This window comes from Nocardiopsis coralli (assembly GCF_014892575.1).
Lineage (GTDB): Bacteria > Actinomycetota > Actinomycetes > Streptosporangiales > Streptosporangiaceae > Nocardiopsis > Nocardiopsis coralli.
Map to the genome: position 1 here is coordinate 57018 of NZ_JADBGI010000018.1, position 56445 is coordinate 113462.

Genomic DNA, 56445 nt, shown 5'->3' on the forward strand with positions numbered 1-56445 from the left:
GCCGGAGTGACGGCGCGCGGGTCACGTCACTGGGCGGGGTCCTCGTTCCAGGCCTCGACGTGGTCGTTGTGCACGTTCTCGGCGCCGTCGGCCGAGGCGACCAGCCCGAGTTCGGCCAGCTCCTCGGCGTAGTCGGTGAACTCGCCGGTGTCGATGTGCCCGTACTGCCCGTCGGCCGACTCGGGCAGCTCGAACAGTTCGCTGACCCGGCCGTGGATGGCCTCGGCGAACTCGGGGTCCTGGACCTCCTCGGGCGCGTGGGTCCCGCAGAGGTCGACGACGCCGTCCCGGTTCTCCAGGCCCCAGGCGGTGCCGCGGGCCAGGGCGCGGCCGACGCCCTCGACCTGTTCCGGGTTCTGCTGCGCCCACTCGGTGGTGGAGGCGAGGAGGTTGTCGACCACGTCGGGTGCCTCCTCGCTGGTGAAGACGTTGATGTCGAGCTCGCCGGAGCTGATGACCTCCTCGTCGACGTAGGTGGCGGCGAAGGCGTCGACCGAACCGTCGGACAGGGCGGTGGCGGCCGAGGAGCCCTCCCCGACCGCGAGCTGCTGGTAGTCCTCCTCGGCGGTGAGCCCGGCCTCGGTCGCCAGGAGCCACTCGGAGTAGACGACGTCGCCGCCACCCGGGGTGCTGATGCCGACGGTGCTGCCCTCGAGGTCGGACAGGTCGGTGGCCGGGCTCCCCTCGGGGACGACCACGGAGAACGTGCTGCGCTGGTAGAGGCCGTAGAAGGCCTCCAGGTCGGCGCCGGCCCCGCTCGCCTCGAGGTAGGCGTCGGGGGCCGTGGCGGCGAGCTGGGCCTGCCCGGACAGGGTGGCCTGGACGGCGCCGCCGGATCCGTCGGTGGCCTGGAACTCGGCGTCGATGCCCTCGTCCTCGAAGTAGCCGTTCTCCTCGGCGACGTAGAGCGGATACCAGGCCAGGCAGCCGGCGAACGGGAGGGCGAAGGTCACCTGCCCGCCCTCACCCTGCTCACCGCTGGGGGAACCGCTGCAGCCGGTCGCGAGGAGGGCCGCGCAGGCGGCGACGGCGGTGAGTCTCTTCAACATCGGAGGTCCTTCCCTCAGGGGGTGGTTGATTCTCAGTAGTAGGAATATGAGAGCCAAGGCAAAAGGGCGGACGTCCCCCCGGAACGCCCTCCAGGGGCCGCGGGCGCGCCCACGGCAGGGTCAGGAGCCGTCGGTGTTCCAGGCCCCGACGTGGTCGTTGTGCACGTCCTGGGCGCCCTCGGCCGACTCGACCAGCCCGAGTTCGGCGAGCTCCTCGGCGTAGACGGTGAAGGCGTCGGTGTCGATGTGGCCGTACTGGCCGTCGGCCGACTCGGGCAGTTCCAGCAGTCCGCTGACCCGGCCGTGGATGGTCTCGGCGAACGCTCGGTCCTGGACCTCCTCGGGGGCGTGCCGGCCGCAGAGGTCGACCACGCCCTCGGCGTTCTCCATGCCCCACTCGGTGGCGCGGGCCAGGGCACGGCCGACCGAGTCGACGGTGTCCCCGTTCTCGGCGACCCAGGTGTCGTCGGCGACCAGGAGGTTTCCGACCACGTCGGGGGTGTCCTCGCCGGCGACCACGTCCATGTCGAGCTCCCCCTCGCGGATGACCTCCTCGTGGAAGAAGGCGGCCGAGTGGGCGTCGATGGAGCCGTCGCTCAGGGCGGTGGCGGCCGAGGAGCCGTTGCCGACGGCGAGCTGTTCGTAGTCCTCGCCCGCTTCGAGGCCGGCCTGCGAGGCCAGGAGCCATTCGGAGTACACGACGTCGCCGCCGCCGGGGTTGCTGATGCCGACGGTGTGCCCGGCCACGTCGGAGAGCTCCTCGATGCCCGAGCCCTGCGGGGCGATGAGCTGGAAACTGCTGCGCTGGTAGAGGGCGTAGAAGGCCTGGATGTCTGCGCCGGAGGCCGCGGACGACAGGTAGGCGTCGGGGGCGGTCGAGGCCAGTTGAGCCTGGCCGGACAGAACGGCCTGCACAGCGCCGCCGGAGCTGTCGGTGCCCTGGAGCTGGGCGTCGATGCCCTCGTCCTCGAAATAGCCGTTCTCGTCGGCGACGTAGAGCGGATACCAGGACAGGCAGCTGTCGAAGGGCGTCGTGATGGTGACCTCCCCGGCGTCGGGGGCACTGCCCGGGGTGGCGCACCCGGCGGCCGCCAGCGCGGTGGCCGCGGCGACGGCGGCCATGCCCCGGACGCGGGTGGGGTGGCGGGTGGGGGTGGGCTGGGACTGCATGGGGGTTCCTTTCGCTCCGCGGCGCACGGGGGCGGGTGCGCGTGATCCACGGACCGGGGCTCACGCGGGGCGGGGATCAGGTTCGTGCCCGGATATTCACGCCGCTGCGGGGGAATGTGCCAGCTCTGTAAATTTTGGGGATAAGTATCTTAGTACTGGGAGAGATACAGTAATGGGCAGGACGCGGCTCGACAAGGGTCGTCACGTGCCGAAGGGAAACGCATGGACGGTGCACCGGAGCAGGACGGCCGCGACGAGGTCGACGAGATCATCGGCCAGTGGCGGGATCAGCGCCCCGATCTGCCCGCCGGGGTGCTCGGCGTCTTCGGACGGATCGCGCGCCTGAACGCGGCTCAGCGAGAGATCCTGAAGGGGGTGCACGACCGGCACGAACTCGCCCTGGGCTCCTTCGACGCACTGGCGAACCTGCGCCGCTCCGGGCTCCCGCACCGCAAGACCGCGGGTGAGCTGGCGGCCTCGTCACTGCTGACCAGCGGGGGCATCACGTTCCGCCTCGACCGCATGGAGGCGGACGGGCTCGTGCGGCGTGTGCGCTCGGAGGAGGACCGCCGGGTCGTGCACGCCGAGCTCACCCCACTCGGCCTGGAACGCATCGACCGGGCCTTCACCGATCACCTGCTGACGGAGGAGGAGATGCTCGCCGGGCTCACCCCCGAGGAGGTCGACCTGCTCGCGGCGCTGCTGCGCAAGCTCGGCCGGTCGCTGGCCGAACACCGCGCGGCGCCGCCGGCCGCGGGCGTCCCGGCGGCGCGCACGTCCCCCGCGTAGGGTCCCGGGCTCCGGGCTCCCCGCCGCCCCGGCAGGTCGCACCGACACCCCTGGTTGCGCTCAGTAGCATCACAGGTGCCCAGAGCAAGGAACCAGGGGAGTGACCACATGAAGCCGCCCGTCGAACCGCACCACATGCCCGCCCGGATCGCCACCGGGGCCTTCATCCTCAGCTCGGGACTGGACAAGCGCGGGGCCGACGAGGAGACCGCGCAGGGGCTGCACGGGATGGCCGCCGGCGCGTACCCGTTCCTGAACAAGATCGAGCCTCTGCCCTTCGCCAAGCTCGTGTCGGCGTCGGAGATCGCCCTGGGGACCGCGCTCCTGCTGCCGATCGTGCCCACGAAGGTCGCCGCCGCCGGGCTGACCGCGTTCGGCGCCGCGTTCCTGGGCCTCTACCTGCGCACCCCGGGGATGCGGCGCCCCAACAGCCTCCGCCCCACCGACGAGGGGCTGGCGATCGCCAAGGACGTGTGGATGTTCGGCGCGGGCCTGTCCCTGCTGCTCGACCCGGGGCGCGAGCGCGGTGAGGCGCGTCCGTGCTCCTGGCGCGGTTCGAAGCGCTGACCCCGTGGGGGCCGAACGGTCCCCGCACACACGCGCCGGGCACGGTCCCACGACGAGGGCGTCCGGCGTCCCCCTGTCTCCTCCGGCGGGCCGTCCCTGCGACGATGGGGCGGCCCGCCGCGCTGCGCGGGACGCGCACACTCGGGGAAGGGGACGGTCGTGGCGGAGACGGTGCACACCGACACGGTGGTGGTCGGGCTCGGGGCCATGGGGTCCCAGGCGTTGTGGCAGCTCGCGCGGCGGGGTGTCCCGGCCGTCGGGGTGGAACAGTTCGCGCCCGGCCACGACCGGGGGTCCAGCCACGGGGAGTCGCGCATCATCCGCACCGCCTACGTGGAGGGCGCGGAGTACGTGCCGTTCGTACGTGCGGCCTGGGAACACTGGGCCGACCTGGAACGGGCCTCGGGGCAGGACCTGTTGCTGCGCACCGGAACGCTCATGGCGGGCGCCCCCGGGTCGGGCGCCGTCACCGGTGCGCTCACCGCGGCCGCACACCACGGGTTGGCACACGAGCACCTCTCCCCCGAGCAGGCGCGCGCACGCTTTCCCCATCACCGCTTCGCGGCGGGTGAGGAGGCGGTCGTCGAGGAGGAGGGCGGGGTCCTGCTCCCTGAGGCCGCCATCGGGACCGCGGTGCGGCTCGCGCGTGAGGCAGGGGCGCGGGTGCTGACCGAGGCGCCGGTGACTCGGGTCGTGCCCGACGCCGAGCGGCCGTCGGTGTGGGTGGGCGGTACCGAGATCCGGGCCCGGAGGGTCGTGGTGACCGCGGGCTCGTGGCTGCCGCGGGCCCTGCCGGGCCTTCCCGACCTCGGCATCAGGGTGGAACGCCGGGTGTTGGGCTGGTTCCCGGTCACCGGTGACCCCGCAGCGCACTCCGGTGGACCGGTCTTCGCCCGCGACGAGGCCGACGGGACGCTCTGGTACGGGTTCCCGAGCCTGGACGGGCGGACCGTGAAGATCGGCGTGCACGCGGAGGCCCCGGGTTCCCGGTTCGCGGGGGCCCAGTGGGGTGAACCCGTGGACCCCGACGAGGGCCCGCGCGCGCCCGACGCCGAGGACGCGGCCCGCCTGGGCCGGTTGGCGGAGCGGTTGGCCGGTGTCGGGACGGAGCCCGAGCGCATGGCGGCGTGCATGTACACGATGACGCCGGACGAGCACTTCCTCATCGGGCACCGGCGCGAGCTGCCGGGCCTGGTGCTGGCGGGCGGGTTCTCCGGCCACGGGTTCAAGTTCGCCTCGGCGGTGGGTGCGGCCCTGGCGGACCTGGCCCAGCACGGCCGCACCGACCTGCCGATCGCGATGTTCGACCCGCACCGCTGGGACTGACCGCGGAACACACGGTGCCGAGGCCCGGAACGGTGGTGCCTCCGGGCACAGCACGCACGGCCGGAGCGGGCACGGGCGCGCCGGGGCGTCCCCGGCGCGCTTCGCGCGCCCGGCAGAGCGCTCCTCCGCCTCCACCGCACCCTCGGGCACATCGTTGCTCGGGGCTCGGCGCAGGGCATGCCCTCGGGGTCCGGCGTCAGCGGCACAGGCCGAAGCGGTCGGCGCGGAAGGGCTCCAGGACCTCGGGGCGGGTCCCCTCCACCATGAACCGGGCCAGCGCCTCCGCGGCCGGGCCGGACAGCGTCATCCCCAGCATCGAGTACGCGGTCGCGACGTAGGCGTTGGTGTGCCCCGGCAGCCGGTCGACGATCGGCAGCCCGTCGGGGGCCAGAGGCCGCTCGCCGGTCCAGGGGTGGCGCCGGTCCGCCCAGTCCACGCCGCGGAGCATGGGTTCGGCCGAGCGGGCCACCGCCGAGATCCGGGACGGTTCGGGCACCCGTCCGTGCAGCCCGAAGTCCATCCCTCCTGAGATGCGCAACCGCTCCCCCATCGGCGCGCACGCAACGTGGGCGTCCAGCAGGAGCGTGGAGTGGGTCGGCAGCGGGTGCGCGGGCACGTCGAAGCTGTACCCGCGCCCGCCCTCGACCGGCAGCCGGTGCCCCATGACCTGTGTGAGCGCCGACGCCCCCGCACCGGTCGCGATGACGACCGCACCGGCGTTCCGGGTCCCCTCGGTGGTGCGCACCGCCGAGACCACGCCGTCGCGGGCGTGCACGCCGAGCACCGCCTCACCCTCGTTCACCTCGACCCCGCCGGCGCGCAGGTGGGCGGTCAGCCCGCGCACCACACTGGCCGGTTCGGTCTGCACGTGTTCGTCGAGCACCGCGCCGCACGTGACCCGTTCGGACAGCGCGGGTTCGGTCTCCCGGAGCTCGTCCCCTCCGGTCGGTGCGTCGGGGAGGGGAAAGCCGGCGCGGCGCAGGGGTTCCAGCGCGGCGAGGTAACCCTCCACGTGTGCGGGGTCCTCCGCCACGGCCAGGAACCGGGTCCGCCTGCTGGTGAACTCCACCCCGTCCTGGGCGAGCTGTTCCACGAGGGGGAAGGTTCGCCGCCCCAGCGCCGCCAGCGCCTCGGCGCCGCGTGTGTACCGGGCGGGGGTGCAGTTGCGCAGGAAACGCAGGAACCACGGGGTCAGCAGCGGAACGCTCGCCGGCGCCAGGTGCAGCGGGGAGTCGGGGCGGGTGAACCCGGTGAGCCCGTCGGCGACCAGCCCCGGTTCCGGCAGGGGCCCGGTCTGGGCGGGGTTGATCCACCCGGCGTTGCCGTGCGAGGCGCCCGCGCCGGGGCGGCGGGAGTCGCACACCACCACGTCGATGCCGCGTCTGTGCAGCTGGTGGGCGACGGTGAGGCCGGCGATGCCGGCCCCGACGACCAGCACCGGGCGGTTGGCACGTGTGTCTTCCATCGCGGGTCCTCTCGGTCGGGGGCGGGGCGTACTGCCTCCCCGTGCAGGGGCACGGGGAAACGGCGCGTGCGATCATGTGCGCGGTGCCGGCGCGAGCACCCCTCCCCTGTCGTCTGCGTCGGAAGGATCCTTATGCCCCAGTCCACGTCCCGTACCGCCCTGGTCACCGGCGCCTCCTCCGGGATCGGTCGCGCGGTCGCCGCCGCCCTCGTCGAGCGCGGGTACCGGGTCGTCGGTACGAGCCGCAAGCCCGAGGTGGTGAGCGATCCGGTCCCGGGGGTCGAGTACGTGGCCCTGGACCTGGCCGACGACGCCTCGGTGGAGGCCTGCGCCGCACGGGTGGGCGCCGTCGACGTGCTGGTCAACAACGCCGGGGAGAGCCAGAGCGGCCCGTTCGAGGAGCTTCCGGGCGCGGCGCTGGAACGCCTGTTCCGCATCAACGTGTTCGGGGCCGTGCGGCTCACGCAGCTCGTGCTCCCGGGGATGCGCGAGCGCGGGTACGGGCGGGTGGTCATGGTCGGCTCGATGCTGGCCAGTTTCCCGCTGGCCTACCGTTCCTCCTACGTGGCGTCCAAGGCCGCGGTCAAGGGGTTCGCGGACGCCCTGCGCCGGGAGGTGGAGCCCTACGGCGTCGGGGTCAGCACGGTCGAACCCGGGTCGATCAACACCGGGATCAGCGAACGGCGCACCCAGTACCTGCGGGAGGACTCCCCGTTCGGCGGCGAGTACAGGACCATGCTGAGCGCGCTCAACGCCAACGAGGCGAAGGGCATCACCGCCGAACGTGTGGCGGGCACGGTGGTGCGCGCGGTCGAGGCCCCGTCTCCGCGCCCGTTGTACGCGGTGGGCAGCAACGCACCGGTGGTGTTCGCCCTCAAGCGGCTGTTCCCCCGTTCGCTGATGCTGCGGATCGTGGCGCGCAAGCACGGGCTGTGAGTCGGCCCCGGCCGGGGTGGCTCACCGGGGAACGCGGCCCACGCGGGTGAGGATGAGAGGCCGTCGACCGATCCGAGCCTTGGAGGCCCCATGAGGCAGCAGGTCCACTTCGTGACGCTCTCGACCGCGGACCTGGACGCCGCGCGACGTTTCTACCGGGACGGCCTGGGGTGGGAACCGCTGGCCGACGTTCCGGGCGAGATCCTGTTCTTCCAGGTCGGGCCGGGTGTGGTGCTCGGGCTGTTCGACTCGGTCAAGTTCGGGCGCGACCTGTCGGGCTCGGACGCCGCCGCCTCGGGCCCGGCGCTGTCGCAGACCCCGGTGTCGGGGGTGACCCTGGCGCACAACGTCGAGGGGCCCGAGGAGGTCGCCTGGACGGTGGAGGCCATGGTGCAGGCCGGCGGCAGGGTGCTGCGGGCCCCGGAGCACGGCGAGTTCGGCGGGGTGCACCACGCGTTCGTGGAGGACCCCAACGGGGTGATCTGGGAGGTCGCGCACAACCCGGGCTGGCACGTGGACCAGACGGGGAACGTGGTGCTGGGCTGAGCCGCGTCCCGGGCACCGGGCACCGGGCACCGGGCACCGGGCACCGGGTCAGACGATGCCCACGACCTCGCTGCTCCCCGGCCGGGTGAGCACGACCGCCCCCGGAACCCCGTGCAGGGACACCCACTCCTCGTCCCGGTCGTCCGGGGGCGGGCCGCCGGCCGCCGGTTCCAGGGCGACGTCGACGGTGGTGGCCTCGGCGTCGTCCGCCGGTTCCTCCCCCTCGGTCCAGGGGCGCACGGCGAGGGTGATGCTCTCGGCCGCGGAACCGTCGGTCCGGGGCGCGGCGGTGACCAGGGCGTCCTCGAGCGGGACGGGGCGGATGCGTTCCCGGCGTTCGCCGTCCCCGGCGGGGGTCTCCCCGGCCGAGGCGGTGCGCTCTCCCCCGTCGAGCCCGCGCCAGCCGTAGGTGCCGCTGTCGCCGTCGGCGTCCCAGGTCAGGTAGCCGTCGGAGGTGAAGAGCCAGTCCCCCTCGTGCCCGGTGGGTCCGCCGAACCCCGGCAGGTCGCGGGCCACGACCTCGCCGTTGCGTCCGAAGAGCACGTTCCCGGACTCCGTCCCGCCGTCGGACGCCCACGCGAACGCGAACAGGTGACCGTCGGCGGAGGTGTGGATCCAGACGTCGTCGCCGGGCGAGCTCATGTCCACGTCGGTGTGCCACAGCCAGGTCCCGGTGCTGGGCACCAGGCCGTGCAGGGTCCGGACGGCCCCGCGTCCCCCGCGTTCGCCGGTCATGATGTCCATGTCGCACTCCAGGAGCACGATGACCTCGTGGCGGGTGACGTCCTGCCCCCGCCGGGCGCAATCGCCCAGGGGTTCGTAGGTCCAGCGCTCGCGCCCGGTCTCGGGCACGTAGCCGGCCACGGAGGTGCGGCCGTCGCTGCGGCGCAGGGTCGTGAGCACGTCGCGGTGCAGGAGCGGGGTGAACTCGCCCTGGTGCTGGTAGTGCAAGGGCAGGGCCGAGCGCGGGCTCTGGTACTCGCCGGTCTCGTGCCCGGTGTCGGCCTCGAGCACGACGAGTCGCTGGGCGGGGTCGCCGTCGACGTCGCGCGCCGGGTAGGTGAGCATGACGCTGTTGCCCCCGGGTGAGGTCTGCATGTCGACGGCGTGCTCCCCGGAACGGCGGTAGTGCCAGCGCTCCTCCCCGGTGCTCGTGTCCACGAGGGCGACACCCTCGGCCGACCGGACGAGGACCCCGGTGCGGGCCGGGGCGACCTCCAGGACGGGACCGCCGTCGGGTGTGGACCAGCGCCACCCGACGTCCTCGACGGTGGAGGGGAGTTCGGAACCCAGGTCGTGGTCGGCGCCGTCCGTGGAGGCCGTGGTCGCCTCGACCGGGAGCACGGTGGTCAGCGCGGCGGCCAGGGCGACGGCGGCGGCACCCGTGGCCAGTCCCGCGCCCGCACCGACCGCCCGGGAACGCCGCGGGCCGCGGAGCGCGACCGGCGAGAGGGTGATCAGGCAGAGGGCGACCAGGACCCCGGTGGCGCCCAGTGCGAGGCCGTACGCGGAGAAGTCGAGGAAACGGGGCGCCCCGGGGCCGTCGGCGGGGCTGACCGGTGCCCACCAGAGCGCCGTGAGGACCACGGCGGAGACGGCGAAGGTGGTGGCGGCCAGTACCCGGCGCGGGCGTCCGGGGGTGAGGGCGCGGGAGAGGGAGAGCAGACGCCCTCGGGCGGAGCGGCGGGGCGCACGCGGGGCTTCACCGCGGGCGGCGGCCGCGCGGAGGCGTTCCAGCTCGTGCAGGCGGACCAGGGGCAGGGCCAGGACGGTGAACAGGCCCCAGACCCAGACCAGGTGGACGGGCCACGGGACGGACCCGGTGGCCGCGTGCACGTGGACCGCGGCCCTGGCGAACGTCACCGCGCCGGGGAGGAGGAGTCCGGAGGCGAACCAGAAACGGACCGGCGAAGGGGGCACCCTCCGGAAGATAGGGACAAAGGGGCGCACGGTCAACGTCACCCGGCGTCCGCCCCGTGTTTCCCGCGTGGTGTTCCGGGGTGCGGACCTGCCCCGGCCCGCCCACCCTGCGGTGGGGCCGGTGGGTCCTGCGTGCTGCAGGGATCTAGGTTGTGGGTGAGAGCCGTAACCGACCGTGGAGGTGACGCCGGTGAGCGTCGTCAAGTTCAACGTCCTGACCGTGCCCGAGGGTGCCGGGTCCACGCTGGAGGAGCGTTTCGCCAAGCGCGCGGGCGCGGTGGAGACGCAGCCCGGCTTCGAGGAGTTCCAGCTCCTGCGCCCGGTCGAGGGCAACGACAAGTACCTGGTCTACACCCGGTGGCGGTCCGAGGAGGACTTCCAGAACTGGATGAACAGCCAGGACTTCCAGCGGGGCCACCAGCAGAGCAGCAACGACCAGGGCGGCGGGGAGTCCCCGCACGGCGGTGGCGAGAAGCCCAGGCCCGCCGCGACCGGCAGTGAGCTGTGGGGCTACGAGGTGGTCCAGCGCGTGGAGGGCAAGGCCTGAACGCCCGAGCCCGGGGCGCCGGCGGCGCCCCGGGCCGCGCCGTCGCAAGAAAAAAGCGTTGTGCTCGCGTGTGCGCCCCTGTAGAACAAGACGCACACCGGGCCGCACGGGCCCGGCGAGCACGGAGAGGAGGCACGAGCGATGTTCCCCGTAGACCCAGCGCCCGTGACCTCCCGGGGGTACGGCTGACGGACCCCCGGGCCGGGTGCGCGCACAGAGAGTGCACCATGACCGGCATCGAGCATGACCCGACCATCCGTCCCCTGCACGGCACGCAGGAGCTGGAGCTGTTCAACCGGCTCCCCTTCGTGCTCAACCACGAGTTCGCCGTCGACCTCGACGAGGGGCGCCGCCGCACCGACTGGATGTGGGTGGCCCTGGACGGCGACCGGATCCTGGCCCGCCTGGCGTTCTGGCGCAGGCGCCGGGAGGACCCCACCCCGTTCCTGTTGGACGTCCTGGACGTGGACGACACCGACGAGGACCTCGACCGTGTGGCCGTGCTGACCGACCTGCTGCGGGCCGCGGGCGCCGAGGTCCTGGGGCCCGACGGTTCCTGGCCCGAGTACCTGCGCTTCGTCGACGCCGGCTGGCGCGACCTTCCCGGAACGCGGCGCGCGGTCGACGAACGCATGGAGGCCGTCGCGCGGGTGGGCGGCGTCCCGTTCGTGGAGCGCCTGCGGTACCGGTGGCGCGCCGCGGACACACCCGTGCCCTCCGGCTCCGGACGCCTGCGGTTCCGGGGGATCCGCGACGAGGCGGAGATCCTGAGCCTGATGGCACGCGCCCTGGAAGGGACCCTCGACGGGCACGACCGCGCCGACCTGGCTGGGGCTTCACCCGAGCAGGTGGCCCGCGCCAACTTCGACGAGGAGTTCGCGCGTTACGCCACGCCCCGTTCTTGGTGGCGGATCGCGACGCTGGACGGCGGCGAGCCCGTCGGGTTCGTGGTTCCGGGGCGCAACGCCAAGCACCCGATCATCGGCTACATCGCCGTGCTGCCGGAACACCGCGGCCACGGGTACATCGACGACCTGCTGGCCGAGGGCACGCGGGTGCTCGCGGAGGAGGGCGGCGAGACCTACGCGCACGCCGCCACGGACCTCGGCAACGTTCCGATGGCCCGCGCGTTCGACCGTGCGGGGTACACGACCGTCAGCGGCGTCGTCTCGATGGTGTGGCCCTGACCCGGTTCCCGGCCGTCCGGGTCACCGGGGTTTGCGGGCCTCGATGAGGAAGCGTGTGGTGGTGGCGGTGAAGGAGCCCTCGCGTTCGATGTGCTCGTGCATGTCGCGCAGGCGCTCGCGATGGGCGTCGACGGTGAAACCCGGCACCATCCACACGACCTTGCGCAGGAAGTACACGACGGCACCGATGTCGTGGAAGGCCGTGTGCAGGCGTTCGGAGCGCAGGTCGACCACCTCGAGCCCGGCCGCCTCCGCGCCGGCCCGGGCGTGCTCGGGGTGACGGGCGTTGCGGGTCTCCTCGTCCTGCGGTCCGAGGAAGAACTCGACCACCTCGAAGACACTGGACGGCCCCACCTGCTGGGACACGTAGGTGCCTCCCGGTTGGAGGACCCGCGCGATCTCGTTCCACCACACGGTCACCGGGTGACGGCACACCACGAGGTCGAAGCTCGCGTCGGCGAAGGGCAGCGGCGGCCGGTCCTCGTCGGCCACCACGGTCACGCCCAGCGGTTCCAGGTTGCGGGCCGCCTCGGCGACGTTGGGCGGCCAGCCCTCGGTCGCGGTGGTCCGGGGCGCGCGGCGAGGGATGCTCGCGAGGACCTCGCCCCCACCGGTCTGGACGTCGAGCGCGGCGTCGCGTGTTCCATGTGTGCCGCCATGGTGCGCCGGTAACCCCAGGACGGCCGCTGTTCGACGGCACGTCCGTCCAGCCAGGAGAAGTCCCAGCCGTCGACGGGTGCGGCCTCCGCCTCGGCCACGAGGGTGTCGAAGTCTCTCGCCATGCGTCCACGTTCGCCGCCCGGTCCCGGCGGCGCAAACGATTTCCGCAGCTTGACCCGGGCGGGCGGGGCACCGAGGATACGGGGGTTCCCGTACCGCCCCACCTGGAGGTCCCATGCGCACCCTGACCCTGTTGAGCACCGGCGGCACGATCGCCACGACCGCGGGTGAGAAAGGGTTGTCGGTCGCGGTCGGGGCGGACGACCTCCTCGCCGCGGCGGAGCGCGTGTGGGGCTCGGGCGGCGTGCGCGTGCAGACCCGCGACGTGCACCGCATGGTGAGCTTCGCCGAGAGCGTCGGCGACGTCCTGGCCCTGGCCCGGGCCGTGCGCGAGGCGGCGCGGGAGTCGGACGGGGTCGTGGTCACGCACGGCACGGACACGATGGAGGAGGCCGCGTTCCTCGTCGCGCTCACCCACGACTCCCCCGTCCCCGTGGCCTTCACCGGGGCGCAGCGCCCCTTCGACGACCCCGCGCCGGACGGGCCCCGCAACCTCGCCGCCGCCCTGTGCTGGGTCGGTGATCCCCGTGCGGAGGGCACCGGGGTCGGCGTGGTCTTCGACGGGAACGTGGTGCCCGCGGTCGGCGTACGGAAGGTGCACACGCTGGGTCTGGACGCGTTCCGTGCCCCCGGCCGTGCGTCCGTGGCCTCCGTGGACGCCGACGGGGTGCGGGTGCACGCCACGGCCCCGAAGGTCCCCGTGCTGCTCGACCCGGACGTGGAGCCCCCGCGCGTGGACGTCGTCGCCCAGTACCTCGGCGCCGACGCGACGGGTGTGCGCGCGTCGGTGGCGGCGGGCGCACGCGGGCTGGTCCTGTCCGGGTTCGGGGCGGGCAACACGACCCCCGACACCACCCGGGCGTGCGTGGAGCTCCTGGGTTCGGGTGTCCCGGTCGGTCTGGCCAGCCGGGTCGGCGCGGGCCCCGTCTCGGGCCTCTACGCGGACGGCGGCGCGGAACTCGTGCGCGCGGGCGCGGTGGTCATGGGCGACCTCTCCCCGTGGCAGTCGCGGTTGCTGCTGGCGGCCGCCCTCACGCACACCGATCCCCGCGGCGGGGTCGGCGAGCTCTGCCGGAGGTGGCTCGAGTCGGTGGGTGCGGTGGCCGGCCGGGACTGACCCCTGCCGCCCGCGGCCACCCCGGGTCCCGCCCGTCGACGGGTGGGACCGGGGCCGTTTCGGTCCTTGAACGTCCGTGGAACCGGGGCCATGATGCACGCGACCACCGAGCGTCGACCGGAGTGGGTGGAGAGCATGGCCAAGGAGATCCTGGTGGCGTACGGCGTGGACGTCGACGCCGTCGGCGGGTGGTTGGGTTCCTACGGGGGCGAGGACTCCCCCTGCGACATCTCCCGCGGGATGTTCGCCGGCGAGGTCGGCGTGCCCCGCATGCTGGAGCTGTTCCGGCGCACGGACATCACCGCGACCTGGTTCTGGCCGGGGCACTCCGTGGAGACCTTCCCCGACGGGTTCGAGGCCTGTTTCCGCGCGGGCCACGAGATCGGCGTGCACGGGTACAGCCACGAGAACCCGATCGCGATGAGCGCGCAGCAGGAGGCCGACGTGCTCGACCACTGCATCGAGCTCATCGAGCAGCGCACCGGGCGGCAGCCGACCGGCTACGTGGCGCCGTGGTGGGAGTTCTCCGACGTCACGAACCAGCTGCTGGTCACCCGCGGTTTCAAGTACGACCACTCGCTGATGCACCACGACTTCCAGTGCTACTTCGTGCGGGTCGGCGACCGGTGGACCAAGATCGACTACGACCGCCCGGCCGGCGACTGGATGCACCCCCTGGTGCGCGGCGAGGAGTCGGACCTGGTGGAGATCCCCGCCTCGTGGGAGGTCGACGACCTGCCCCCGATGATGTTCATCAAGGCCAACCCCAACAGCCACGGGTACGTCAGCCCGCGCGACCTCGAGCGGCAGTGGCGGGACCAGTTCGACTGGGTGTACCGGGAGTACGACCACGCGGTGTTCCCGATGACGGTGCACCCGGACGTGTCGGGGCGGCCGCAGAACCTGCTCATGCACGAGCGGCTCATCGAGTACTTCAGCAGCCACCAGGGCGTGCGCTGGGTGACCTTCGACGAGATCGCGGACGACTTCCTGCGCCGCAACCCTCGCGACTGACCGGCGGCGGCCGGACCGGCCCGGCGCACCCCGCGGTCAGGAGGTGGCGACGAGCCGGTTGGCCTCGGCGACGGCGGCGCGCAGGTCGTCGGGGTTGCCGGTCGCACCCGCGATGATCAAGTCCATCTCCTCCAGGCCCGCCTTGGCCAGGAGGGTCTTGTCGTTGGTGACCCACTGCCCCCGTGCCGCGCAGACCCCGTGCGCGGCCTGCGCCGCGGCCTGGGCGAGCAGCCCGGTGCACTGGGTGACCCGCCCGTACGGGGCGTGGTTGTGCTCGGCGTAGGAGAGGTTGGCGGCGGCGAAGCCCCTCCACACCCCCGGAGCGCGTTCGCGCAGTGCCTCCGGGAACTCGGGGCGCGGCAGGTCCCCGTGCAGCACCCGGCCCAGGGCCAGCTCGGCGAGCAGCAGGTAGGTGGGGATCCCGACGAGGTGGAACATGAGGGGTTCGACGCGGAACCGCCCCTGTTCTGCCTCGGCAATCTCGTGCTCGACGGTCCCGAGGTCGCGGTAGTGCACGTCGACCGGGCGCCCGTCCACACGCAGCCAGGCGCCGCCGTTGAAGACCCCGCCCCACTCGCCGATGTCGGAGACCTTGCCGTCCCACCCCGCGTCGCGCAGGTCCTGGGGGTCGAACCCGTCGCGGTAGTACACGGCCAGGTCCCAGTCGCTGTCGGGACGGTGGGTCCCCTCGCCGCGGGAGCCGCCGAGGGTGACCGCCTCGACGCCGGGCAGGGCGTACAGGCGGTCGGCCAGGTCGGTGAGGAACCGGGTGTCGTCGGTGTCGGAGCTGCTCATCGGTGCATCCTCGCAGAATCGGTACGGACAGGGCGACGCGTTTCCCGACGGCCCCGGGGTTCGCGTTCCGAGCCGGGCCTGCGCGCCGCGCGCCTCAGACGGGTTCGGTCCGCCGCACCCCGGCGTAGGTGCGGTTGCGCAGCAGGCTCTCCAACGGTCCCCGCATCCCGGCCCTGCGCATGAGGTCGGCGAGCACGACCGTGGCCAGCCACACGCCCGCGCCGGTCAGGACCGCGGCGGTGTCGCTCATCCGGGCCAGGTCGAGCGTGTACGGCATGAAGAGCACGAGCCAGGCGAGCGACTGCAGCACGTAACAGGTCATGGAACGCTGCCCGGTGGCCACCAGCGCGGTCACCACCGGCCCGCGCCGCTGACCGATCCGCAGCGCCACCAGGGCGATGAGCGCCGCGTACTCGAACCCGCCGAGGTAACCGGTGACCAGGTGCAACCAGGCGGCGCCCAGCACCACGGGCGCGGCGGGCTGCCAGAGCTCGGTGACGTAGAGCGCGTAGGGGATCCCGCCCAGCACGGCCGTGGGGATCCCGTACCCGGCGACCCGGGTGAGCAGGTACCGGTGGCGTCCGGGCTCCTCCAGCAGGCGCCGGCGTGCGGCCCAGATGCCGACGGTGAACGGCAGCACCGACACCGGGACCATGACGAGCATGATCGGCCAGCCGACCCCGCGCACGGCCATGTCGGTGAGCGGGTCCCCCGCGATCGGCATGGCTTCCTCGGTCTCGGCCGCCATCGCGCTCCCGGCCGTGAGCACCGTGTAGACCAGGCTGCCGACCGCCAACCACCCGAAGCCGTGGGCGAGCAGGCGCCGGTCGCCCACGTGCAGGAGCCCTGCCATCGCGACCGCGATGAGCCCGTAGACCGCGATGATGTCACCGGAGAACAACAGCAGCGTGTGCAGGAACCCGATGAGGATCATCCACCGCCCGCGGCGCCGCACCAGCGAGCGCACCCACGGCCAGGTGTGCCCCTCCTCGGTGCGGCGCAGGTGGATCCAGGCGAGGCCGTAACCGAACAGGAGCGCGAACATGGGGTACCCGCGCGACTCGGCCAGAACGGTCACCACGAACACACTGACGCTGTCGGCGGTGCTCTGGAGTGTGTAGGGCAGCTGTTCGCCGGTGGCCATCGTGCGGAACAGGACGGCGTGCACGACGGAGATGACGAGCAGCATGAACCCCCGCGCCAGGTCGGGCGCCAGGGAGCGCTCCGACAGGGCGAGGCCGCTGACCCGCTGCGGCTCGGGACGTGACATGCGTGCTCCTCCTGTGGGGGTCGCCGGGGAGCCGGTGCGGCGGGGTGGCCGCGTCGGCCGGGTGCGGTCCCACGGTAGGAGCCAGGCGGAGGTGGACGCGTCCCCCGATCGGCCGGAACGGGCTCGTCCTTCCGGCCGGATCGCGGCGCCGGTTGGCGGGCCGGCGCCGCCCACCTGCACCGGTGCGACCGTTACGTGCCTGCGCCCCCGTTCCCGTTCCCGTTGCCGTTGGTGCCGTGCCCGTTGCCCGGGCGCTTCCCGGCCCGGCGGCGTTTGCGGGCCCGGGTCGCCAGCGGCACGCTGCGTTCCCGCTGGGCCCCGGAACCCTCGGTGAACTCCGCCTGCAACGACCGCACCAGGGAGACCATCATCAGGAACCCCATGATGAAGAACGGCAGCCCGAACACGATGATGGTCTGTTGCAGAGCGTCGAGCCCGCCGACGCCCGTGGCGGTGAGCACGGTGGCGGCCACCACGCCCTCGGTCACCCCCCAGAACACCCGCTGTCGGGTGGGTGCGCTGTCGTTGCCCGTGCACAGCATGTCCACGACCAGGGAGGCCGAGTCGGAGGAGGTGGTGAAGAAGATGATGACGATGACGATGCACATCGCCGAGACGAACGTGAACCAAGGGAAGTGTTCCAGCAGGGCGAAGAGCGCACCCGGGATGTCCCCCTCACCGACGACCCGGTCGACGAGGCCGCCGCCCTGGTTCATCTCGATGTCGAAGGCGGAGAGCCCGAACACGCTGAACCAGACGATGCTGAAGGCGGTGGGCAGCCCCAGCACGCCGAGCACGAACTCGCGGATCGTGCGCCCCTTGGAGATGCGGGCGATGAAGATGCCGACAAAGGGCGACCAGGTGATGGTCCAGGCCCAGTAGAAGACCGTCCAGGTGCCCTGCCATCCGGTGTTGCCGAAGGTGTCGTTCCAGAACGAGAGCGGGATCAGCCAGTCGAGGTAGACGCCGGCGGTCTCGATGATGCCCTTGGCCAGGTACAGGCTCGAACCGGCGGCGAAGACGAAGAGCAGCAGTCCCACGGACATGACGATGTTGATCTGGGACGGCCACTTGATGCCGGTGTCCAGTCCGCTGGCGACCGAGACGACGGCGATGCACGTGACGACCGCGATGAGGATGACCTGGTTGAGGCGGCTCTCCTCGATGCCGAACAGGGTGTTGAGGCCACTGTTGATCTGCATCGTGCCCAGGCCGATGGTCACGGCCACACCGAACAGCGTGCCGATCACCGCGAAGATGTCGATCGACTTCCCGATGGGGCCGTGGATGCGCTCGCCGAGGAAGGGCTCGAAGATGGAACTGACGCGGAACGGCAGGCCTTTGCGGTACACGAAATAGGCGAAGGCCAGCGCCGGAAGGGTGAAGATCGTCCACGTGTGCAGACCGAAATGGTAGAGCGTGTATCCGAGCGCCTGTTCGGCCGCGGCGACCGTTTCTCCCCCGACGTCCTGTTGCGGTGGTTCTGCGAAATGGCTGATCGGTTCGGCCACGCCCCAGAACATCAGGATGCTGCCGATTCCCGCGGCGAAGAGCATGCAGAACCAGGTGAGGTTGCTGTAATCGGGGCGGCTGTCCTTGCCGCCCAGCCGCACGTGCCCGTACCGGCTCAGCGCGATCCAGATGAGGAAGATCAGGAACGTGGTCACGCCGAGGATGTAGAACCATCCCAGGTACGACAGGATCCACTCGGACGTGGCACCGAAGACCCGGTCCACCTGGTCGGTGAAGACGATCGCGCAGACCACGAAGACGAGCGTCAGAGCGGCGGAGACGAAGAAGATCGTGGGGTCGGTCCGGAGCCCCATCCTCCGCGACAGCTTTTCGAGCATGCCGACTGCTTTCTCATATATCGATATTTTCCTGGAGGGGGATGTTCGTTTTTCTTCCCCACGCATACAGGAGAACACAATGAAAGCAGTGGAAGCCGCGACAGCGCCGGTGACGAATACCCATGTCACCGATGGCGGTTTCGCGAGGAATCACCGGAAAGGGTGGCGTGCGCATTTCCGCCCGGGCCCCGAACCCCCGAAAAAGGGGCCCGGCACAGAAGCGCCCCGGACCCGCGACGCGGGTCCGGGGCCGGTGCCGGGTCTCAGGCGTCGAACACCCGCAGGAGCTCGGCCACCCGGTCGGGTCGCTCGTAGAGGGACAGGTGCCCGGCGTCCTCGATGACGTGGACCCCGGTGTCGAGGAACCGGCGGGCCGGTCCGTGCAGTCGGGCGGGCGAGAAGAACGGGTCGTGCGATCCGGTGGCCACCACGACGCGGTGTCCGGCCCAGGCCCGGAACGACTCCCCGTTGAGCGGGCTCGGGGTGGAACCGGTACGGCAGTGGCGCGCCACGAGCGTGAGCCACTCCGCCTCGGACGTACAGGCCTCGCACCCGGGGTCGGTGCCCGGGCCGCTGAGGAACTCCACCATGCGCCCGCTGGTGTGCTCGTTGGGGTGGATCATCCAGGGCAGGGTCGCCCTCATCGACTCCGACGTGAGGCCGGCCGCCGTCAGCCCCGCGGGGTTGACCAGCGCCACCCCCGCCACCAGCGGCGAAGGCGTGGCAGCCAGAGTTATGGCGGCCCCGCGGGAGTGCCCGAGGAGGATCACGGGTCGGTCGGTGATCTGCGGGAGGAGTTCGTCCAACCAGGCGCCGTAGGACTCGATACGGCCGCCCGCGGTGCGCCGGCTGCAACTCAGCCCGGGCTGGCCGGGCAGGTCGACCAGGTGCACCGGTCGGTCCTCGGCCAGGACCCGTGCGGCCGGCACGGTCGTCGCGGCGTTGAAATTGGTCCCGGAGAGCACGAGCACCGGGGTCCCGGGACCACCGGCGGCGCTGAAGGCCTGCGTGCTCCCCAGCCGGGTCTCGACAGGGGGAAGGGGCCCGAGTTCGGGCCACTGGCTCAGAGCTTTGTGGCACCAGGCGTGCACGGACCGCTCGGCGTTCTCGGAGCGGTAGACACGCGCGGCGCGAAGGGGGACGACGGTCATGGATCCGGCTTTTCGCGTAGGCAGACGTTGGTGATCGCCGACCTTGTTTCCCGGCGCACCAAGAGAGGACTGTACGCCTCCCCACGGCCTGTTGCCACTCCGGGCCCGGGCCCTGCGCGGCGCCGTTGCCGAGCGGGGGCGTACACCCGTGGGATACCCGCGGCGACGTGTCCCGTGGTGGGCGTGTTCGCCCTGTTCCAGGTGTCCGAACGCCCGTCCGCTACCGGCCATCGGACCCTGCGGCGTTGACATCGGGGCCGCCGTCGCGCACGCGCCCCCGGGTACGCGGGAGGGGGCGCTCCCCCGACCGCGCGCGGCGGTGGTGGAACGCCCCCTCGGAGGCGGCCGGGGATGTGGGCACCCCGGCCGCCGGTGTTGCTAGCCCAGGAAGTTCATCTCGGCCGGGTCGGGACCGATACGGCCGCCGTTGTCCAGCGCGTTGATGCGGTCGATGTCCTCGGCGTCGAGCTCGAAGCCGAACACGTCGATGTTCTCCTTGATCCGCGACGGGGTCACGGACTTGGGGATCACGACGTTGCCGATCTGCAGGTGCCAGCGCAGGACGACCTGCGCGGCGCTCTTGCCGTACTTGGCGCCGATGCCCTGCAGGACCTGGTCGTCGAGCAGGCCCTTGCCCTGGCCGAGCGGGCTCCATGCCTCCGTGAGCAGCTTGCGCTCGGCGTTGGCCTTGCGCATCGCGGCCTGGTTGAAGTGCGGGTGCAGCTCGATCTGGTTGAGGACGGGGACGACCCCGGCCTCCTGCAGGAGCTTGTCGAGCGTCTGCTCCGTGAAGTTGGAGACACCGATCGCCTTGGCACGGCCGTCGGCGTAGATGCGCTCCAGGGCCCGCCAGGAGTCGACGTACTTGTCCTGCTCCGGCACGGGCCAGTGGATCAGGTAGAGGTCGACGTAGTCGGTGCCCAGGCGCTCGAGACTCGCGTCGAAGGCGCGCAGGGCCTCGTCGTAGCCCTGCTCGTTGTTCCACAGCTTGGTGGTGAGGAAGACGTCCTCACGGGCCAGGCCGGACTCGGCGATGGCCCGCCCGGTACCGCGCTCGTTGTCGTACACCTTGGCGGTGTCGATGCTGCGGTACCCGGCCTCCAGCGCGGCCGAGACGGAGGCGTGCGCCTCGTCGTCGGCCACCTGCCAGACACCGAAGCCCAGCTGCGGCATACGGAGACCGTTGTTCAGCGTGACGTGCTGCAATGGATGCCTTTCCCTGTCTTACTGCTGCGGGAGCCGCACCAGCATCTTGCCGGTGTTGGCGCCGCGCATCATGTCGAGGAACGCCTGGACGGAGTTGTCGATGCCGTCCACGACGGTCTCCTCGGTGTGGAGCTTGCCCTCGGCGATCCAACCGGCGGCCCGGCGCGCGTATTCCCCCGCCAGGTGGTTGTGGTCGCCGACGATGAAACCGCGCAGGTTGAGGCGCTTGCCGACCGCCATGAACATGTTGTTCGGACCGGGGACGGGCTCGGTCGCGTTGTAGGACGCGATCTGCCCGCACAGGGCCACGCGCCCGAACTCGTTCATGACGTTCAGAGCGGCCTGGAGGTGGTCGCCGCCGACGTTGTCGAAGTAGACGTCGACGCCGTCGGGTGCGGCCTGGGCGAGCTGCTTGGTGAGGCTGCCCTCGCGGTAGTCGATGGCCGCGTCGAACCCGAACTCCTCCAGCAGGCGGCGCTTCTTCTCCGGACCGCCGGCCGAGCCGACGACCCGCTTCGCGCCGAGCTGCCGGGCGATCTGGCCGGCGATGCTGCCGACCGCCCCGGCCGCGCCGGAGATGAAGACCGTGTCGCCCTCACGCACCTCGGCGACCTCGGTGAGCCCGGCGTAGGCGGTCAGACCGACCATGCCGAGCGCGCCCAGGTAGGCCTGGGCCGGGGCGAGCGAGGTGTCGACCGGGCGCACGGCCTTCTCCGGCAGGAGCGCGTACTCGCGCCACCCGGCGAAGTGGGACACCGCGGTGCCCACGGGCAGGTCGTCGGAGCCCGAGGAGACGACGGTGCCGACGGCGCCGCCCTCCATCGGCTCGCCCAGCTGGAACGGAGGCACGTAGGACTTGGTGTCGTTCATGCGCCCCCGCATGTACGGGTCGACCGAGATCCAGTCGTTGCGGACCAGGACCTGGCCGGGCCCGGGCTCGTCGACCGAGGTCTCCACGAGGGAGAAGTCGGTGGGGTCCGGTTCACCGACCGGACGTGCGACGAGGTGGACCTCCCGGGAAGTGGGCATGGTGGGCCTTTCCGTGTCGTGCATGGGTTCTGCGGACGTGCGGGGAGCCCGGTACGGCCGGGCAGTGCCCCGGCCCGGGCCGCCCCGTGCCGGTCAGGTCAGTGCACGGCTCACCTCGGCCGCGAGCGCGGTCGAGGAGGCCGGGTTCTGGCCGGTGTAGAGGGTGCGGTCGTGGACCACGTGCGGCTGCCAGGGGGATCCGGCGGTGAAGTCGGCCCCGATGCCCTCCAGGCGGTCCTGGAGCAGCCAGGGCGCCTTGTCGGCGAGCCCGACCTGCTTCTCCTCCTCGTTGGTGAAGGAGGTGAGGCGGTACCCGGAGAAGACGTGGCTGCCGTCCTCGCGGCGGGCGGCGAGGAGGGCGGCGGGGGCGTGGCAGAGCACGCCCAGCGGGGTTCCGGAGTCCACCGTGTGGGTCAGCACCCGCGCGGAGTCGGCGTTGTCGGCGAGGTCCTCCATCGGGCCGTGGCCGCCGGGGTAGAAGACCGCGGAGTACTCGGCGGGGTCGACGTCCTCCAGGCGCAGGGGCGCCTTCAGGACGGGGTTCTCCTCGACGGCCCGCTCGAAGGCGTCGGCGTTCTCCTGGCCGCCGTTGACGTCCGGTTCCAGGCTTGCGCGGTCGACGGTGGGCACCACGCCGCCGGGGGTGGCCACGGCGACCTCGTGCCCGGCGTCGACGAACACCTGGTACGGGGAGACGAACTCCTCCGCCCAGAAACCCGTGGGGTGCCGGGTCCCGTCGTCGAGGGTCCAGTGGGTCGCACCGGTCATCACGAACAGGATTCGCGCCATGGTCGGCTCCTTTTCACCTGGGTCTCGGGCCGGGGACACCCGTGCCGGGCGACGGCACAGCAGTGCGCCCCGTCACCGGACAACGTCCGGGGGTCCGTGTGGATTCCGGGGTTCTGGGCCGGTTCGGGACCATCGTGGGCCTTGCCACACGTACGGGCAGGTGTGGGGGTGCGGGGCGATCGGCCAGAATGAGCGGATGCCTGCGAAGACACCCGCCGCCGCGCTGTCCCCCGGTGCGGCCGCCGAGCACGCCGCACGGTTCGCCGTGCTGGCCGACGCCGACCGGCTCCGGATCCTGCACACCCTGGCCGCGGAGCCCGGCGGGCTGGCGCCGGGCGAGCTCGCCGAGGTTTCGGGGGCGGTCCCGGGTTCCGTCGCGGGGCACCTGGAGGTGCTGGCCTCGGCCGGGCTGGTGGAGACCGGCGGTGGCCGGGTGCGCGCGGCACGCGAGGGGCGGAAGGCCGTCCCGAACCCGGTGGACGCGGTGCTCGGGCTGTTGGACGTGCCCCTGGGCGCCTCGCCCGCGCCGGTGCCCGCGGAGGTGCGCCTGCGCGCGATGGAGCCGGAGGACGTCGAACGGGTGCGGCAGATCTACGCGGAGGGGATCGCGACCGGCGACGCGACCTTCGAGACCGGGGTTCCGGACGCCGAGGCGTTGGACGCCAAGTGGCTGCGCGGGCACCGGTGGGTGGCCGACGTGGACGGCGAGGTGGCCGGGTGGGCGGCGGCGGCCCCGACGTCGGGGCGGCCGGTGTACGCGGGTGTGGCCGAGACGTCGGTGTACGTCTCGGAGAAGGCGCGCGGGCGCGGTGTGGCGCGGGCGCTGTTGCGGCACCAGGTGGAGGAGGCCGACCGGGGCGGGTTGTGGACGCTGCGCACGTCGGTCTTCCCGGAGAACCGTGCGAGCCTGGCCCTGCACCGGGCGGCGGGGTTCCGTACCCTCGGGGTGCTGGAGCGCGTCGGCGAGCACCACGGCACCTGGCGGGACACGGTCACGATGGAGCGCCGCCGCGAGCGCTGAGGCCCGGAGAGGGGAGACCGTGTGGGTGAGTACGGCGACGCGGTGGTGCTGTTCGACATGGACGGGGTGTTGGTCGACTCGGGCTCGAGCATCCGCGAGGGTCTGACGGCCTGGTCGCGGGAGCGGGGGCTGGACACGGCGACCGTCCTGGAGCACGCGCACGGGCGCACCGACCGGGACCTGGCGGGGCTCGTGGCGCCCCACCTGGACACGGCCGAGGAGGCCGAGCGCATCCAGGAGCACGAGATCGCACACGACGCGACGGTCCGGGCGATGCCGGGCGCAGTGGACCTGCTGACGGAGATGGAGGCGCGCGGCCGCACCTGGGCGGTGGTGACCTCGGCCGGACGGACGCTGGCGCTGTCCCGCCTGTCGACGCTGGGGCTGCCGGAACCGCGGGTGCTGGTCAGCGCCGACGACGTGGAGGCGGGCAAACCGGATCCGGGCCCGTACCTGCTGGGCGCCGAACGTGTGGGCGCTCCCCCGGCCGACTGCGTGGTGGTGGAGGACTCCCCCAACGGTGCGGCGGCCGGCGTCGCCGCGGGCATGGCGGTCGTCGCGGTCGCGACCATGTCCGACCCCGGCGAGCTGGAGCACGCCACCACCGTGGTGGCCGACGTCCCCGCCGCCGCCCGGCTCCTCCTCTGAACGACCCGTACACCCCCGTGAGCGCCCTCGTGCGACTGCGGCTCACGGGGTGACGATCGGGAACCCGTAGTCGGGCGGGTCGAGCAGGCCCAGCAGCCGGTCGAGCAGCGACGGGTCCCCCTCGGTGTCCATGTGCGCGAGGTCGAGCCGTCCCACGAGCAGGCCGGGCAGCTCGCGCCGGGTGAGCGTGACCGTCAGGTCGGCGCCGTCCGGGCGCGGGTTCTCCGTGGTGATCAGCGCCCCGTTGGACAGCTGGGTCCGGTAGGTCGTGCCCTGGTCGGACAGCACCCAGTCGATCGAGAAGGCCTCGTTCCACGCACGCGGGCCGTCGACCCGGATCGACAACGACTCGAAGAACTGCTCGACGGGCAGCCCGCGCGAGACACCCATGAGCCCGGTGTTGGAAGGCGCTTCCGGGGCGCGCCCGCGCAGTTCGGCGGCGCCCTGGAGGTAGAAGTTGCGCCAGGTCCCGCACTCGGCCCCCCGGCCCAGCTCGTCGTAGACGGCGGCGAGGGTCTCGCGCGCCCTCAGGTGGCCGGGGTCGGCGAAGACCGCGTGGTTGAGCAGCGTGACGGCGAAACGGGCGTCGTCCTCGTCCCGGTAGCGTTCGGCCTTGCGCACGACCTCGTCGACGCCGCCCATGCAGTCGACGTACCGCAGGGCGCTCTCCCGCGGCGGGTGTTCCCACAGGTGGGCGGGGTTTCCGTCGAACCAGCCCATGTAGTGCTGGTAGACGGCCTTGACGTTGTGGCTCACCGCCCCGTAGTAGCCGTGCGTGTGGCGGCGGTTCTCCAGGCCCGGCGGCATACGGAAACGTTCGGCGATCTCGGAACCCACCATGCCCTGGTTCATCATGCGCAGGGTCTGGTCGTGCAAGTAGGCGTACAGGTCGCGCTGCTCGGTCAGGAACGCGACGATGTTCTCCGTCCCCCAGGTCGGCCAGTGGTGGGACGCGAAGAGCACGTCCACGTCGTGCGCGAACCGGTGCAGCGACTCGTCGAGGTAGTGCGACCACACACGGGCGTCGCGGACCTTCGCGCCGCGCAGGGTGAGGATGTTGTGCAGCGTGTGCGTGGCGTTCTCGGCCATGCACAGGGCACGGTGGTCGGGCAGCAGGAAGTTCATCTCCGACGGCGCCTCGGTCCCCGGTGTGAGCTGGAAGACGATCCGGACCCCGTCGACGACCTCCTCCTGCCCGGTGCGCGTGATGGTGCGGTTGGGGGCGATGAGGGTGACGGTGCCCGTCGAGGCGCCCTGTCCCAGCCCGATACCGACCCGCCCCTCAGGCCCCGCGTCCAGGTGCGCGCCCGTGTGGAAGACGCTGCGCCGCGACATGGCCGGGCCCGCGTGCACGTTCTCCGAGACGGCGTTCTCCATGAACCCGGCCGGCGCGAGGATCGGCACGCCCCCGTCGGTCACGCCGCCCACGCCCCCGAAGTGGTCCACGTGCGAGTGGGTGTAGACGACGGCGCTCACGGGCCGCGCCCCGCGGTGCTCCCGGTACAGCTCCAGGCCCGCGGCGGCGGTCTCGGCGGACATGAGCGGGTCCACGACGACCAGGCCCTCGTCGCCCTCCACCAGCGTCATGTTCGACAGGTCGAGGCCGCGGATCTGGAAGATGCCGTCCGCGACCCGGTACAGCCCCTGGCGCGCGCACAACTGCGACTGGCGCCACAGGCCGGGGTGGACGGTGTCGGGGCAGGGGGCGTCGAGGAAGGCGTAGGAGTCGGCGTCCCACACCACCCGGCCGTCGGCGTCGTACACCTGCCCGGGTTCCAGCCGCGCTATGAGTCCGCGGTCGGCGTCGGCGGCCGCGCCGTCGACGAATGCGTCGGCGTCGACACCGGCGTCCGCGTGCGCGGTGGCCGGTCCCGCGGCGGGGCCGGGGTCCGGTCCGGTGGCAGCTCCGGTCATCTCACCCTCCGTTGCTCGAGCGCGGCCCCGGAACCGCGTGGGTCGGGGCGGCGGGTCCGGGTACGGCCGAGCGGCCGGTGCGTGCGGTGCACCGGCCGCTCCGGGGACGTTCTACGGCCGCAGGGCCTCGACGAGCTCCTGCTCGTTCTCCTTGGACAGGTTGGTCTGCAGAACGGTGGGGTCCAGGGGCTTGTAGGCCTCCACGACCCGGTCGGCGGTCTCGACGTCGGCGAGGAGGAAGACCGCGCACCGGCCGCCCTCGAGCTCCCCGCCGATCTGGCGGATCATGTCGTCGTCGATGCCGATGTCGGTGAGTCTTCCGGCGACGGCCCCGGTCGCGGCGCCGACGGCCAGCCCGAGGAGCGGGTTGAGGAAGATGAGGCCAATGAGCGTGCCCCACAGCGCCCCGCCGGCGGCCCCCATGCCCGTGGTGTTGACGGTCTGGTGGATGCGGGGGCGCCCCTTGTCGTCCTGGTAGGCGTAGGCGGCGTCGGAGAGGTGCAGGAGTTCGCGTTTGTCGAGGTCGGCGGCGATCTCGAGCGCGCGGTCGGCGGTGTCGCGGTCCTGGACCCCGAGCACGATGAGCTGCGGCATGTGTGCGTGTACCCCCGGTGATCGGTGCCGGGCCCGTACGGGCCGTGTCCGGGCGGAGCGTTCCCGAGCGCGCGCCGGGTTAGCACCAACGGAGGCGACAGAACGCGCAAAACGCCTCAAACCGGACGCGCGTAGGGGGCTCGGGTACGGACCCGGTCAGCCCGTACGGCGGGCGGTGAAGAGCCTGGTCACGTAGGGGATGCGGACCCCACCGTCGGGGAAGTGTTCCCTGACCAGAGCGGTCAGGTGCGCGCGGGTGCGCTCCTCCCCCAGGTTCCGGACCACGGCCGCCATCTTGCTGGAGGACATCGCCATGCCCAGTACCTGCCCGGTGTCGAGCTCGCGCACCCAGCCCGCGGTCGACACCCCGGCCTCCGACAGCCCCGGCTGCGCGGACATCTCCGCGACGGTGTCGTACTCGCGGTGGTCCCGGCGGTAGTGGTCGCCGTGGTCCTCCATGAGCCGCTCGTAGGCGTCGAGGTAGGCGCTCGCCCGGTGGTCGCGGTCGTTGTTGAGGACCGCGACCGTGCCCCCGGGCACCAGGACCCGGGCGGCCTCGGCGTAGAAGGCGGGACGGTCGAACCAGTGCACGGCCTGCGCGGCAAGGACCAGGCAGGCGGAGGAGTCCGGGAAGGGCAGGCGCTCGGCCCGGCCGGCCACGTACTCGACCCCGCCGTGCTCCCCGGCCCGGGCGGCGGCGAGCATGTCGCGCCCCGGTTCGACCCCCACCACACGCGGGCCCGGGCCGAAGGCGTGGCGCAGGGTACGCGTGGAGATCCCGGTGCCGGCCCCGGCGTCCACCAGCAGCCACGGGTCCGGCCACGATGCGTCGGCTCCGGCCCGCACGTGCTCACGCAACCGGTCGAGCAGTCCCTCGGGGTAACCGGGCCGGAAACGGTGGTAGGCGTCGGTGAGGCCCTCGAAGGCCTGCGTGCGGTCGCTGCTCACGGGAGCTCCTCGCGTTGGGGGTCGCGGCGCGGCCGATCCTACTGCGGCCGGCCCTTCCCCGGCCGACCCTCCGCCGCGCGGAACACGGCCGGGGCCGACACCGCCACGCAGGAAACCGGCTCAGTCGGCCGGCCGGAAATGGTTCCCGAACCCCAGCGCGTCCCAGAAGGCGCGGTGCGCGGCCAGACTCCGCCGGTGGCCGGCCCACTCGGTACGCCTCCGGGTCCAGGCCTTCTCCGCCACGCCTGGCAGGCGCGGCAACAGCAGGAACGCCAGGTCGTCGAAGCCCGTCATGGTCTCACCCCAGACCGCCGCCTCCACACCGGCCACACACGCACCGGGCGCCGCGGACTCCGCCGTGTCGTCCGGGTCCCAGGCGAAGGTGTCCGCCACCGTGATCGGTTCGTAGGCGGGCAGGCCCAACCGCTCGCGGTCGTTCTCCTGGGCCGGGTCCGCACAGGCGTCGGCGTAGGACCGGTCCAGGTACAGACGCGAGTTGGGTGCCACCAGGACCGGGACCCCGGCCCGTACCGCGGCGGGTGCGTCCCCCGGCGAGATCCGGAAGCTCTCGGCCGCCCGGTCCACCACCGCGTGGTACTCCGGCGGCACCTGCGCCTTGATCCCCTCGGCGTCGAACTCGTCGGGCGCCCCGATCCAGTACTGGAGCACGTCCTCGCCGTCCAGCACCCCGGCACGCGCGGTCTCCTGCCACCCCACCGCGCGCTTGCCGGTCGCCCGCAGCGACCGGTGGGTGTGTTCGACGAAGCGGACGTAGTCGTCGTGCAGCATCCCGAAGGGCTCGTCCCCGCCCAGGTGCAGGAACCGTCCGGGTGTGAGTTCGGCGAACTCCTCCAGGACGTCGCGCGCGAAGCCGAGCGCGGCCTCGGAGTCGGGGTGCAGGAACCGGGCCCGGGGATGGATCGGCGGGATGTCGCCGTGGAGCTCGGGGTAGGCGTCGAAGGCCGCGCCGGTGTGCCCGGGCAGGTCCACCTCGGGCACGACGGTCACGTGGTGGTGAGCCGCGTGGGCGACCAGGCCGGCGAACTCCTCCCGGGTGTAGTACCGGCGTGTCCCGTCCGGCCGGGGCCGGGTCAGCTCCGGCCACCGCCTCGATTCCAGGCTCCAGCCCTGGGAGTCGGTCAGGTGCAGGTGCAGCACGTTGAACTTGTACAGCGCCATGAGGTCGACGACCCGGCGTACCTCCTGCACGGTGAACCAGTGCCGGACCACGTCCAGGGACAGGCTCCGCCACGTGTAGCGGGGGCCGTCGACGACCGTCCCGCGGGGCGCCCACACCCCGCCGGCGGCGTCCACCGTGAGGAGCTGGACCAGGCTGGTCAGCGCACGGAAAGCGCCTTCGGCCCCGGCGGCCCGGACCACGATCCGGTCCTCGGCGATCTCCAGGGCATGGCGCTCGTCGGCCCCGGGGACGGGTCGGGGGTCGACCCCGGTCGCCGGGGCGACGGCGGCGAACTCCGCGGGATCGGCCGCCGGGAAGACCCGCACGCCGGCGTTCTCCCGCACCGCCTCCACCCGGAGCCCGTGCAACCGGTCCGCGCTCCGGGTGAACCAGTCGGCGGCCTCAGGGTCGGCCCCGGCCAGGGTCAGCCGCCCACCGACGCCGACCCGCACCGGTTCGGCGGTCCGGTCCCGGAACGGTGCCGGAACCACACGCGGAAGCTCGGCGTGCACGTCCGTCTCAGGGGGTGTCTGCATCGAACTGCCTCTCTCGCTCACGTCGGCGCTCCTGCTGGCGCACCGGGTCGGCGACGGGGGCCGACAGCAGGAGCCTGCGGGTGTAGGGGTGATCGGGGTCCCGGGTGAGGCGTTCGGCGTCGCCCTCCTCGACGATCTCGCCCCGTTCCAGGACGGCGACCCGGTGGCTGAGGGCGCGCACGACCGACAGATCGTGCGACACGAAGAGGTAGGCGACGCCCGTACGCTCCTGGATCTCCAGCAGCAGGTCCATGACGGTCCGCTGCGTGGTCAGGTCCAGGGCCGAGACCGGCTCGTCGCACACGATGAGCCGGGGTGAGATCGCCAGGGCACGGGCGATCGCCACCCGCTGGCGCTGGCCCCCGGAGAATTCCCGGGGGAGCCGGTGCACGGCGTCCCGGGGCAGGGCGACGCGGTCGAGCAGCGCCCCCACCCCGGCCCGCGCCCGCTCCTTCGGCACACCCTGCGCGATCAGGGGTTCGGCGAGGGTGTCGCCGATGAGCAGGGACGGGTTCAGTGACGTGTAGGGGTCCTGGAAGACCACCTGGATGTCCCTGCCGAGCGCCCTCCGCGCACGGCGGGACACGTTGTCGATACGGGTTCCGTCGAACGTGACGGTGCCGCTCGCGACGGGCACCAGGCCGAGCACGGCCCGCCCGAAGGTGGACTTGCCCGAACCGGACTCGCCGACCAGGCCCACGGTCTCGCCGGGCCGGACGCTCAAGGAGATCCCCCTGAGCACCTCCTTGCGCGGCGCCCGCCGTCCGCGGCCCGGGAACGACACGTGCAGGGCGTCGGCCTCCAGCAGGGGGCGGTGTGCCGTGCCCAGGTCCGGTCCAGGGCCCTCTCCCCTCTGCTCGCCGGTGGTGTTCATCGGGTCTCCTCCTCACGGGGGCGCCACGGCCCACGGGCCGGGGTGTTGTCGAGGACCGCGTCGAGCAGATCCCGGGTGTAGGGGGCCTCCGGGGCGGTGAGGACCCGTTCGGCGCTCCCGTGTTCGACGATGCGGCCCTCGCGCAGCACCGCGACCCGGTCGCACACGTCGGCGACCACCCCGAGGTCGTGTGTCACGAGCAGCACGCCCATACCCCGCTCGGTCCGGAGACTCCGCAACAGGGCGAGGATCTCGGCCTGCACGGTCACGTCCAGCGCGGTGGTGGGCTCGTCGGCCACGAGCAGGTCGGGGTCGCAGGAGACCGCCCCGGCGATGAGCACGCGTTGGGCCATGCCGCCGGAGATCTGGTGGGGGTAGCTCGCCAGGACCCGCTCGGCGTCGGAGATCTCCACCTGGCGCAGCAGCTCCAGCGCACGCTCCCGGGCCCGGGCACGGGAGAGGCCGAGTTTGTGGCGCAGCGGTTCGGTCAGGTGGTCACCGACGGTGAACGCGGGGTCGAGGTTGCTCATGGGTTCCTGGGGGACGTAGGCGACGGTGCTCCCCCGCAGCCGCCTCAGGGTCCGTTCGCCGGCACCGACGATCTGCTGCCCGTCGACCGTCACGCTGCCCTTCTCGACCCGGCCTCCTTCGGGCAGGAGGCCCAGCACCGAGAACGCGGTCTGGGTCTTGCCCGAACCGGACTCGCCCACCAGACCGAGGATCTCCCCCCTCCGCACCTCCAGGTCGATCCCGTTCACGACCTGCTTCGCGGAGCCGTCGTCGTGCGGGTAGGCGATCGTGAGGCCGCGGACCGACAGCAGGGCGGTGCGGTCCTCCGCGCTCACGGACGGGGCAGGTCCCCCGGTGGCCCGGGAACGGGCGCGCCGGCCGGTCGCGGCAGGGGCACCCCGGTCCTCCAGGACGTCGCGGAGGGCGGACGCCAGCAGCACCAGAGCGGCGCTGGTCAGTCCGAGGGCGAGGCCGGGCCAGAGCATGAGCAGGGGATCCCGGTGCACGTTGGTGAACGCCTCGTTGAGCATCGCGCCCCAGGTCGGCAGATCGCCGCTGCCGATGCCGAGGAACTCCAGACCGGCCTGGAGCCCGATGGCCATCCCCGCCACGAGGGCGGTCTGGATGATGATGGGCGCCCGCACGACCACCAGGACGTGCCGGCCCATGATCCGTGTGTCGCTCAGGCCGAAGACCCGGGCGGCGTCGACGTAGAGTTCGCCCCGCATCGCGGCGACCGTGCTCCGCACCAGCCGGAAGAAGCTGGGCGCCACGAGCAGGCCGAGGATGACCATCAGCGTCCACACGGTCGGCCCGAGCACGGCCCTGGAGGCCAGGAGCACCACCATGGCGGGCAGCGCCATGGTCAGGTTGAACCACCAGTCGGCCAGGGTGTCGAACCAACCCCCGCGGTAGCCGGCCGCCAGCCCGGCCGGCACCCCGGCCGCGAGGGCGACGGCAACGGCGACGGCCGCACCTGCGAGCGTGAACCTGCCGCCGTGGAGGAGACGGGACCACACGTCCCGGCCGGCGGGGTCGAGGCCGAGGGGGTGTCCGGCCTCGGGAGGGTCGAAGGCCCGGCCCAGATCGGCCGTGTTCGGGTCGTGCGGCGCGATCACCGGGGCCAGGGCGACGAGCACGACGATCGTGCCCAGGACGAGGGCGGAAACGACCGCGCGGGGGGACGCGGCGAACCGGCGCACGGCCCCGCGGCGGGCAGGGGCGTTGCGCGAAGCGGTGTCGATGGCGCTCACGAGAGCCTCGCTTTCGGGTTGAGCCAGGCGACGAGAACGTCCACGAGCAGGTTGACCACGACGACCACCAGCACGGACACCATGACCACGCCCATGATCACCGGGATGTCGCCGCGGGTCGTGTACTGGACTGTCATGGCCCCGATCCCGGGGAGCCCGAAGATCTGCTCGACGATGACGGCGCCGCCGAGCATGCCGACGAACTGCATGGCCAGGACCGTCAGCGCGGGTGTGGCCGCGCCGCGCAGGACGTGCCGGAACACCACCCGGGGGAACGGGAGGCCGCGGGCCCGCAAGGTGCGGACGTGGTCCCGGCCGAGCACGTCGATGACCGAGGAACGCACCTGCTGGGACACCCCGGCGACGGCGGGGACGGACAGCGCGAGCACCGGCAGGGTGATGGTGGACAGCCACCCGGTGAGCGACACACCGGGCGGGGTGTAGCCCACCGCCGGGAACCAGCCGAGCTGGACGGCGAAGACGATGACCATGATCAGGGTGATGAGGAAGCTCGGCAGGGCGTAGCCGATCACGCCGACGGCCTGCACGGCGCTGTCCACGGCGCCGCGCCGGACACCGGCCCACACGCCGAGCACGAACGAGACCACGGCGGTGACCAGGGTGACCCCGCCCATGAGGCTGAGTGTCACCGGGAGCCGGTTGGCCAGGGACTGCGTGACGCTCTCGTTGGTGAACCAGGAGTGCCCGAGGTCGAACCGCACCGCGGCGGCCAGCCAGTCGGCGTAGCGCACCGCGAGGGGCCGGTCGAGGCCGAGCGCGGCGTTGTGTTCGTCGACGAGCTCCTGGGGCGCGGCGGGCCCCAGCAACTGGCGGCCGACGTCGGGATCGGGCAGGGCGAGGAGGGTGTGCGCGAGGACCGAGATGACCAGGACGAGCGTGAGCCCCGATCCGGCTCTGCGCAGGGCGAAGGCGAGCATGTGCGTCACCCGGCCGGCGTGTAGTTGTACAGGGAGGGGGCCGCCGCACCGGACTGCGGTTCGATCTCGACATTGCCGTCGGAGACGTGCTGGTACGTGAGCCGGTAGAACGGCACGAACCAGGCCTCCTCGACCAGGTGGCGGTTGAGTTCCCGCGCCGGTTCGGCGGCCTCGTCCGCGGGGGCGTTCTGGATCTCCCGCACCAGCTCCCCCACCGTGTCGTCGGTGGTCCCGAGGAAGTTGAAGGTTCCGGGCAGGACGAGTTCGGCCACGGTCACCCAGTCCTCGGCGGGCTGGGCGTTGTTCATGACCATGGCGGGATAGGCCTGGTCGGTGAAGACGGCCCTCAGGGCGTTGGCCGGGTCGAGCTCGTCCCACTCCAGGTCGATCCCGACCTCGGCAAGGTCGGTGCTGATGCTGGTGGCCATGGGTTCGCCGACGATCTCCGGCATGCGGGGCAGGGTCAGGTCGAAACCGTCGGGGTGCCCCGCCTCGGCCAGGAGCTCGCGCGCACGTTCGGGGTCGTGTTCGTAACGGGAGTCCAGTTCGGGCTCGTAGGCCGCGGTCTCGGTCCCGAAGACCTGGTCGGTGAGTTCCCCCTGCCCGTCGACGAGCTTGTCGAGCATGGTGGGGCGGTCCAACGCGTGGTTGACCGCCTGGCGCACACGGCGGTCGGCGAGCTCGGGGACCAGGTGTCCGTCCCGGTCGAAGAGGATCAGCCCTTGGTAGTCGATGTCCTGGGGGACGGACTCCAGACCGGGTTCGGAGCGCACCACCGACTGCTGGTCGGCCTCCTGGACGACGGCGGCGTTGATCTGCCCCGTGCGGACCCCGTTGACCAGCGCGTTCTCGCGGTCGAAGGCGCTGATGGCGACTTCTTCGTAGGGCAGGGGCTCGCCCCAGTACTCGTCCTTGCGCTCGAAGACCCAGGTGGTGCCGATCGCGGTCCGCCCGGGGTCGAGTTCGTAGGGCCCGGTCCCGTCTGGGGCGGTGGCGAGTCCGTCGCCGAGGGACCCGGGGTTGGCCATGAAACCCGCGGCGTCGCTGAGGTAGTACAGCAGCGCCCGGTTGGGTTGGGAGAGGTGCACGACTGCCCGGAACTCGTCGGCGACCTCGACCCCCTCCAGCCCTTCCAGCGTGTGGGCCTGGCCTCCCCCGGCCTCGGGGAAGCGTTCCAGGTTGGCCTTGACCGCCTCGGCGTCGAAGGGTGTGCCGTCGTCGAAGGCGACGTCCTCGCGCAGGGTCAGCTCGAGCTCGGTAAGTGTGTCGTCGTAGGACCACTCGGTGGCGAGCATCGGCGCGTAGGTGCCGTCCGGTTCACGTCTGACCAGGCTGTCGTACACGGCTTGGAAGTAGGGCGCCGCCGAACCCATGGCGTCGGCCGGGTCGAGGCTCTGGGGCACCGTCATCGTGCCGATGGTCAGGGTGGCGGGGTCGTCGTCACCCGGGGGTCCGGCGCATCCGGCCAGTACCAGCAGGGCCACTCCGGCAGCCGCCGTGGCCGGGGTGGCCGGGGCTCTCGTGTGCATGTCCCGCTCCAGGGGGCAGGGCCCGGGATCGGAACCCCGGGCGGTGGTCATTGTGTCTGGCGCCACAAATTAACCACATGGTAGGTTTTGCTTCGTCGCCGCACAACAGCTCGGGCGAACACGGACGAAGGAGGGGAGGAGAAGCCGGGGTCGTACTCTCGAGAACCACCGGAGCACCGGCGAAGGCCCGGGCGCCCGCGCCACGAGAACCGACGACCCGCGAGGAGACCACCCCGTGACGGACCCACAGCGCGACCGGCCGCGGATGACCAAGGGAGAACGCACCCGGCAGCGCATCCTCGACGCGGCCGCGGAACTGTTCTCCCGTTCCGGTTACCGGGCCGTCTCCCTGCGCGACATCGCCTCGCACGCCGGCCTCACCCACGCGGGGGTCCTCCACCACTTCCCGAACAAGGAAGCCACGCTCCTGGACGTCCTGGGCAGGCGCGACGCGATCGACGCCCCGAAGGTGCTCGACCCCGACCTGAGCAGCCGCGAACGCATCGGGAACGTCGTGTCGATCGTGGAGCGCAACGCCGGTACGCCCGGCCTGGTCTCGCTGTACGTCAACCTGTCCGCCGAGGCCACCGATCCCGCCCACCCGGCCCACACGTACTTCACGCGGAGGTACGAGCTGCTCCGCGACCACCTCACCGCGGCCTTCACCGACCTGCTCGACGACGGGGACGAGCCCTCCCCCGAGCTGGCCGCCCAGCAGTTCCTCGCCCTGCAGGACGGCCTCCAGATCCAATGGCTGTTGAACCCCGACGCCGTCGACATGCGCGCGGCCGTCACCTCCTACCTGCGCGGTATCGGCATCGAGCTCACCGACGCCCCGCACCCGTCCTCCCGGGCCCCGGGGTCCGAGACACCGGCCCGAGGCCCGGAGCCCGCCCCACCCCACTGACGAGAGGTCCACATGAGCACAGCGCCCGACCGGCCGACCGCCCCCGGCCCGACCCTCGCCGACAAGGCCGCCGCCACCTCCGGCTCCGACACCTGGCACTCGGCGGAGGTCGGGGACACCCTGCGCTCCCTCCACCTGTCCGACGGCCCGCACGGTGTGCGTGCACAACCTGACGGGGGCGACCACCTCGGCATCGGCACGAGCCTCCCGGCGACCTGCTTTCCTCCCGCGGTCGGGCTCGGGGCGACCTGGAACCCCGGGCTGGTGCGGCGGGTCGGCCGGGCGCTGGGCACCGAGGCCTCGTCGATGGGCGTGGACGTCCTCCTGGGGCCCGGCATGAACATCAAGCGCTCACCCCTGTGCGGACGCAACTTCGAGTACGTCTCGGAGGACCCGCACGTCACCGCCAGGATCGCGGCCGCCCTGGTCGAGGGCGTGCAGAGCCGCGGGGTCGGTGCGTGTGTCAAGCACTTCGCCGCCAACAACCAGGAGACCGACCGGATGCGCGTGAGCGCGGACGTGGACGAGCGCACCCTGCGCGAGATCTACCTGCCGGCGTTCGAGGAGGTCGTCCGCGCCACGGAACCCGCGATGGTGATGTGTTCGTACAACCGCATCAACGGGGTGTACGCGAGCCAGGACCCGTGGTTGCTCACCACCCTGCTGCGTGAGGAGTGGGGATTCGAGGGCGCGGTCGTCTCGGACTGGGGCGCGGTGGTGGACCGGGTCGAGGCCGTACGGGCCGGGTTGGACCTGGAGATGCCGCCGAGCGGGACCGACCACAGGATCACCGAGGCGGTCGAGCGGGGCGACCTGGACGAATCGGTCCTGGACACGGTGGTGGCCCGGCTCCGGCACGTGCAGGGGCGGGTCTCGACCGACGCCTCCCGCCCTCCCCGGCACGACGAGCACGATGCGCTCGCACGGGAGGCGGCTCGCGAGGCGATGGTCCTCCTCCGGAACGAGGGGAACGTGCTGCCCCTGGCGCCGGAGCACACGGTCGCGGTCATCGGCGAGTTCGCCCGCACACCGCGGTACCAGGGCGGGGGTTCCTCGCACGTGGTGCCCACCCGCGTGACCAGCGCACTGGACGCCTTCGCCGAGGCGCGTCCCGAGGGCGTGCGCTTCGCCCCGGGTTTCACCCTGGACGGGGACACCGCGCAGGCCGGGGCGTTGGCGGAGGAGGCCGTGGGCGTTGCCCGCGAGGCCGACACCGCGGTGCTGTTCCTCGGGCTGCCCGACCTGGCCGAGTCCGAGGGTTACGACCGCTCCGACATCGACCTTCCGGCGGACCAGGTGGACCTGCTGGCCAGGGTGCGCGAGGTCAGTGACCGTGTGGTGGTCGTGCTGTCCAACGGCGGTGTGGTCTCGGTGGGCGACTGGGACCGGGACACCGACGCCGTCCTGGAGGCCTGGTTGCTCGGCCAGGCGGGCGGGGCAGCCGTGGTGGACGTGCTGACCGGTGCGTACGCGCCCTCCGGGCGGCTGACCGAGACCGTTCCGCTGCGCCTGAGCGATCACCCCAGTTACCTGAACTTCCCCGGCGAGTACGGCCACGTGCGCTACGGCGAGGGTGTGTTCGTCGGGTACCGGTACTTCGACACGCTCGGCGTGCCGGTCGCCTACCCCTTCGGGCACGGGCTGACCTACACCGCCTTCGAGTACACGGACCTGGAGGTCGCGGCCGCCGGCGAGCACACCTGGAACGTGTCCTGCACCGTGACCAACACCGGCGGCCGCGCGGGCCAGGAGGTCGTCCAGCTGTACACGGGCGTGGAACAGCGGTACCCCACACGCCCGGGGCACGAGCTGCGCGGGTTCGAGAAGGTGGAGCTGGAACCGGGCGCGAGCGCGCGGGTCGAACTGGCGCTGACCGGCCGTGACCTGTCCACGTGGGACCCGGTGCACCACCGTTGGTCGCTGGCCGGGGGCGAGTACACGGTGGCCGTGGGCGCCTCGTCGCGCGACCTGCGGCTCACGGGATCGCTCACCACGGCGGGCGACCGCTTCACGCCCGCCCTGAGCAAGGCCTCCACCATCGCCGAATGGCGGAGCCACCCCGTCGGCGGCCCGGTCCTGGAAGAGCTGCGCAAGGGCATGGAAGGCCTGGACGAGTTGCCCCCGGAGGTGCTCGGCATGGCCGGCTCCATGCCGCTGGGCACTCTGAGCACGTTCGGGCTCGGTGTGACCGAGGAGGACCTGGACCAGTTGGTCACCGCGGTCGAGGGCGAGCGGCAGAACGCGATCGAGCGCGGCGAGATCACCGGTTGAGAGGGACCAGACCATGGCGAACACACTGCCCGACGGGTTCCTGTGGGGCGCCGCGACAGCGGGCCACCAGGTGGAGGGCAACAACACCGGCAGCGACGTCTGGGCCCTGGAGCACGCGCCCGGGTCCCCGCTCCCCCAGCGCAGCGGGGACGCCTGCGACAGCTACCACCGGTGGCGCGAGGACCTGGACATCGTGCGCGACCTGGGACTGAACAGCTACCGGTTCGGGGTGGAGTGGGCGCGGATCGAGCCCGCCCCCGGACAGTTCTCGCGGGCCGAACTCGCGCACTACCGGCGGATGGTCGAGGGCTGCCTGGAACGCGGGATCACCCCGGTGGTGACCCTGCACCACTTCGCCTCACCCGCGTGGTTCCGTTCCGGGGGCGGGTGGACCTCCGCGGAGGGGATCGCGCTCTTCCGCCGCTACGTGCGGCAGGTCAAGGCCGTGCTGGACGGTGTCCCCTGGGTGTGCACCATCAACGAGCCGAACATGCTCGCGATGATCTCCGGTGTGCGCAGCGCCGCCGAGGAACCCGGGGACGCCGAGGGATCCGGGGACGGCGGTTCCCAGGGGCTGGTCGCGGGCGCGATGCCGCCGCCGGACCAGGGGGTCGCCGACGCGCTCATGGCCGCCCACCACGCCGCACGCGAAGAGCTGTCCGACCTGCAGGGGACGGCCGTCGGGTGGACCGTGGCCAACCAGGGTTTCCAGGCCCTGGACGGGGCCGAGGAGCGGGCCGCGGAGTGGGCCCTGACCCGCGAGGACCAGTTCCTGGACGCCGCCGTCGAGGACGACTTCATCGGGGTGCAGGCCTACACCCGGGTGCGGATCAGCCCCGACGGGCCCGTCGACCCGCCCGCGGACGCCCGCCGCACGATCACCGGTTGGGAGTTCTACCCGCAGGCCCTGGAGGGGGCCGTCCGGCACACCGCCGAGCGCACGGGCGGCGTTCCGGTGCTGGTCACCGAGAACGGCATCGCGACCGCCTCCGACGAGGAACGCATCGAGTACACCCGTGGTGCGTTGGCCGGCCTGAACCGGGCGGTCCGCGACGGTGTGGACGTACGCGGTTACCTCCACTGGTCGTTGCTGGACAACTACGAGTGGGGCCGTTGGGAGCCCACCTTCGGTCTGGTCTCGGTCGACCGGGAGACCTTCGTGCGTTCGGTCAAACCGAGCGGACGCTGGTACGGCGACGTGGCCCGCGAGGGCCGTCTGCCGAGCTGACCCGGCGCCGGGGCGGGGGCGGGACCGTCCCGGCGTCCGGTTCACCCGGCGCGCTCGGGCCGGAAGGTGCGGACCCCGGTGACGGCGAGCGTGAGGGCGGAGGCCGCGAGCAGGCCGCCGGAGAGCAGCCACTCGCGGGAGCCGTCCGGGCCGTACACCCGGCCGGACGCGCCGGTGTCAACCGCGGCGACCTCGGTCTCCGGGACGCAGGTGTCGCGTCCGGCGGCGTGCAGGACGGTCTCACGCGCGTCGGCCAAGTTCGTGGCCTGCGTGTCGTCGGCCGCAGCGTCGGCGGCGTCCGGGGTGAAGGTCCCGTGGCAGGTGCAGGACTCGTGCCCCGGGTGCTGCACGCAGACCGCCTCGGCCGGGGCGAACACCCCCGGTGTACCGTCGCCGCGGGCGGAACGCAGGTCCTGTTCCAGCCCGGTCAGCGCGACCCAGCCCACCAGCGCGGCCAGGAGTGCGAGCACCACGCCGAAGGCGCTGATGCGGGGGCTGTGGACGCGGGGTCGGCGGGCGCGGGGTCCGGTTCCGGGGCGCATCACCGTTCCCCCTCCGGTCCGCCGTGCGCCGGCATCCTGCGGATCATGGCGACCGCGAGCGCGCACAGGAGCGCGGCGAACACCCACAGGGGCGCGTACCCGCCGGTGGTGTCCCGGATCGTCCCACCCAGGACCGCCGCGGCGCCCGCCCCGAGCTGGTGCGCGGCGTTGACCCAGCCGAAGACGATCGCACCGTCGCGGCCGAAGTAGCGGGTGGAGAGCTCGATGACCGGCGGGACGGTCGCCACGTCCAGCAGCCCGAACACGACCACGAACACCAGGAGCGCGGGGCCGGGGTGCGGGCCGAGCAGCACGGGCAGGGCGGCCAGCAGCAGCGCACGCCCGGCGAAGTACCCGGCGAGCAGCCACCGCGGGTCGGCGCGGTCGGTGAGCCAGCCGGAGAGCACGGTTCCGACCAGGGAGAACACCCCGATCCCTGAGACCAGCGCGGCGGCGACGGTGGAAGCCATCCCGTGGTCCTGGGCGGCCGGCACGAAGTGGGTCCACATGAGCCCGTTGGTGGAGGCGCCGCAGACCGCGAACACCCCCGCGAGCAGGGCGAACCGGGGGTCGCGCAGGGCAGTGGCGAGCACGGTGACGGTGCGGCGGGCGGCGCCCGGGGCGGGACGGGGTTCGGGCGGGGACGCGGGGTCGGCGGAACCGTGGCCGTACGGCGCCAGGCCGACGTCCTCCGGTCGGTCGCGCAGGACCAGGGCGGCCAGCGCGGCCAGGACGAACACGGTCAGGGCGAGCGTGACCAGGGCGGGGCGCCATCCCTGGTGGTCGATGGTCCACGCGACGGCCGGGAGGAAGGCGAGCTGCCCGAACGCGCTCGCGCCGGTCAGGGTTCCGAGCACGAGTCCGCGCCGGGCGGTGAACCAGCGCCGGGCGACGGTCGCGGCGAAGGTCATCGCCACCGCCCCGGTCCCGGCGCCGACGAGCAGGCCCCAGTAGAGGGTGAGCTGCCAGGGCGCGGACATCACGGTGGTCAGGAGCGTTCCGGCCCCGACCACCGCGAGGGCGGCCACGGCGACGCGGTGCAGGCCGAAGCGGTCCATGAGCGCGGCGGCGAAGGGGGCGACGGCGCCGTACAGCACCATGTTGACCGACGCGGCCAGGGCGATCGACGAACGCGACCAGGCGTACTCGGCGTGGAGGGGTTCCACGAGCAGGCCGGGCACGGCGGTGAGGACCGCGGCGCCGACGACGACCAGGGCCGCGACCGCCGCAACCCACCAGGCGCGGTGGATGCGGGGGCGGCGGTCGGAACCGGGGCCGGGCCGGCGTGCGCGGGCGGTGGCGGGTGCGTCTTCGGTGTTCATGGCTCCAGCGTCCGCCGCGGGGGTGTGCTCCGGACAGTGGCCCGGATGCCAACATGTGCAAGGATCGGGCCATGGGGCATTTCCGTGGGACTGCGCCGCACCGGGTGGCGGTGTTCGTGCGCGACGGGGCGCTGCCGATCGAGACCGGGATCGTGCACCGGCTGTTCGGACAGGCCCGGGACACGACGGGGCGGGCGCTGTACGAGGTGGTCACCTGTGCGCTGGCGCCGGGGCCGGTGCGGACCGACACCGACCTCGGGTTCACGGTTCCGCACGGGCCCGCTCCCCTGGCGGACGCGGACACGGTGTTGGTGCCCGCGGCCGAGGAGGACTACGTCGAACGCCCGCACGACCCGCTCGCCCCGGAGCTGGCCGACGCGCTGGCACAGGTGCGGCCGGGGACGCGGGTGGCCTCGATCTGCTCGGCGGCGTTCGTGCTCGCCGCGCTGGGGTGGTTGGACGGGTGCCGGGTGACCACGCACTGGCGCTCCACGGGGTTCTTCCGCGCGATGTACCCGCACATCGACCTGGACCCGGACGTGCTGTACACGGACAACGGGCGCGTGCTGACCGCCGCGGGGGTGGCGTCCGGGATCGACCTGAGCCTGCACATGATCCGGACGGACCACGGGGCGGCGGTCGCCAACGAGGTCGCGCGGGGGACGGTGGTTCCCCCGCACCGGGACGGGGGCCAGGCCCAGTACGTGCGCAGGCCGGTCCCCGAACCCGAGGGCACGGCGACCGGCGCCGCGCGGGCGTGGGCGGTCGCGCACCTGGACGAGCGGCCGACGCTGGCGCGGATGGCGGAGGTGGCGTCGATGAGCGTACGGACCTTCACGCGCCGGTTCCGGGAGGAGACGGGGGTGTCGCCGGGCCGGTGGCTGACCGCGCGCCGGCTGGACCGGGCACGCGAGCTGCTGGAGGGCACGCGCATGCCGGTCGACCGCATCGCGCACGAGACGGGGTTCGGAACGGGGGCGTCGCTGCGCCAGCACATGCGCGCCGAGCTGGGGGTGTCGCCCGGCGGCTACCGCCGCACCTTCGGAGCCTGACCCGGGACCCGCGGAACCGACCCGTTCCCCGCCCGGCCCACGCGCACCTGCCCCGGGCACACACGTGAGCGGGCGAGGCCCGCGGGTCGGGTACGGGCCATACGGGCGCGAAGCGCCCGCCCTCGGTGCACGGGTGCGTGCCCCTTGCCCAGCCCTCACGCACGTCTACGACGCGCCTCCAGCCAACACACGCACATGCGGGCCGGATCCCCACCCTGCCCACGCGCACCTGCCCCGGGCACACACGTGAGCGGGCGAGGCCCGCGGGTCGGGTACGGGCCATACGGGCGCGAAGCGCCCGCCCTCGGTGCACGGGTGCGTGCCCCTTGCCCAGCCCTCACGCACGTCTACGACGCGCCTCCAGCCAACACACGCACATGCGGGCCGGATCCCCACCCTGCCCACGCGCACCTGCCCCGGGCACACACGTGAGCGGGCGAGGCCCGCGGGTCGGGTACGGGCCATACGGGCGCGAAGCGCCCGCCCTCGGTGCACGGGTGCGTGCCCCTTGCCCAGCCCTCACGCACGTCTACGACGCGCCTCCAGCCAACACACGCACATGCGGGCCGGATCCCCACCCTGCCCACGCGCACCTGCCCCGGGCACACACGTGAGCGGGCGAGGCCCGCATGTGCCGTGCGCACGGCGCATCCAGGCCAACGCAACGCGCTGGGTCAAGACCGAACACTGAGCGCGGGTGGCGCAAAGCGCCCCGCTCCAGGACGCGTTTCGGCAGCGCACCAGGCCGGGCGGCCCTGGGCACCCCAGTGGGCTACAAGAGGCGTACACACGAGCGGGCAAGGCCCGCGCGCAGAGCGCGTGTCCACGAGGCACCATCGGTGCCCGAGAGTCGGGCGCGGGGCGCGCCCGGCGGCGGTCGGGGCGGGGCGCAGCGGGTATGGGGCAGCCGAGGGCGAGCCGGCCCTCCCGGGCGTGTCCCACCCCCCGACCCCTGGAGCCCCCCCCATGAAGCTGTACGCCGAGCGCCACCTGCGGGCGGCCGCGCAGATCACCTCCGACCTCCTCGCGCTGGCCTGGACCGCCTTCTGGGTACTGGCCGCACTGTCCCTGCACGAGATGATCATGTCCCTGGCGCGCCCGGGCGAGCTCCTGGAGAGCGCCGGGTCCGACATGACCGACCACATGTCCACGGCGGCCGAGAACGTCGAACAGGTCCCGATGGCGGGCGAGGCGCTCGCGACCCCATTCACGAGCGTGGGAGAGGCCGGGGAGTCGCTCTCCTCGGCCGGGACCTCGTTCCAGGAGTCCATCGGAACGCTCGCCCTCGTCCTGCCCCTGCTCACCGCGGCGCTGCCCGTACTCCTCCTCGCGGCGACGTGGTTCCCGGCCCGGGCCCGCTGGGTCGCCCGCGCGAACTCCGCACGCCGGCTGCGCCACCTGGACCCCGGAGCGCGCGAACGGCTCCTGGCCCTGCGCGCCCTGTCCTCCGCACCGGCCGGACACCTGGCCGGTGTGCACGAGGACCCCGCGGGTGCGTGGCACGACGCGGAACCGGCCGCGGTGCGGGACCTGGCCGACCTGGAACTGCGCCGCCTGGGGCTCAAACGGGTCTGACCCCCGCGGGGGCGGCCCCTCACTCCACGCGGATGATGCCCCGCTGCAGCGCCGTGGTGATGGCGGCGGTCCGGTTGTCCACGCCGAGCTTGTCGAAGATGTGCACCAGGTGGGTCTTGACGGTGGCCTCGCTGATGAACAGCTCCCGCGAGATCGCCCGGTTGGACATCCCCCGCGCGAGCAGGCCGAGGATCTCCAGTTCCCGCCCGCTCAACGCAGGCCGGGGCGAGCGCAGCCGGTCCATGAGCCGGTTGGCCACGTCCGGCGCGAGCGCGGTCTCTCCCTGCGCGGCCGACCGCACCGCCGCGCACAACTGCTCGGGCGGGGCGTCCTTCAGCATGTACCCGGTCGCCCCCGCCTCGACGGCAGCCAGGATGTCGGCGTCGGTGTCGTAGGTGGTCAGCACCAGCACGGGCGGCGGGGACGGCAGCTGCACGATGCGCCGGATCGCGCTCACCCCGTCCATGCCCTCGCCCATGCGCAGGTCCATGAGCACCACGTCGATCCCCGCCGGCGCACCGCTCTCGCCGTTCGGGCCACGCGGGCCGTCCTCACCCCCGCCGAGCAGGTCGAGCGCGGCACGCCCGTCCGACGCCTCGGCGACCACGTCCATGCCGGGTTGCTCGGCGAACATCGCCTTGAGCCCGTGGCGCACGACGGGGTGGTCGTCCACCAGGAGGATGCGCAGTGGACGCAGCGGGCTCTCGGTCACGGTGACTCCTCACGGGTGAGCGGCAGGCGGACGGCGACGGCGGTGCCCTCACCGGGCGCGGACTCCACGTCGAGCCGTCCGCCCAGGGCGGTGACCCGCTCGCGCAGCGCTGCCAGCCCGTACCCGGTGCCGTCGGAGCGGGAACGCACCTCCTCCGGCCGGAACCCGATCCCGTCGTCGTACACGTCCAGGGTGACCTGGTCGTCGAGATAGCCGAGGGTGACCACGGCGGTCGTGGCACGCGCGTGCGCGGCGACGTTGCCGAGGCTGGCCTGGGCGGCGCGCAACAGGGCGACGTCGTACTCGGAGGGCAGCCGGACCGGGGCGCCGTCCAAACGGAACCGGCAGTCGACCCCTCCCCCGGACCCGCCGTCCCCTCCGCCGGTCCCGCCGACCCCGCGTTCGCACAGCCGCCGCAGCGCCTCGGGCAGGTCACCGCCGGCGAGGGAGGGCGGGGCGAGGTCGCGCACGAACCGGCGGGCCTCCTCCAGGTTGGCCGACGCGCTCTCCCTCGCCTCGACCACGCGTGTGGCGGCCACGCCGGGCTCGTCGGGGAGCGCGCTCTCGGCCGACCGCAACAGCAGGACGATGCTGGAGAGCCCCTGCGCGAGGGTGTCGTGGATCTCCCGCGACAGGCGTTGGCGCTCGTCGAGGATCCCGGTGCGCCGCTGCGACTCGGCGAGTTCGTCCCGGGTCCGCGTCAGGGTGTCGATGAGCTCCAGGCGCTGCCAGCTCTCGTGGTCCAGGGCCCGGTACCCGATCGCGATGGCCACGGCGAACGCCGCGCCGAGGATCGGCCCCAGCACCATCCCGGCGCTGAAGTCCCCGGTGTGCAGGACCTGGCCGGCGACCACGGAGGCGGTGATGACCACGACCGCGACGACGGAGTGGATCCCCCTCAACAGGTTCAGGTGCAGGAAGTACAGCGGGAACGCCACCCACACGAACTCCGACCCGGCCCAGGCCAGCAGCGCCCACAGCGCGGTGACCGCCGCCAGCCACACCAGGGCACGCGCACGCGGGGCGCCGGGGCGGGCCAGCACCGAACCGGCCATGTACAGCAGCCCGAGCAGGAACGCCCCGGCGGTGATGGCCCAGTGGGTCCAGCGCGGGTGATCGGGCACCGGGGCGTCGATCTCGGTGAGCGTGTACTGCACGAGGCCGAACGCGAGCAGGAACAGGAAGCTCGCGTGCAGCAGCAGCCGAAGCACCCACAGGACGGTGTCGACGCCGGGCGGATCTCCGTAGCGCATCAGGGCAGCGTACGACGTGTGCCGACGGAGGGTCATCAACCGTTCGGTGGAGGGTGCCGCACAACTTTCCGCCCCGCGGGGCACACCGTTCCCTCGATGTGGCGGAGGGGGTCCGCGGCCGAACCTGGTGGCGTTCCACTTCTTCGAGAAAGGAGGGCCGCCGTGTTCGTCGCCCTTCGTGACATCCGCTTCGCCAAGGGGCGGTTCGCGCTGATGGGCTCCGTCGTCGCCCTCATCACCCTGCTGATCGTGCTGTTGTCGGGGCTGACCGCCGGACTGGCCGACCAGTCCACGTCGGCGGTGCGCAACCTGGAGGCCGAGAACGTGGCCTTCGGGACCTCCGGTGACGGCGACGTCGAGGAGTCCTACGCCGACAGCACCGTGACCGCCGGCCAGCTCGACACCTGGTCGGACGCGGCCGAGTGGGCCGAACCGGTCGGCATCACCCAGACCCGCGCGGAGGCCGCCGACGGCAACTCCACGGCCGTGGCCCTGTTCGGGGTCGTGCCCGACGGCAGGCTGGCGCCCGACGGGATGCCGTCCGGTGACCACCTGGCCGTGAGCGAGGAGATCGCCGAGACCTTCGGACTGGAGGAGGGCCAGGCCCTCACCATCAGCGGCCAGGACCTGGAGGTCGCCGCTGTGGTGCCCGATGAGTTCTACAGCCACACGCCCGCGGTCTGGACCGACGTGGAGACCTGGCGCGGCATCGACCCGGCGGTCCGCCACGCGGAGGGCGCCGACGCCCCGGTCGCGAACGTGGTCGCCGCCGGCCCCGCCGACGAGGGGGCGGTGGAGGCCGCGGACGCAGACGCGGGCACGGTCTCCTCTCCGCTGGACGACAGCATGCACGCGGTCGGTTCGTTCTCGTCGGAGAACAGCTCGCTGGTGGCGATGCAGGGGTTCCTGTACGTGATCTCGGCGATGGTCGTGGGCGCGTTCCTGACGGTGTGGACCATCCAGCGCAGCGGTGACGTCGCGATCCTCAAGGCGCTGGGCGGTTCGACGAACTACCTGCTGCGCGACGCGCTCGCCCAGGCGCTGATCGTGCTCGTGGCCGGGACCGCGCTGGGCGGCGCCGTCGGTGTCGGGGTGGGTGCCCTGGCCGCCGGGGTGCTGCCGTTCTCCCTGACCGCCGGGACGACCGTCGGGCCGGTGCTGGCACTGATCGTCCTGGGCATGCTCGGCGCCGCGCTGGCCGTGCGCCGCATCACCTCCGTCGACCCACTGACCGCCCTGGGAGGCGTGCGATGAGCCTGGAACTGAACAACGTGAACCTGACCTACCCCGACGGCGACGGTGTCGTGACGGCGCTGGACGACGTGTCGGTGCGGGTGGAGCCCGGAGAGCTCGCGGCGGTCGTGGGGCCCTCCGGTTCGGGCAAGTCGAGCCTGCTGGCCGTGGCCGCGACGCTGATCCGTCCCGCGTCGGGCCGGGTCTCGGTGGGCGGGACCGACACGCTCGGGATGCGCCCGCGGGAGCTGTCGGAGCTGCGGCTGAACCGGATCGGGATCGTCTTCCAGCAGCCGAACCTGATCAGCGCGCTCACCGCGGTGGAGCAGTTGATGGTCACCGAGCACATGCGGGCGCGCCCGCTGCGGGAGGCCCGGCGGACGGCGTTGGAGACGCTCGCGTCGGTGGGGCTGGACGGCAAGGAGCACCGTCGTCCGCACCAGCTGTCCGGTGGTGAGCGCCAGCGGGTCAACATCGCGCGTGCGCTGTCGGCCCGTCCGGACGCGCTGTTGGTGGACGAGCCCACGGCGGCGCTGGACCACGAGCGCGGGGCCCGGATCGTGGACCTGTTGAGCGAGGCCACGCGCACGTTCGACGTGGCGACGCTGCTGGTCACGCACGACACGGAGTACCTCGGGGCGGCCAAGCAGGTGTTGGAGATGCGCGACGGGCGCCTGAGCGCGTACGAGACCGCCTGATCCCGCCCCCGAGCGGCTCCCGGGCCCGGCCGACGGCGCGCGTCGGCCGGGCCCGGGGTGTGTCCGAGGGGACCGCCCGCGAGGTCCCGGGTCAGGGCACCTGGTAGGCGGAATCGCGCACGTCGGTGACGGCCATGTGCCCCGGTGCGTGGCCGATGGCGAACTCGGGGGCCGAGGCCGCCACGGCCGCCTGCGGCGTCACCCCGCAGGCCCAGAAGACCGGGACCTCACCCTCCCGGACCTCCACCGGGTCACCGTGGTCCGGGGAGTCCAGGTCGGCGATCCCGAGCGCCGCGGGGTCCCCCACGTGCACGGGGGCGCCGTGCACCGCCGGGTAACGCGAGGTGATCCGGACCGCGTCCGCGACCCGGTCGGCGGGCACAGGGCGCATCGACACCACGAGCCGCCCGGACAACCGCCCCGCGGGACGGCACTCCCGGTCGGTCTCGTACATCGCCGCGTTCGTGCCCGCCTCGATGTGCCGCACCGGGATCCCGGCCTCGAGCAGCGGGGTCTCGAACGTGAAGCTGCACCCGATCAGGAAGGACACCAGGTCCTCGCGCCACAGGTCGGTGACGTCCGCCGGTTCCCCGACACACTCCCCGTTCCGGTAGACGCGGTAGGCGGGCAGGTCGGTGCGCAGGTCCCCGTCGAAGACCGACGCGGACACCTCACCGGGTTCGGTGACGTCCAGGACGGGGCACGACTTCGGGTTGCGCTGCGCGAACAGCAGGAAGTCGTAGGCCAGGTCCCGCGGGACGCACAACAGGTTGGCCTGGGCGTATCCGCGGCTGTAACCGGAGGTGGGGACACGCAGCCCCGCGCGGAACAGCTCCCGGGCCCGGGCCGGCGCGAGGCCGGCCGGGGACCCCGGCTCCGCAGGGGGCTCCGCAAAGACGCGGTCGGGGCTCATGGTGTTCTCCTCCACGGGGCGAACCGCACCCGGGTTCCCGGCCGGGCCTGCGCGGCCAGGGGCAGGTCGGCGGCGCAGACCACGGCGACGACGGGGTACCCGCCGGTGGCCGGGTGATCGGCCAGGAACAGCACCGGCTCTCCCCCGGGCGGCACCTGGAGCGCACCGGCGACCATGCCCTCGCTCGGCAGCTCGCCCTCGCGGGCGCGTTCCAGCACCGGCCCGGACAGGCGCGCGCCCACCCGGTCGCTGCGCGGGGTGACCTCGAAGGCGCCGGTGAACAGGGTCTCCAGCGCGGCGCCCGTGAACCAGTCCGCGCGTGGGCCCGGCTCAGCGCGCAGCACCACCTCGGACGCGCCGACCGGTCCGACGGGGGCCAGGTCGATGCCGGGCATGCCCTCGGGGGCGGGCCCGACCGGCAGGCGGGTGCCGGGCACGAGCACGTCCGGTCCCAGCCCGGCGAGCACGTCGGTGCTCCGCGAACCCAGCACGGGCGGGACGTCGATCCCTCCGCGGACCGCCACGTACGTGCGCAGCCCCCGGCCGGGGGTGCCCAGGGCGAGCTCGGACCCGTCGGCCACGTGCAGGACGGAGTTGAGCGCGGCGGTGTGCCCGTCCACCGTGAGGGGCGCGGGCGCCCCGGTGACGGCGAGGGTGAGGTCCCCGTGGGCGCGCAGGCGCAGTCCTCCCAGGGTGGCCTCCAGCCCGGCGGCCCCGGGCGGGTTGGCGACGAGCCGGTTGGCGAGGGTGTGGGAGTCCAGGTCGGCGGCGCCCGAGGGGCCCACCCCGAGGTCGGCGTGGCCGGCCCGGCCCCGGTCCTGGACGGTGGTCAGCGGTCCGGCGGCCAGCACCTCCAGCACGCTCACGACGCCTCCTCGAACCGCACTCGGACCCCGGGACGCAGCAGCCCGGGCGGGTCGCGTTCGGGGTCCCAGACCCGGGCGTCGGTCCGGCCCAGCAGCTGCCATCCGCCCGGGGAGACACGCGGGTAGACCCCGGTGAACGTTCCGGCCAGCGCGACGGCCCCTGCGGGCACCTGGGTGCGCGGCTCGGAACGCCGTGGCACGTCGAGGCGCGGGTCCCCGCCGACGAGGTAGCCGAACCCGGGCGAGAAGCCGCAGAAAGCGACGGTCCACGGCGTCCCGGTGTGGGCGGCCACGACCTCGCGGGGGCTCAACCCGGTGAGGTCGGCGATGTCGTCGAGGTCCTCGCCGTCGTAGTGCACCGGAACCGTGAGGGTCTCGCCGCGCTCGGCCCCGGTCCCGGCCGGCCGGCGCAGGTCGGCGAGGGCGGAGACCACACGTTCGGGGTCGGTTCCGGTCTCCAGGCGCAGCAGGACGGTGCGCGCGGCCGGGACCACGTCGCTCACGCCCTCCGGTGTGTTCTCGGCCAGGGCGGCGTTGAGGCTCACGACCTCGTCCAGGTCGGCGACCTCGAGCAGGAGCCCGCGGTCGGCGCACGGCAGGATCCGCAGGTCGAAGCCCTCGTCCGTGGCGGGCATCAGGCGTCCGTCCGGCTGAAGGGGCGCAGCTCCACGCCGTCCTCGCGCAGGCGGGCGGCCACCGTGCGGGCGACCTCCACCGCGCCGGGGCTGTCGCCGTGCACGCACAGGGAGTCGGCGTCCAGGTGCAGCTCGGTGCCGTCGATCGCACGCACGGACTCCCCGCGGGCGATGCGCAGGCACCGCTCGGCGACCTGCTCCGGGTCGTGCAGGAGCGCACCCTCCTCCCGCCGGGAGACCAGCGTCCCCTCGGGTGTGTAGGCACGGTCGGCGAAGGCCTCGCGGTACACCCGCAGCCCGGCCTCCCCGGCCAGCCGCAGGAACTCCGACCCCGGCAGCCCCAGCACGGGCAGGTCAGGGTCGTAGGCGCGCACGGCCTCGACGACGGCGCGCGCCTGCCCGGTGTGGTGCACGATCGCGTTGTACAGGGCCCCGTGCGGCTTGACGTAGCGCACCCGGTCGCCGGCCAGGTGCGTGAACGCGCTCAGGGCCCCGAGCTGGTAGACGATCTCGTCGGTGAGCTCGTCCGGCGGCACGTCGAGGAACCGCCGCCCGAACCCGGCCAGGTCGCGGTAGCCGACCTGCGCGCCCACGGCCACACCGCGTTCGGCGGCGTCGGCGGTGGTGCGGCGCAACACCGTGGGGTCACCGGCGTGGAACCCGCAGGCGACGTTGGCGCTGGTCACGGTGGTCAGAAGCGCCTGGTCGTCGCCCAGTTCCCAACGTCCGAACCCCTCCCCCAGGTCGGCGTTGAGGTCGATTCGCGGCATCGTGGTCCTCGGTCTCTGCACGCGGGTGAACAGGCCGTTCCCGTTTCCTCACCCGATGGGACCAGGGTAAGGAGAAGGGCGGGCGCGGCACTCGGCCGCCCCCGCCCCTCGCCGTGCATACCGGCCGGTCAGCGCCGGATCACTGCCACAATTCGGCGATCCCGCCGAGCGACTGCAGCGCCATGAACACCGTCAGCGCCCAGGCGGCCACACCGATCGCCACGAGCCACTTCGGGTACCGGTAGCCGTGCAGCAGGTCGTGGGAGCGGCGCGCGGCCACCCACAGCATGATGCCGAGGCCCACGGGCAGGATCACACCGTTGAGGGCGCCCGCCAGCACGAGCAGGGTGTCGGGCGCCTGGCCGGAGACCAGGAACACGACCAGCGAGATCCCGATGAAGACCGTCACCAGGCTCCCCCGCCACTTCTCCAGCAGCGGGTGGAAGGTCGTCACGAACGAGATCGACGTGTAGGCGGCACCGATGACTGAGCTGACCGCGGCCGCCCACATGATGAGCCCGAACAGGCGCAGCCCGACCTCGCCGGCGGCCTGGTGGAAGGCCTCGGCCGGAGGGTTGTCGGCCTCCATGACGGCCACACCGCCGGCGACGACACCGAGGATCGCCAGGAACAGCAGCACCCGGATCAGCCCCGTCACCAGGATCCCGGTGACGGAGGTCTTGGTGATCGCGGAGACGTTCTCCTTGCCGCCCTGCCCGTTCTCGATGAGGCGGTGTGCACCGGCGTAGGTGATGTAACCGCCGATGGTGCCGCCGATGATCGTGACGGTGGCGAGGAAGACGTCCGAGCCGAGCGTCTCGGGCATGACGGACTGGCGCATCGCCTCGCCCACGGGCGGCTGCGAGACGATCGCGACGTAGAGGGTCAGACCGATCATGAGCAGGCCCAGACCGATCATCATCCGGTCGAGCGCCACCCCGAGGGCCTTCACCGCGAGGATGACCACGGCCAGGCCGGCGGAGAGCACCGCCGCGACCCGGGCGTCCATGCCGAGCATCGCGTTGAGGCCCAGGCCGGTCCCCGCGATGTTGCCGACGTTGAAGACGAGCCCGCCGAAGACGATGAGCACGGCGAGCACGTAACCGGCACCGGGCAGGACCTTGTTGGCCAGGTCCTGCGCCCGCATGTTCGCGACCCCGACAACCCGCCAGATGTTGAGCTGGACGGCGATGTCCACCAGGATCGACAGGAAGATCGCGAAGGCGAAAGTCGCGCCGAGCTGCGCGGTGAAGGTCGTGGTCTGAGCGATGAAGCCGGGGCCGACCGCGCTGATGGCCATGAGGAACATCGCGCCCAACAGGCTGCTGCTCACCGTGATGCGACCGAGTCTGAGACGCACCTTCGTGGGTGCGTGGGGGGCTTCGCCCATGGGTTGGCTCCAAGCACACAAAAAGCGGGGCGACCTGGTGGAACGCCCCTGACGACGTGGGATCGCCGCACACTACTCGAGGGTCCGGTTCCGTGGGGCCCCGGGGCAGCCCCGTCGGGGCCGAAGTGCGAATCCCGACACCGGTGCTTGGTGTGGGCCACTCGGTGCGTGGCCGGTACAGGCCCCCGTTGTGGGCGGGTATCCGCTCCGCGCCGATGCCCGAGGTGCCATCATGGCTTGGCGATGGAACTGAACGGACGCCCCGTCAGCACCGGGGAACTGGCGAGCCTGGCCCTCTACGGCTACGGCCACTTCACGACGATGCTCGTCGACGGCCTCAGGGTCCGAGGGCTGCAGTGGCACATGGACCGGTTGCACCGGGACTGCCACGCCCTGTTCGGCACCGACCTGGACCTGCCGCGCGTGCGCGAGCTGGCCCGGCGGTCGGCGCGCGAGCACCCCTCGCCGTCGGTCGTGCGTGTGACCGTGTTCGACCCGCAGATGGACCTCGGGCGGCCGGGCTCGCGGGCGCTCCCGCAGATCCTGGTGACGACCCGCCCGGCACCGGACCCGGCGGTGCCTCCTCCGCCCGTGCGCCTGGGCACGCGCCTGTACGCGCGCGACACCCCGCAGATCAAGAGCACGGCGATGTTCGGGTCGTTGCGCCAACGCAGGTCGGCCCAGCTGGACGGGTTCGACGACGCCCTGTTCAGCGGGGTGGACGGCCGTGTCTCGGAGGGACCGACGTGGAACATCGGGTTCCTGGACGGCGAGGGTGTGGTGTGGCCGCAGGCGCCGAGCCTTCCGGGGATCACCGCCCGCCTGGTGGACCACGCCGCCGACTCCCTCGGGGTTCCGGTACGAACCCGGCCGATCGCACACGCCGCGTGCACACGGATGGGGGGCGCGTTCGTCACCAACGCGGCCACGGGTGTGCGGGCGGTGTCGTCGGTGGACGGGGTGCAACTGCCCCAGTCGGGTCTGGTGCGCAAGCTCGCGGCGGCCTACACGTCGATCCCCGGCGACCCGCTCTGAGCCCTCCCGGAGCGGCGGCGGTCCTGTGCGGCGCGGGCGGCGATCCTGCGGACCATGGAACCGAAGACGACCCCGTGGAAGGGTGTGACGGCCGCCCAGTACAGGTGTCCTGACAGACCGTCGGGGTGGAAGACGGCCCGCTGCCGGTACACGGAGGTGCGGGCCCGTTCGCCCAGCGGGCCGGGTGCCGGTTCGGCGCGCAGTTCGAGCCAGGCGCGGCCGGGAAGGCGCATCTCGGCACGGAGCCGGAGCAGCTCGCCGGGCACGATCTCCTCCACCCGCCAGAAGTCCACGGAGTCGCCCACGCGCAGCCGCAGGGGATCGCGCCGTCCGCGGCGGGCCCCGACGCCGCCGACGGCCAGGTCGATCCAGCCGCGGGCCGCCCAGGCCAGGGGCCAGGAGTACCAACCGTTGCGGCCACCGATGGCCTCGATGACGCCCCACAGGTCCTCGGCCGGGGCGGCGACGGGGCGGGAGCGTTCGTCGGTGTACTCGCTGCCGCCCGCCCATTCGGGGTCGGTGGGCAGCGGGTCGGAGGGGTAGGCGACCCGGCCGGCCGACGACCACCGGGTGTCGACCTGGGCGCTGTCCGTGCGGCGCAGGGCGAGGCGGACGGCCTCGTCGAACCCGAGGTGGCCTCCGGCGGCGAGCTCGGCCCGGGCCCGGCCCTCCACGTCCCCGTTCCGGTCGCCGTCACCTTCTCCCCCGTCCGGACCCGCGCCCACGACCGCGTCGTGGCGGAGGGACTCCACGAGGGGGCGCGCCACGCCGGGCGGGACCGGGGTGACCAGCCCGACCCACAGGCTCGACAGCCCCGGGGAGAGCACGGGCACGGGCAGGATCAGCCGCGGCCGCAGCCCTGCCGCCCGCGCGTAGCGGCGCACCATGTCGGCGTAGGTGAGCACGTCCGGTCCCCCGAGGTCGAAGGTCGCGTTCGTACCCGCGGGCAGGTCGTCGGCGCGCACGAGGAGCCGGAGCACGTCGCGCACGGCGATGGGCTGCACCCGGCTGCGCACCCACCGGGGTGTGGTCATGACCGGCAGCCGTTCGGTCAGGTGCCGCAGCATCTCGAAGGAGGCCGAACCCGAGCCGAGGATGACCGCGGCCCTCAGCACCACCGCGGGCACCGGGGCCTCGAGGAACACCCGGGCGACCTCGGCGCGCGAGGCCATGTGCGGCGAGAGGCGGGCCCCGTCCGGTGCGAGCCCGCCGAGGTAGACGATGCGGCCGGTCCCCTCCTCCGCCGCGGCGCGGGCGAACGTGCGGGCGCCCTCGAGGTCGGCACTGCGGAAGTCGGTTCCGCCGCCCATGGAGTGCACGAGGTAGTAGGCGGTGTCCACCCCGTCGAGCGCCTCCCGCAGGCCCTCCCCGCTGAGCACGTCTCCGCGCACCACCTCCACACGGTCGCGCCAGGGGTGGTCCCGGAGCTTGCCGGGCGTACGGGCCAGACAGCGCACCCGGTACCCGGCCTCCAACAGCTGCGGCACGAGTCTGCCGCCGATGTAGCCGGTGGCCCCGGTGACCAGCACCGTGCGATCCCGCGCGTGCGTGTGCGTGTTCACCCGTGTGCCCCCTGCGCGTCTTCCGTGCCCTCGTGGCGCCGCCGCTCGCGCTTGCCCTCGCGGTGCCTGCGGTAGGGGTTGTCCTCGGGCAGCCCTCCGCTGTAGCACCCGTACATACCGAAGGTCATCACCATCAGGCCGACGACGAAACTGAAGATGACGTTCGGCATGGAGAAGGCCAGAACGTTGTACTCGGTACTCATGAGGTAGAGGTTGAGCAGTCCGCTGCCGACGAAGGCGGCTTGCGGTCGCCCGGGCCGCGCGGTCCGCCCCGCAGGCGGTCGCGGTGCACACGGCCGGCCCCGGTCGGCGATCCGCGGGCGCGCTGTTGCGTGTGGCGGACGGGCACTTGGCGTCGCTCACCGGAGCCGTGGGAACCCTGGCCGAGGCTCGCTGACGCCCCTTCGCATAACGGGGGCATCACCATCTGGCAGCGACACGGTTCGGGAAGCGGCCCCCGGCACCACGCCCGACCGCGCTTCGGGGCCGGAACCGGCCAGCCCTGCGGGTTCCCGTACAAGACCCCTTTGTGTTGAGGCAATGCTCACCCCGGACACGCCCTCCCCGGGCCCGCCGAGACCGCGCCGCTGCAGCGCACCGGCTTTCCGCAGGAGAGAGCGGGTCTGCCGCCTCCCGCGCGGAAGCAGGGAAAAAATCTCCTTGCTGCCTCTCGCACGAAGGGCCCCGAATACCCGTTCATGTCGGTCAAATCCCGAACACTCCGCGCTCAACCTCGCGCTTTACGTCTGCGAGCAGGAGATCTAATATCCCTCCGGACCACACTCTGCCGGTAGCAGGCCGGCCCGCAACCAGATCACCCGTTCAAGGGATCACACACCGATCGGGGCTGGGAAGGAGCCACCATCTCATCCCTGCGCACCTATATCCGCGAACACACCAACCCTTGGGTCTTCGGGATCTCGGGGATCGCGATCATCGCGTTCATCATCCTCGGGGTGGCCTTCACCGATCAACTGGGACCCATCACTGAGGGAATCCGGTCGGGGATCGGCACGAACCTGGGTTGGCTCTACATGGCGGCGACGACGTTCTTCCTCGTCGCAGCGCTCTTCCTCCTGTTCAGCCGCTTCGGGAACATCCGGCTCGGCCCGGACGACTCGCGCCCCGAGTTCAGCAGCCTCGCCTGGTTCGCGATGCTCTTCACCACGGGCATGGGCATCGGTCTCGTGTTCTTCGGTGTCAACGAGCCGGTCACGCACCTGAACGCCCCCCGCTCGGAGGAACTCACTCCAGGGGAGCCCGAAGCCGTGGGCGAGGCCTTCGCCTCCACACTGTTCCACTGGAGCTTCCACCCGTGGGCCATCTACATCGCCCTCGGCCTGTCCCTGGGGTACTTCGCCTTCCGCAAGGGTCTCCCCCTGCGCCCCGCGTCAGCGCTCTACCCCCTCCTCGGCGACCGCGCCTTCGGGTGGATCGGGAACCTCGTCGACATCCTTGCCGTCTTCGGCACCATCTTCGGCCTGGCCACCTCTCTGGGTCTGGGCACGATGCAGATCAACAGCGGTCTGAACAACGTCTTCGGGCTGCCCATCAACGGGACCTCGCAGACGATCATCATCTGCGTCATCATCGCGGTCACCCTCTACAGCGTGATGTCGGGCATCGACAAGGGGCTGCGCCGCCTGTCGGTGCTCAACCTGGGGCTGGCCTTCGTCCTGATGATCTTCGTCTTCCTGGTCGGCCCGAAGCTGTGGATGACGAGCTCGATGTTCACCGGTGCGGGCGACTACCTCGCCAACATCGTCCCGTGGAGCCTCTCCTTCCCCTCGCCCCTGGCCGATGACGTCGCCGCGACCTTCGCCGCTGACTGGACCCTGTTCTACTGGGGCTGGTGGATCTCCTGGTCGCCCTTTGTCGGGATCTTCCTGGCGCGCATCTCCTACGGCCGCAAGATCCGCGAGTTCGTGCTCGGTGCGCTCTTCGCCCCCGCCGCCATCTCCGTCCTGTGGTTCGGTGTCTTCGGTGGTGCCGGTACCTACTACGAGCTCTTCGACGACAGCTTCGCCGGCTTC

49 protein-coding genes and 2 pseudogenes (1 of these 51 cut by a window edge) are annotated in these 56445 nt (G+C 72.7%); 20 read left to right on the top strand and 31 right to left on the bottom strand.

The genetic code is table 11. The annotated features are described in order from the left end of the window. Nucleotides 1-26: 26 nt before the first annotated feature. Both IDM40_RS19435 and IDM40_RS19440 read right to left on the bottom strand, forming a co-directional pair. The gene (locus IDM40_RS19435; RefSeq protein WP_193123448.1) at nucleotides 27-1049 is read right to left on the bottom strand and encodes an ABC transporter substrate-binding protein; all 1023 of its coding nucleotides are present in this window, start codon (nucleotides 1047-1049) and stop codon (nucleotides 27-29) included. A gap of 120 nt (nucleotides 1050-1169) precedes the next feature. Then, the gene (locus IDM40_RS19440) at nucleotides 1170-2219 is read right to left on the bottom strand and encodes an ABC transporter substrate-binding protein (RefSeq protein WP_193123449.1); all 1050 of its coding nucleotides are present in this window, start codon (nucleotides 2217-2219) and stop codon (nucleotides 1170-1172) included. A gap of 222 nt (nucleotides 2220-2441) precedes the next feature. Here IDM40_RS19440 and IDM40_RS19445 point away from each other — a divergent pair, with 222 nt between their 5' ends. The 3 genes from IDM40_RS19445 to solA all read left to right on the top strand — a co-directional run bounded on the left by IDM40_RS19445 (nucleotide 2442) and on the right by solA (nucleotide 4901). Further along, on the top strand, nucleotides 2442-3008 hold the full coding sequence (locus tag IDM40_RS19445) for a MarR family winged helix-turn-helix transcriptional regulator (protein ID WP_193123450.1): 567 nt from the start codon (nucleotides 2442-2444) through the stop codon (nucleotides 3006-3008). Between the two features lie 108 nt (nucleotides 3009-3116). Next, entirely contained in the window at nucleotides 3117-3575 is a 459-nt protein-coding gene (locus IDM40_RS19450) for a hypothetical protein (protein ID WP_193123451.1), read from the top strand. Nucleotides 3576-3734: 159 nt separating this feature from the next. Beyond that, entirely contained in the window at nucleotides 3735-4901 is a 1167-nt protein-coding gene (gene solA, locus IDM40_RS19455; RefSeq protein WP_193123452.1) for an N-methyl-L-tryptophan oxidase, read from the top strand. Nucleotides 4902-5097: 196 nt separating this feature from the next. Here the strand turns inward: solA and IDM40_RS19460 are convergent, their stop codons facing one another. Continuing rightward, nucleotides 5098-6366, bottom strand: coding sequence for an NAD(P)/FAD-dependent oxidoreductase (locus tag IDM40_RS19460; RefSeq protein ID WP_193123453.1), 1269 nt, complete (start codon nucleotides 6364-6366; stop codon nucleotides 5098-5100). Nucleotides 6367-6498: 132 nt separating this feature from the next. Between IDM40_RS19460 and IDM40_RS19465 the strand changes: the two genes are divergently transcribed. Then, nucleotides 6499-7302, top strand: a complete 804-nt coding sequence (locus tag IDM40_RS19465) for an SDR family oxidoreductase (protein ID WP_193123454.1) — start codon at nucleotides 6499-6501, stop codon at nucleotides 7300-7302. Between the two features lie 90 nt (nucleotides 7303-7392). After that, nucleotides 7393-7848, top strand: a complete 456-nt coding sequence (locus tag IDM40_RS19470; protein ID WP_193123455.1) for a VOC family protein — start codon at nucleotides 7393-7395, stop codon at nucleotides 7846-7848. Between the two features lie 48 nt (nucleotides 7849-7896). Here IDM40_RS19470 and IDM40_RS19475 read toward each other — a convergent pair whose 3' ends face one another. Further along, nucleotides 7897-9768 carry a hypothetical protein gene (locus IDM40_RS19475; RefSeq protein ID WP_328807071.1) on the bottom strand — a complete coding sequence of 624 codons (1872 nt, stop codon included), beginning with the start codon at nucleotides 9766-9768 and terminating at the stop codon, nucleotides 7897-7899. Nucleotides 9769-9958: 190 nt separating this feature from the next. Here IDM40_RS19475 and IDM40_RS19480 point away from each other — a divergent pair, with 190 nt between their 5' ends. Both IDM40_RS19480 and IDM40_RS19485 read left to right on the top strand, forming a co-directional pair. After that, on the top strand, nucleotides 9959-10315 hold the full coding sequence (locus tag IDM40_RS19480) for an antibiotic biosynthesis monooxygenase family protein (RefSeq protein WP_193123456.1): 357 nt from the start codon (nucleotides 9959-9961) through the stop codon (nucleotides 10313-10315). Nucleotides 10316-10542: 227 nt separating this feature from the next. Then, complete coding sequence (locus IDM40_RS19485) at nucleotides 10543-11502, top strand: GNAT family N-acetyltransferase (protein ID WP_193123457.1); 960 nt, start codon at nucleotides 10543-10545, stop codon at nucleotides 11500-11502. Nucleotides 11503-11523: 21 nt separating this feature from the next. Here IDM40_RS19485 and IDM40_RS19490 read toward each other — a convergent pair. Then, nucleotides 11524-12284, bottom strand: a pseudogene (locus IDM40_RS19490) (class I SAM-dependent methyltransferase). A 113-nt stretch (nucleotides 12285-12397) separates the two neighbouring features. On the opposite strand from IDM40_RS19490, the gene IDM40_RS19495 reads away from it, so the two are divergent. Beyond that, complete coding sequence (locus tag IDM40_RS19495) at nucleotides 12398-13399, top strand: asparaginase (protein ID WP_193123458.1); 1002 nt, start codon at nucleotides 12398-12400, stop codon at nucleotides 13397-13399. Between the two features lie 90 nt (nucleotides 13400-13489). Further along, a complete protein-coding gene (locus IDM40_RS19500) occupies nucleotides 13490-14413 on the top strand; it encodes a polysaccharide deacetylase family protein (protein WP_216631025.1) in 924 nt (307 codons plus the stop codon). Nucleotides 14414-14449: 36 nt separating this feature from the next. Here IDM40_RS19500 and IDM40_RS19505 read toward each other — a convergent pair whose 3' ends face one another. The 7 genes from IDM40_RS19505 to IDM40_RS19535 all read right to left on the bottom strand — a co-directional run bounded on the left by IDM40_RS19505 (nucleotide 14450) and on the right by IDM40_RS19535 (nucleotide 22503). Further along, nucleotides 14450-15208 (bottom strand): nucleotidyltransferase domain-containing protein, encoded by a 759-nt coding sequence (locus IDM40_RS19505; RefSeq protein ID WP_193123459.1) that lies wholly within the window; start codon nucleotides 15206-15208, stop codon nucleotides 14450-14452. 94 nt (nucleotides 15209-15302) lie between these two features. Continuing rightward, nucleotides 15303-16478, bottom strand: a complete 1176-nt coding sequence (locus IDM40_RS19510) for a DUF418 domain-containing protein (protein WP_193123460.1) — start codon at nucleotides 16476-16478, stop codon at nucleotides 15303-15305. 191 nt (nucleotides 16479-16669) lie between these two features. Beyond that, on the bottom strand, nucleotides 16670-18328 hold the full coding sequence (locus IDM40_RS19515) for a BCCT family transporter (RefSeq protein WP_193123461.1): 1659 nt from the start codon (nucleotides 18326-18328) through the stop codon (nucleotides 16670-16672). Between the two features lie 263 nt (nucleotides 18329-18591). Further along, complete coding sequence (locus IDM40_RS19520) at nucleotides 18592-19479, bottom strand: alpha/beta fold hydrolase (protein ID WP_193123462.1); 888 nt, start codon at nucleotides 19477-19479, stop codon at nucleotides 18592-18594. Between the two features lie 378 nt (nucleotides 19480-19857). Continuing rightward, nucleotides 19858-20685 carry an aldo/keto reductase gene (locus IDM40_RS19525; protein ID WP_328807072.1) on the bottom strand — a complete coding sequence of 276 codons (828 nt, stop codon included), beginning with the start codon at nucleotides 20683-20685 and terminating at the stop codon, nucleotides 19858-19860. 18 nt (nucleotides 20686-20703) lie between these two features. Beyond that, nucleotides 20704-21714: an NADP-dependent oxidoreductase gene (locus IDM40_RS19530; protein ID WP_193123464.1), complete on the bottom strand. Its 1011-nt coding sequence runs from the start codon at nucleotides 21712-21714 to the stop codon at nucleotides 20704-20706. A gap of 93 nt (nucleotides 21715-21807) precedes the next feature. Next, the gene (locus IDM40_RS19535; RefSeq protein WP_193123465.1) at nucleotides 21808-22503 is read right to left on the bottom strand and encodes a type 1 glutamine amidotransferase domain-containing protein; all 696 of its coding nucleotides are present in this window, start codon (nucleotides 22501-22503) and stop codon (nucleotides 21808-21810) included. Between the two features lie 196 nt (nucleotides 22504-22699). Between IDM40_RS19535 and IDM40_RS19540 the strand changes: the two genes are divergently transcribed. Continuing rightward, nucleotides 22700-23524: a GNAT family N-acetyltransferase gene (locus tag IDM40_RS19540; RefSeq protein WP_193123466.1), complete on the top strand. Its 825-nt coding sequence runs from the start codon at nucleotides 22700-22702 to the stop codon at nucleotides 23522-23524. A gap of 21 nt (nucleotides 23525-23545) precedes the next feature. Then, nucleotides 23546-24172 carry an HAD-IA family hydrolase gene (locus tag IDM40_RS19545; RefSeq protein ID WP_193123467.1) on the top strand — a complete coding sequence of 209 codons (627 nt, stop codon included), beginning with the start codon at nucleotides 23546-23548 and terminating at the stop codon, nucleotides 24170-24172. Between the two features lie 42 nt (nucleotides 24173-24214). Here the strand turns inward: IDM40_RS19545 and IDM40_RS19550 are convergent, their stop codons facing one another. The 8 genes from IDM40_RS19550 to IDM40_RS19585 form a co-directional block, all read right to left on the bottom strand. Next, complete coding sequence (locus IDM40_RS19550; protein ID WP_235997764.1) at nucleotides 24215-26086, bottom strand: alkyl/aryl-sulfatase; 1872 nt, start codon at nucleotides 26084-26086, stop codon at nucleotides 24215-24217. Nucleotides 26087-26197: 111 nt separating this feature from the next. Next, the gene (locus IDM40_RS19555) at nucleotides 26198-26680 is read right to left on the bottom strand and encodes a DUF1269 domain-containing protein (protein WP_193123468.1); all 483 of its coding nucleotides are present in this window, start codon (nucleotides 26678-26680) and stop codon (nucleotides 26198-26200) included. Between the two features lie 156 nt (nucleotides 26681-26836). Further along, on the bottom strand, nucleotides 26837-27628 hold the full coding sequence (locus IDM40_RS19560) for a class I SAM-dependent methyltransferase (RefSeq protein ID WP_193123469.1): 792 nt from the start codon (nucleotides 27626-27628) through the stop codon (nucleotides 26837-26839). Between the two features lie 120 nt (nucleotides 27629-27748). Beyond that, on the bottom strand, nucleotides 27749-29365 hold the full coding sequence (locus IDM40_RS19565) for a family 20 glycosylhydrolase (protein WP_328807073.1): 1617 nt from the start codon (nucleotides 29363-29365) through the stop codon (nucleotides 27749-27751). Further along, nucleotides 29328-30218, bottom strand: coding sequence for an ABC transporter ATP-binding protein (locus IDM40_RS19570; protein WP_193123470.1), 891 nt, complete (start codon nucleotides 30216-30218; stop codon nucleotides 29328-29330). The genes IDM40_RS19565 and IDM40_RS19570 overlap by 38 nt, the downstream gene beginning before the upstream one ends. Beyond that, the gene (locus tag IDM40_RS19575) at nucleotides 30215-31981 is read right to left on the bottom strand and encodes a dipeptide/oligopeptide/nickel ABC transporter permease/ATP-binding protein (protein WP_328807074.1); all 1767 of its coding nucleotides are present in this window, start codon (nucleotides 31979-31981) and stop codon (nucleotides 30215-30217) included. The genes IDM40_RS19570 and IDM40_RS19575 overlap by 4 nt, the downstream gene beginning before the upstream one ends. After that, nucleotides 31978-32919, bottom strand: a complete 942-nt coding sequence (locus tag IDM40_RS19580) for an ABC transporter permease (RefSeq protein ID WP_193123471.1) — start codon at nucleotides 32917-32919, stop codon at nucleotides 31978-31980. Before IDM40_RS19580 ends, IDM40_RS19575 begins: the two co-directional genes overlap by 4 nt. A gap of 5 nt (nucleotides 32920-32924) precedes the next feature. After that, on the bottom strand, nucleotides 32925-34448 hold the full coding sequence (locus IDM40_RS19585; protein ID WP_193123472.1) for an ABC transporter substrate-binding protein: 1524 nt from the start codon (nucleotides 34446-34448) through the stop codon (nucleotides 32925-32927). A 235-nt stretch (nucleotides 34449-34683) separates the two neighbouring features. Here IDM40_RS19585 and IDM40_RS19590 point away from each other — a divergent pair, with 235 nt between their 5' ends. From IDM40_RS19590 to IDM40_RS19600, 3 genes are read left to right on the top strand one after another with little or no spacing between them, the layout of a single operon-like run. Then, a complete protein-coding gene (locus IDM40_RS19590; protein ID WP_407940021.1) occupies nucleotides 34684-35355 on the top strand; it encodes a TetR/AcrR family transcriptional regulator in 672 nt (223 codons plus the stop codon). Nucleotides 35356-35367: 12 nt separating this feature from the next. Then, nucleotides 35368-37626 carry a glycoside hydrolase family 3 C-terminal domain-containing protein gene (locus tag IDM40_RS19595; protein ID WP_193123473.1) on the top strand — a complete coding sequence of 753 codons (2259 nt, stop codon included), beginning with the start codon at nucleotides 35368-35370 and terminating at the stop codon, nucleotides 37624-37626. A gap of 13 nt (nucleotides 37627-37639) precedes the next feature. Next, nucleotides 37640-38854 (top strand): glycoside hydrolase family 1 protein, encoded by a 1215-nt coding sequence (locus tag IDM40_RS19600; protein ID WP_193123474.1) that lies wholly within the window; start codon nucleotides 37640-37642, stop codon nucleotides 38852-38854. 41 nt (nucleotides 38855-38895) lie between these two features. Here IDM40_RS19600 and IDM40_RS19605 read toward each other — a convergent pair whose 3' ends face one another. Together IDM40_RS19605 and IDM40_RS19610 are read right to left on the bottom strand one after the other, a co-directional pair. Further along, complete coding sequence (locus tag IDM40_RS19605) at nucleotides 38896-39396, bottom strand: hypothetical protein (protein ID WP_193123475.1); 501 nt, start codon at nucleotides 39394-39396, stop codon at nucleotides 38896-38898. Next, complete coding sequence (locus tag IDM40_RS19610) at nucleotides 39396-40718, bottom strand: MFS transporter (RefSeq protein ID WP_193123476.1); 1323 nt, start codon at nucleotides 40716-40718, stop codon at nucleotides 39396-39398. Before IDM40_RS19610 ends, IDM40_RS19605 begins: the two co-directional genes overlap by 1 nt. A gap of 71 nt (nucleotides 40719-40789) precedes the next feature. Here IDM40_RS19610 and IDM40_RS19615 point away from each other — a divergent pair, with 71 nt between their 5' ends. Next, on the top strand, nucleotides 40790-41770 hold the full coding sequence (locus tag IDM40_RS19615) for a GlxA family transcriptional regulator (protein ID WP_193123477.1): 981 nt from the start codon (nucleotides 40790-40792) through the stop codon (nucleotides 41768-41770). Between the two features lie 966 nt (nucleotides 41771-42736). Next, nucleotides 42737-43345, top strand: a complete 609-nt coding sequence (locus tag IDM40_RS19620) for a hypothetical protein (RefSeq protein WP_193123478.1) — start codon at nucleotides 42737-42739, stop codon at nucleotides 43343-43345. Between the two features lie 19 nt (nucleotides 43346-43364). Here IDM40_RS19620 and IDM40_RS19625 read toward each other — a convergent pair whose 3' ends face one another. Next, nucleotides 43365-44057: a response regulator gene (locus IDM40_RS19625; RefSeq protein WP_193123479.1), complete on the bottom strand. Its 693-nt coding sequence runs from the start codon at nucleotides 44055-44057 to the stop codon at nucleotides 43365-43367. Continuing rightward, nucleotides 44054-45310: a sensor histidine kinase gene (locus IDM40_RS19630; RefSeq protein ID WP_193123480.1), complete on the bottom strand. Its 1257-nt coding sequence runs from the start codon at nucleotides 45308-45310 to the stop codon at nucleotides 44054-44056. The genes IDM40_RS19625 and IDM40_RS19630 overlap by 4 nt, the downstream gene beginning before the upstream one ends. Before the next feature lie 162 nt (nucleotides 45311-45472). On the opposite strand from IDM40_RS19630, the gene IDM40_RS19635 reads away from it, so the two are divergent. Both IDM40_RS19635 and IDM40_RS19640 read left to right on the top strand, forming a co-directional pair. Then, on the top strand, nucleotides 45473-46564 hold the full coding sequence (locus tag IDM40_RS19635) for an ABC transporter permease (RefSeq protein ID WP_193123481.1): 1092 nt from the start codon (nucleotides 45473-45475) through the stop codon (nucleotides 46562-46564). Then, nucleotides 46561-47241, top strand: a complete 681-nt coding sequence (locus IDM40_RS19640) for an ABC transporter ATP-binding protein (protein ID WP_193123482.1) — start codon at nucleotides 46561-46563, stop codon at nucleotides 47239-47241. The genes IDM40_RS19635 and IDM40_RS19640 overlap by 4 nt, the downstream gene beginning before the upstream one ends. Nucleotides 47242-47332: 91 nt before the next feature. On the opposite strand, the gene IDM40_RS19645 is transcribed toward IDM40_RS19640, so the two are convergent. The 5 genes from IDM40_RS19645 to IDM40_RS19665 form a co-directional block, all read right to left on the bottom strand. Further along, nucleotides 47333-48154, bottom strand: a complete 822-nt coding sequence (locus IDM40_RS19645; protein ID WP_193123483.1) for a putative hydro-lyase — start codon at nucleotides 48152-48154, stop codon at nucleotides 47333-47335. Beyond that, nucleotides 48151-49020: a 5-oxoprolinase subunit C family protein gene (locus IDM40_RS19650; protein WP_193123484.1), complete on the bottom strand. Its 870-nt coding sequence runs from the start codon at nucleotides 49018-49020 to the stop codon at nucleotides 48151-48153. The genes IDM40_RS19645 and IDM40_RS19650 overlap by 4 nt, the downstream gene beginning before the upstream one ends. Next, the gene (locus IDM40_RS19655) at nucleotides 49017-49655 is read right to left on the bottom strand and encodes a 5-oxoprolinase subunit B family protein (RefSeq protein WP_193123485.1); all 639 of its coding nucleotides are present in this window, start codon (nucleotides 49653-49655) and stop codon (nucleotides 49017-49019) included. The genes IDM40_RS19650 and IDM40_RS19655 overlap by 4 nt, the downstream gene beginning before the upstream one ends. After that, complete coding sequence (locus tag IDM40_RS19660) at nucleotides 49655-50425, bottom strand: LamB/YcsF family protein (protein ID WP_193123486.1); 771 nt, start codon at nucleotides 50423-50425, stop codon at nucleotides 49655-49657. The genes IDM40_RS19655 and IDM40_RS19660 overlap by 1 nt, the downstream gene beginning before the upstream one ends. 139 nt (nucleotides 50426-50564) lie before the next feature. After that, nucleotides 50565-51815: an NRAMP family divalent metal transporter gene (locus IDM40_RS19665; RefSeq protein WP_193123487.1), complete on the bottom strand. Its 1251-nt coding sequence runs from the start codon at nucleotides 51813-51815 to the stop codon at nucleotides 50565-50567. A gap of 243 nt (nucleotides 51816-52058) precedes the next feature. Between IDM40_RS19665 and IDM40_RS19670 the strand changes: the two genes are divergently transcribed. Continuing rightward, nucleotides 52059-52850 (top strand): aminotransferase class IV family protein, encoded by a 792-nt coding sequence (locus IDM40_RS19670; protein ID WP_193123488.1) that lies wholly within the window; start codon nucleotides 52059-52061, stop codon nucleotides 52848-52850. Here the strand turns inward: IDM40_RS19670 and IDM40_RS19675 are convergent. Together IDM40_RS19675 and IDM40_RS19680 are read right to left on the bottom strand one after the other, a co-directional pair. Further along, nucleotides 52820-54412 (bottom strand): SDR family oxidoreductase, encoded by a 1593-nt coding sequence (locus IDM40_RS19675; protein ID WP_193123489.1) that lies wholly within the window; start codon nucleotides 54410-54412, stop codon nucleotides 52820-52822. The two genes, IDM40_RS19670 and IDM40_RS19675, sit on opposite strands and share 31 nt — an antisense overlap. Beyond that, nucleotides 54409-54651 (bottom strand): annotated as a pseudogene (locus IDM40_RS19680) (DUF4383 domain-containing protein); the annotation flags it as partial. The gene IDM40_RS19675 and the pseudogene IDM40_RS19680, both read right to left, overlap by 4 nt. Before the next feature lie 678 nt (nucleotides 54652-55329). On the opposite strand from IDM40_RS19680, the gene IDM40_RS19685 reads away from it, so the two are divergent. Further along, nucleotides 55330-56445, top strand: partial view of a BCCT family transporter gene (locus IDM40_RS19685; protein ID WP_328807075.1) — the 5' portion only. It continues 429 nt past the right edge of the window; 1116 of the gene's 1545 nt are visible here — the first part of the coding sequence; it begins with the start codon at nucleotides 55330-55332; the stop codon falls past the right edge of the window.

What these genes read in the sequence shown, in the direction of transcription:
- IDM40_RS19435 (WP_193123448.1), bottom strand. Translation starts at nt 1,049, where the DNA reads ATGTTGAAGAGACTCACCGCCGTCGCCGCCTGCGCGGCCCTCCTCGCG.
- IDM40_RS19440 (WP_193123449.1), bottom strand. Translation starts at nt 2,219, where the DNA reads ATGCAGTCCCAGCCCACCCCCACCCGCCACCCCACCCGCGTCCGGGGC.
- IDM40_RS19445 (WP_193123450.1), top strand. Translation starts at nt 2,442, where the DNA reads ATGGACGGTGCACCGGAGCAGGACGGCCGCGACGAGGTCGACGAGATC.
- IDM40_RS19450 (WP_193123451.1), top strand. Translation starts at nt 3,117, where the DNA reads ATGAAGCCGCCCGTCGAACCGCACCACATGCCCGCCCGGATCGCCACC.
- IDM40_RS19460 (WP_193123453.1), bottom strand. Translation starts at nt 6,366, where the DNA reads ATGGAAGACACACGTGCCAACCGCCCGGTGCTGGTCGTCGGGGCCGGC.
- IDM40_RS19465 (WP_193123454.1), top strand. Translation starts at nt 6,499, where the DNA reads ATGCCCCAGTCCACGTCCCGTACCGCCCTGGTCACCGGCGCCTCCTCC.
- IDM40_RS19470 (WP_193123455.1), top strand. Translation starts at nt 7,393, where the DNA reads ATGAGGCAGCAGGTCCACTTCGTGACGCTCTCGACCGCGGACCTGGAC.
- IDM40_RS19485 (WP_193123457.1), top strand. Translation starts at nt 10,543, where the DNA reads ATGACCGGCATCGAGCATGACCCGACCATCCGTCCCCTGCACGGCACG.
- IDM40_RS19495 (WP_193123458.1), top strand. Translation starts at nt 12,398, where the DNA reads ATGCGCACCCTGACCCTGTTGAGCACCGGCGGCACGATCGCCACGACC.
- IDM40_RS19500 (WP_216631025.1), top strand. Translation starts at nt 13,490, where the DNA reads ATGATGCACGCGACCACCGAGCGTCGACCGGAGTGGGTGGAGAGCATG.
- IDM40_RS19505 (WP_193123459.1), bottom strand. Translation starts at nt 15,208, where the DNA reads ATGAGCAGCTCCGACACCGACGACACCCGGTTCCTCACCGACCTGGCC.
- IDM40_RS19510 (WP_193123460.1), bottom strand. Translation starts at nt 16,478, where the DNA reads ATGTCACGTCCCGAGCCGCAGCGGGTCAGCGGCCTCGCCCTGTCGGAG.
- IDM40_RS19515 (WP_193123461.1), bottom strand. Translation starts at nt 18,328, where the DNA reads ATGCTCGAAAAGCTGTCGCGGAGGATGGGGCTCCGGACCGACCCCACG.
- IDM40_RS19520 (WP_193123462.1), bottom strand. Translation starts at nt 19,479, where the DNA reads ATGACCGTCGTCCCCCTTCGCGCCGCGCGTGTCTACCGCTCCGAGAAC.
- IDM40_RS19530 (WP_193123464.1), bottom strand. Translation starts at nt 21,714, where the DNA reads ATGCCCACTTCCCGGGAGGTCCACCTCGTCGCACGTCCGGTCGGTGAA.
- IDM40_RS19535 (WP_193123465.1), bottom strand. Translation starts at nt 22,503, where the DNA reads ATGGCGCGAATCCTGTTCGTGATGACCGGTGCGACCCACTGGACCCTC.
- IDM40_RS19540 (WP_193123466.1), top strand. Translation starts at nt 22,700, where the DNA reads ATGCCTGCGAAGACACCCGCCGCCGCGCTGTCCCCCGGTGCGGCCGCC.
- IDM40_RS19550 (WP_235997764.1), bottom strand. Translation starts at nt 26,086, where the DNA reads ATGACCGGAGCTGCCACCGGACCGGACCCCGGCCCCGCCGCGGGACCG.
- IDM40_RS19555 (WP_193123468.1), bottom strand. Translation starts at nt 26,680, where the DNA reads ATGCCGCAGCTCATCGTGCTCGGGGTCCAGGACCGCGACACCGCCGAC.
- IDM40_RS19570 (WP_193123470.1), bottom strand. Translation starts at nt 30,218, where the DNA reads ATGAACACCACCGGCGAGCAGAGGGGAGAGGGCCCTGGACCGGACCTG.
- IDM40_RS19580 (WP_193123471.1), bottom strand. Translation starts at nt 32,919, where the DNA reads ATGCTCGCCTTCGCCCTGCGCAGAGCCGGATCGGGGCTCACGCTCGTC.
- IDM40_RS19585 (WP_193123472.1), bottom strand. Translation starts at nt 34,448, where the DNA reads ATGCACACGAGAGCCCCGGCCACCCCGGCCACGGCGGCTGCCGGAGTG.
- IDM40_RS19595 (WP_193123473.1), top strand. Translation starts at nt 35,368, where the DNA reads ATGAGCACAGCGCCCGACCGGCCGACCGCCCCCGGCCCGACCCTCGCC.
- IDM40_RS19600 (WP_193123474.1), top strand. Translation starts at nt 37,640, where the DNA reads ATGGCGAACACACTGCCCGACGGGTTCCTGTGGGGCGCCGCGACAGCG.
- IDM40_RS19605 (WP_193123475.1), bottom strand. Translation starts at nt 39,396, where the DNA reads ATGCGCCCCGGAACCGGACCCCGCGCCCGCCGACCCCGCGTCCACAGC.
- IDM40_RS19610 (WP_193123476.1), bottom strand. Translation starts at nt 40,718, where the DNA reads ATGAACACCGAAGACGCACCCGCCACCGCCCGCGCACGCCGGCCCGGC.
- IDM40_RS19615 (WP_193123477.1), top strand. Translation starts at nt 40,790, where the DNA reads ATGGGGCATTTCCGTGGGACTGCGCCGCACCGGGTGGCGGTGTTCGTG.
- IDM40_RS19620 (WP_193123478.1), top strand. Translation starts at nt 42,737, where the DNA reads ATGAAGCTGTACGCCGAGCGCCACCTGCGGGCGGCCGCGCAGATCACC.
- IDM40_RS19630 (WP_193123480.1), bottom strand. Translation starts at nt 45,310, where the DNA reads ATGCGCTACGGAGATCCGCCCGGCGTCGACACCGTCCTGTGGGTGCTT.
- IDM40_RS19640 (WP_193123482.1), top strand. Translation starts at nt 46,561, where the DNA reads ATGAGCCTGGAACTGAACAACGTGAACCTGACCTACCCCGACGGCGAC.
- IDM40_RS19645 (WP_193123483.1), bottom strand. Translation starts at nt 48,154, where the DNA reads ATGAGCCCCGACCGCGTCTTTGCGGAGCCCCCTGCGGAGCCGGGGTCC.
- IDM40_RS19655 (WP_193123485.1), bottom strand. Translation starts at nt 49,655, where the DNA reads ATGCCCGCCACGGACGAGGGCTTCGACCTGCGGATCCTGCCGTGCGCC.
- IDM40_RS19660 (WP_193123486.1), bottom strand. Translation starts at nt 50,425, where the DNA reads ATGCCGCGAATCGACCTCAACGCCGACCTGGGGGAGGGGTTCGGACGT.
- IDM40_RS19665 (WP_193123487.1), bottom strand. Translation starts at nt 51,815, where the DNA reads ATGGGCGAAGCCCCCCACGCACCCACGAAGGTGCGTCTCAGACTCGGT.
- IDM40_RS19670 (WP_193123488.1), top strand. Translation starts at nt 52,059, where the DNA reads ATGGAACTGAACGGACGCCCCGTCAGCACCGGGGAACTGGCGAGCCTG.